At 32.8% G+C, this 57,671-nt stretch carries 55 protein-coding genes (2 of these 55 only partly in view); 14 read left to right on the forward strand and 41 right to left on the reverse strand.

What is annotated here, in order from left to right; translation table 11 throughout:
* Positions 1 to 1,009, reverse strand: the 5' portion of a protein-coding gene (locus BHX94_RS04055; RefSeq protein ID WP_111744996.1) for an aminoacyltransferase. The gene continues 245 nt to the left of window position 1, outside the view; only the first 1,009 of its 1,254 coding nucleotides appear in the window; its start codon is at positions 1,007 to 1,009; the stop codon falls past the left edge of the window.
* A 291-nt stretch (positions 1,010 to 1,300) separates the two neighbouring features.
* Between BHX94_RS04055 and BHX94_RS04060 the strand changes: the two genes are divergently transcribed.
* Together BHX94_RS04060 and BHX94_RS04065 are read left to right on the forward strand one after the other, a co-directional pair.
* Positions 1,301 to 1,966 (forward strand): sigma-70 RNA polymerase sigma factor region 4 domain-containing protein, encoded by a 666-nt coding sequence (locus tag BHX94_RS04060; RefSeq protein ID WP_096076527.1) that lies wholly within the window; start codon positions 1,301 to 1,303, stop codon positions 1,964 to 1,966.
* Complete coding sequence (locus BHX94_RS04065; RefSeq protein WP_232508230.1) at positions 1,960 to 2,328, forward strand: hypothetical protein; 369 nt, start codon at positions 1,960 to 1,962, stop codon at positions 2,326 to 2,328. The genes BHX94_RS04060 and BHX94_RS04065 overlap by 7 nt, the downstream gene beginning before the upstream one ends.
* 36 nt (positions 2,329 to 2,364) lie before the next feature.
* Here BHX94_RS04065 and BHX94_RS04070 read toward each other — a convergent pair whose 3' ends face one another.
* The 4 genes from BHX94_RS04070 to BHX94_RS04085 form a co-directional block, all read right to left on the reverse strand.
* Positions 2,365 to 3,021, reverse strand: coding sequence for a type 1 glutamine amidotransferase domain-containing protein (locus tag BHX94_RS04070; protein ID WP_111744997.1), 657 nt, complete (start codon positions 3,019 to 3,021; stop codon positions 2,365 to 2,367).
* A gap of 109 nt (positions 3,022 to 3,130) precedes the next feature.
* Complete coding sequence (locus BHX94_RS04075) at positions 3,131 to 4,171, reverse strand: M42 family metallopeptidase (RefSeq protein WP_111744998.1); 1,041 nt, start codon at positions 4,169 to 4,171, stop codon at positions 3,131 to 3,133.
* A 153-nt stretch (positions 4,172 to 4,324) separates the two neighbouring features.
* The gene (locus BHX94_RS04080; RefSeq protein ID WP_275068262.1) at positions 4,325 to 5,257 is read right to left on the reverse strand and encodes an MFS transporter; all 933 of its coding nucleotides are present in this window, start codon (positions 5,255 to 5,257) and stop codon (positions 4,325 to 4,327) included.
* A 21-nt stretch (positions 5,258 to 5,278) separates the two neighbouring features.
* Positions 5,279 to 5,548 carry an MFS transporter gene (locus tag BHX94_RS04085; protein WP_170120750.1) on the reverse strand — a complete coding sequence of 90 codons (270 nt, stop codon included), beginning with the start codon at positions 5,546 to 5,548 and terminating at the stop codon, positions 5,279 to 5,281.
* A 93-nt stretch (positions 5,549 to 5,641) separates the two neighbouring features.
* Here BHX94_RS04085 and BHX94_RS04090 point away from each other — a divergent pair, with 93 nt between their 5' ends.
* Positions 5,642 to 7,246 carry an ABC transporter substrate-binding protein gene (locus tag BHX94_RS04090; RefSeq protein ID WP_111745001.1) on the forward strand — a complete coding sequence of 535 codons (1,605 nt, stop codon included), beginning with the start codon at positions 5,642 to 5,644 and terminating at the stop codon, positions 7,244 to 7,246.
* A gap of 81 nt (positions 7,247 to 7,327) precedes the next feature.
* Here BHX94_RS04090 and BHX94_RS04095 read toward each other — a convergent pair whose 3' ends face one another.
* From BHX94_RS04095 to BHX94_RS04135, 9 genes are all read right to left on the reverse strand, one after another.
* The gene (locus BHX94_RS04095; RefSeq protein ID WP_111745002.1) at positions 7,328 to 7,627 is read right to left on the reverse strand and encodes a DUF4298 domain-containing protein; all 300 of its coding nucleotides are present in this window, start codon (positions 7,625 to 7,627) and stop codon (positions 7,328 to 7,330) included.
* A gap of 126 nt (positions 7,628 to 7,753) precedes the next feature.
* On the reverse strand, positions 7,754 to 9,016 hold the full coding sequence (locus BHX94_RS04100) for a Y-family DNA polymerase (protein ID WP_111745003.1): 1,263 nt from the start codon (positions 9,014 to 9,016) through the stop codon (positions 7,754 to 7,756).
* A gap of 240 nt (positions 9,017 to 9,256) precedes the next feature.
* Positions 9,257 to 9,682: an aminoglycoside 6'-N-acetyltransferase gene (gene aac(6') / locus BHX94_RS04105; RefSeq protein ID WP_242446649.1), complete on the reverse strand. Its 426-nt coding sequence runs from the start codon at positions 9,680 to 9,682 to the stop codon at positions 9,257 to 9,259.
* The gene (locus BHX94_RS04110) at positions 9,679 to 10,221 is read right to left on the reverse strand and encodes a GNAT family N-acetyltransferase (protein ID WP_170120751.1); all 543 of its coding nucleotides are present in this window, start codon (positions 10,219 to 10,221) and stop codon (positions 9,679 to 9,681) included. The genes aac(6') and BHX94_RS04110 overlap by 4 nt, the downstream gene beginning before the upstream one ends.
* A gap of 128 nt (positions 10,222 to 10,349) precedes the next feature.
* Positions 10,350 to 11,450 carry a DUF1648 domain-containing protein gene (locus tag BHX94_RS04115; RefSeq protein WP_111745005.1) on the reverse strand — a complete coding sequence of 367 codons (1,101 nt, stop codon included), beginning with the start codon at positions 11,448 to 11,450 and terminating at the stop codon, positions 10,350 to 10,352.
* Complete coding sequence (locus BHX94_RS04120; RefSeq protein ID WP_111745006.1) at positions 11,450 to 11,818, reverse strand: GntR family transcriptional regulator; 369 nt, start codon at positions 11,816 to 11,818, stop codon at positions 11,450 to 11,452. The genes BHX94_RS04115 and BHX94_RS04120 overlap by 1 nt, the downstream gene beginning before the upstream one ends.
* A gap of 96 nt (positions 11,819 to 11,914) precedes the next feature.
* Positions 11,915 to 12,346, reverse strand: a complete 432-nt coding sequence (locus tag BHX94_RS04125) for a hypothetical protein (RefSeq protein WP_146606896.1) — start codon at positions 12,344 to 12,346, stop codon at positions 11,915 to 11,917.
* 158 nt (positions 12,347 to 12,504) lie between these two features.
* Positions 12,505 to 14,118, reverse strand: coding sequence for a ribosomal protection-like ABC-F family protein (abc-f, locus tag BHX94_RS04130; RefSeq protein ID WP_111745008.1), 1,614 nt, complete (start codon positions 14,116 to 14,118; stop codon positions 12,505 to 12,507).
* A gap of 409 nt (positions 14,119 to 14,527) precedes the next feature.
* Positions 14,528 to 15,022 carry a cysteine hydrolase family protein gene (locus tag BHX94_RS04135; RefSeq protein ID WP_170120752.1) on the reverse strand — a complete coding sequence of 165 codons (495 nt, stop codon included), beginning with the start codon at positions 15,020 to 15,022 and terminating at the stop codon, positions 14,528 to 14,530.
* A gap of 520 nt (positions 15,023 to 15,542) precedes the next feature.
* Between BHX94_RS04135 and BHX94_RS04140 the strand changes: the two genes are divergently transcribed.
* From BHX94_RS04140 to BHX94_RS04150, 3 genes are all read left to right on the forward strand, one after another.
* Positions 15,543 to 16,715: an MFS transporter gene (locus BHX94_RS04140; RefSeq protein WP_111745010.1), complete on the forward strand. Its 1,173-nt coding sequence runs from the start codon at positions 15,543 to 15,545 to the stop codon at positions 16,713 to 16,715.
* 130 nt (positions 16,716 to 16,845) lie between these two features.
* Complete coding sequence (locus BHX94_RS04145) at positions 16,846 to 17,103, forward strand: type II toxin-antitoxin system Phd/YefM family antitoxin (protein ID WP_111745011.1); 258 nt, start codon at positions 16,846 to 16,848, stop codon at positions 17,101 to 17,103.
* Positions 17,096 to 17,368 carry a Txe/YoeB family addiction module toxin gene (locus BHX94_RS04150; protein ID WP_111745012.1) on the forward strand — a complete coding sequence of 91 codons (273 nt, stop codon included), beginning with the start codon at positions 17,096 to 17,098 and terminating at the stop codon, positions 17,366 to 17,368. Before BHX94_RS04145 ends, BHX94_RS04150 begins: the two co-directional genes overlap by 8 nt.
* A 17-nt stretch (positions 17,369 to 17,385) precedes the next feature.
* Here the strand turns inward: BHX94_RS04150 and BHX94_RS04155 are convergent, their stop codons facing one another.
* Genes BHX94_RS04155 through BHX94_RS04170 form a run of 4 tightly spaced genes read right to left on the reverse strand, consistent with a single transcriptional unit; the run spans position 17,386 to position 20,316 of the window.
* Positions 17,386 to 18,153: a hypothetical protein gene (locus BHX94_RS04155; protein WP_111745013.1), complete on the reverse strand. Its 768-nt coding sequence runs from the start codon at positions 18,151 to 18,153 to the stop codon at positions 17,386 to 17,388.
* A gap of 5 nt (positions 18,154 to 18,158) precedes the next feature.
* A complete protein-coding gene (locus tag BHX94_RS04160) occupies positions 18,159 to 18,644 on the reverse strand; it encodes an NUDIX hydrolase (RefSeq protein WP_170120753.1) in 486 nt (161 codons plus the stop codon).
* Positions 18,645 to 18,675: 31 nt separating this feature from the next.
* Positions 18,676 to 19,566 (reverse strand): aminoglycoside phosphotransferase family protein, encoded by an 891-nt coding sequence (locus tag BHX94_RS04165; RefSeq protein WP_111745015.1) that lies wholly within the window; start codon positions 19,564 to 19,566, stop codon positions 18,676 to 18,678.
* A 9-nt stretch (positions 19,567 to 19,575) separates the two neighbouring features.
* On the reverse strand, positions 19,576 to 20,316 hold the full coding sequence (locus BHX94_RS04170; RefSeq protein ID WP_111745016.1) for a hypothetical protein: 741 nt from the start codon (positions 20,314 to 20,316) through the stop codon (positions 19,576 to 19,578).
* 43 nt (positions 20,317 to 20,359) lie between these two features.
* On the opposite strand from BHX94_RS04170, the gene BHX94_RS04175 reads away from it, so the two are divergent.
* Positions 20,360 to 20,845 (forward strand): GNAT family N-acetyltransferase, encoded by a 486-nt coding sequence (locus tag BHX94_RS04175; protein ID WP_199798133.1) that lies wholly within the window; start codon positions 20,360 to 20,362, stop codon positions 20,843 to 20,845.
* Positions 20,846 to 20,881: 36 nt separating this feature from the next.
* Here BHX94_RS04175 and BHX94_RS04180 read toward each other — a convergent pair whose 3' ends face one another.
* From BHX94_RS04180 to BHX94_RS04195, 4 genes are all read right to left on the reverse strand, one after another.
* A complete protein-coding gene (locus tag BHX94_RS04180; RefSeq protein WP_111745018.1) occupies positions 20,882 to 21,133 on the reverse strand; it encodes a type II toxin-antitoxin system Phd/YefM family antitoxin in 252 nt (83 codons plus the stop codon).
* 70 nt (positions 21,134 to 21,203) lie between these two features.
* Positions 21,204 to 22,451 (reverse strand): ATP-binding protein, encoded by a 1,248-nt coding sequence (locus BHX94_RS04185; RefSeq protein ID WP_111745019.1) that lies wholly within the window; start codon positions 22,449 to 22,451, stop codon positions 21,204 to 21,206.
* Positions 22,452 to 22,553: 102 nt separating this feature from the next.
* Positions 22,554 to 23,360, reverse strand: a complete 807-nt coding sequence (locus tag BHX94_RS04190; RefSeq protein ID WP_111745020.1) for a DUF4240 domain-containing protein — start codon at positions 23,358 to 23,360, stop codon at positions 22,554 to 22,556.
* Positions 23,361 to 23,404: 44 nt separating this feature from the next.
* The gene (locus tag BHX94_RS04195; RefSeq protein WP_111745021.1) at positions 23,405 to 24,598 is read right to left on the reverse strand and encodes a S41 family peptidase; all 1,194 of its coding nucleotides are present in this window, start codon (positions 24,596 to 24,598) and stop codon (positions 23,405 to 23,407) included.
* A gap of 320 nt (positions 24,599 to 24,918) precedes the next feature.
* On the opposite strand from BHX94_RS04195, the gene BHX94_RS04200 reads away from it, so the two are divergent.
* On the forward strand, positions 24,919 to 25,290 hold the full coding sequence (locus tag BHX94_RS04200) for a VOC family protein (RefSeq protein WP_111745022.1): 372 nt from the start codon (positions 24,919 to 24,921) through the stop codon (positions 25,288 to 25,290).
* A gap of 50 nt (positions 25,291 to 25,340) precedes the next feature.
* Here the strand turns inward: BHX94_RS04200 and BHX94_RS04205 are convergent, their stop codons facing one another.
* From BHX94_RS04205 to BHX94_RS04220, 4 genes are all read right to left on the reverse strand, one after another.
* Positions 25,341 to 26,078 (reverse strand): class I SAM-dependent methyltransferase, encoded by a 738-nt coding sequence (locus tag BHX94_RS04205; RefSeq protein ID WP_170120754.1) that lies wholly within the window; start codon positions 26,076 to 26,078, stop codon positions 25,341 to 25,343.
* A gap of 177 nt (positions 26,079 to 26,255) precedes the next feature.
* Complete coding sequence (locus BHX94_RS04210) at positions 26,256 to 26,714, reverse strand: NUDIX hydrolase (RefSeq protein ID WP_111745024.1); 459 nt, start codon at positions 26,712 to 26,714, stop codon at positions 26,256 to 26,258.
* Between the two features lie 84 nt (positions 26,715 to 26,798).
* Positions 26,799 to 27,743 carry a LacI family DNA-binding transcriptional regulator gene (locus BHX94_RS04215; protein WP_170120755.1) on the reverse strand — a complete coding sequence of 315 codons (945 nt, stop codon included), beginning with the start codon at positions 27,741 to 27,743 and terminating at the stop codon, positions 26,799 to 26,801.
* Positions 27,744 to 27,984: 241 nt separating this feature from the next.
* Positions 27,985 to 28,377, reverse strand: a complete 393-nt coding sequence (locus BHX94_RS04220; protein WP_111745026.1) for a sporulation protein — start codon at positions 28,375 to 28,377, stop codon at positions 27,985 to 27,987.
* Positions 28,378 to 28,595: 218 nt separating this feature from the next.
* Here BHX94_RS04220 and BHX94_RS04225 point away from each other — a divergent pair, with 218 nt between their 5' ends.
* Both BHX94_RS04225 and BHX94_RS04230 read left to right on the forward strand, forming a co-directional pair.
* Positions 28,596 to 29,600, forward strand: coding sequence for a cation diffusion facilitator family transporter (locus BHX94_RS04225; protein ID WP_111745027.1), 1,005 nt, complete (start codon positions 28,596 to 28,598; stop codon positions 29,598 to 29,600).
* Positions 29,601 to 29,612: 12 nt separating this feature from the next.
* Positions 29,613 to 29,798, forward strand: coding sequence for a 2-hydroxymuconate tautomerase (locus tag BHX94_RS04230; RefSeq protein WP_096076574.1), 186 nt, complete (start codon positions 29,613 to 29,615; stop codon positions 29,796 to 29,798).
* 43 nt (positions 29,799 to 29,841) lie between these two features.
* Here BHX94_RS04230 and imm48 read toward each other — a convergent pair whose 3' ends face one another.
* Together imm48 and BHX94_RS04240 are read right to left on the reverse strand one after the other, a co-directional pair.
* Positions 29,842 to 30,294 carry an Imm48 family immunity protein gene (imm48, locus tag BHX94_RS04235; protein ID WP_111745028.1) on the reverse strand — a complete coding sequence of 151 codons (453 nt, stop codon included), beginning with the start codon at positions 30,292 to 30,294 and terminating at the stop codon, positions 29,842 to 29,844.
* A gap of 86 nt (positions 30,295 to 30,380) precedes the next feature.
* Complete coding sequence (locus BHX94_RS04240; protein ID WP_111745029.1) at positions 30,381 to 31,322, reverse strand: LCP family protein; 942 nt, start codon at positions 31,320 to 31,322, stop codon at positions 30,381 to 30,383.
* Between the two features lie 120 nt (positions 31,323 to 31,442).
* Between BHX94_RS04240 and msrA the strand changes: the two genes are divergently transcribed.
* The gene (gene msrA, locus BHX94_RS04245; RefSeq protein ID WP_111745030.1) at positions 31,443 to 31,958 is read left to right on the forward strand and encodes a peptide-methionine (S)-S-oxide reductase MsrA; all 516 of its coding nucleotides are present in this window, start codon (positions 31,443 to 31,445) and stop codon (positions 31,956 to 31,958) included.
* Here the strand turns inward: msrA and mprF are convergent.
* From mprF to glcT, 4 genes are all read right to left on the reverse strand, one after another.
* Positions 31,955 to 34,498 carry a bifunctional lysylphosphatidylglycerol flippase/synthetase MprF gene (gene mprF / locus BHX94_RS04250; RefSeq protein ID WP_111745031.1) on the reverse strand — a complete coding sequence of 848 codons (2,544 nt, stop codon included), beginning with the start codon at positions 34,496 to 34,498 and terminating at the stop codon, positions 31,955 to 31,957. The genes msrA and mprF overlap by 4 nt on opposite strands.
* A gap of 121 nt (positions 34,499 to 34,619) precedes the next feature.
* The gene (locus BHX94_RS04255) at positions 34,620 to 35,777 is read right to left on the reverse strand and encodes an AI-2E family transporter (protein ID WP_111745032.1); all 1,158 of its coding nucleotides are present in this window, start codon (positions 35,775 to 35,777) and stop codon (positions 34,620 to 34,622) included.
* A 171-nt stretch (positions 35,778 to 35,948) separates the two neighbouring features.
* The gene (gene ptsG / locus BHX94_RS04260) at positions 35,949 to 38,003 is read right to left on the reverse strand and encodes a glucose-specific PTS transporter subunit IIBC (protein ID WP_111745033.1); all 2,055 of its coding nucleotides are present in this window, start codon (positions 38,001 to 38,003) and stop codon (positions 35,949 to 35,951) included.
* Positions 38,004 to 38,185: 182 nt separating this feature from the next.
* On the reverse strand, positions 38,186 to 39,040 hold the full coding sequence (gene glcT, locus BHX94_RS04265; protein ID WP_111745034.1) for a glucose PTS transporter transcription antiterminator GlcT: 855 nt from the start codon (positions 39,038 to 39,040) through the stop codon (positions 38,186 to 38,188).
* Positions 39,041 to 39,169: 129 nt separating this feature from the next.
* Here glcT and BHX94_RS04270 point away from each other — a divergent pair, with 129 nt between their 5' ends.
* Positions 39,170 to 40,144 (forward strand): DUF1002 domain-containing protein, encoded by a 975-nt coding sequence (locus BHX94_RS04270; RefSeq protein WP_111745035.1) that lies wholly within the window; start codon positions 39,170 to 39,172, stop codon positions 40,142 to 40,144.
* 80 nt (positions 40,145 to 40,224) lie between these two features.
* Here the strand turns inward: BHX94_RS04270 and alsT are convergent, their stop codons facing one another.
* The 3 genes from alsT to parE all read right to left on the reverse strand — a co-directional run bounded on the left by alsT (position 40,225) and on the right by parE (position 46,302).
* Positions 40,225 to 41,724 (reverse strand): glutamine transporter AlsT, encoded by a 1,500-nt coding sequence (alsT, locus tag BHX94_RS04275; protein ID WP_111745036.1) that lies wholly within the window; start codon positions 41,722 to 41,724, stop codon positions 40,225 to 40,227.
* A 148-nt stretch (positions 41,725 to 41,872) separates the two neighbouring features.
* The gene (gene parC / locus BHX94_RS04280) at positions 41,873 to 44,284 is read right to left on the reverse strand and encodes a DNA topoisomerase IV subunit A (protein WP_111745037.1); all 2,412 of its coding nucleotides are present in this window, start codon (positions 44,282 to 44,284) and stop codon (positions 41,873 to 41,875) included.
* On the reverse strand, positions 44,284 to 46,302 hold the full coding sequence (gene parE, locus BHX94_RS04285; RefSeq protein WP_242446650.1) for a DNA topoisomerase IV subunit B: 2,019 nt from the start codon (positions 46,300 to 46,302) through the stop codon (positions 44,284 to 44,286). The genes parC and parE overlap by 1 nt, the downstream gene beginning before the upstream one ends.
* A gap of 306 nt (positions 46,303 to 46,608) precedes the next feature.
* Between parE and plsY the strand changes: the two genes are divergently transcribed.
* Complete coding sequence (plsY, locus tag BHX94_RS04290) at positions 46,609 to 47,196, forward strand: glycerol-3-phosphate 1-O-acyltransferase PlsY (RefSeq protein ID WP_096076585.1); 588 nt, start codon at positions 46,609 to 46,611, stop codon at positions 47,194 to 47,196.
* Positions 47,197 to 47,275: 79 nt separating this feature from the next.
* Here the strand turns inward: plsY and BHX94_RS04295 are convergent, their stop codons facing one another.
* From BHX94_RS04295 to BHX94_RS04305, 3 genes are all read right to left on the reverse strand, one after another.
* On the reverse strand, positions 47,276 to 47,707 hold the full coding sequence (locus BHX94_RS04295) for an acyl-CoA thioesterase (RefSeq protein ID WP_111745038.1): 432 nt from the start codon (positions 47,705 to 47,707) through the stop codon (positions 47,276 to 47,278).
* Between the two features lie 101 nt (positions 47,708 to 47,808).
* The gene (acnA, locus tag BHX94_RS04300) at positions 47,809 to 50,517 is read right to left on the reverse strand and encodes an aconitate hydratase AcnA (RefSeq protein ID WP_111745039.1); all 2,709 of its coding nucleotides are present in this window, start codon (positions 50,515 to 50,517) and stop codon (positions 47,809 to 47,811) included.
* Positions 50,518 to 50,680: 163 nt separating this feature from the next.
* Positions 50,681 to 52,234, reverse strand: coding sequence for a glycine betaine uptake BCCT transporter (locus BHX94_RS04305; RefSeq protein ID WP_111745040.1), 1,554 nt, complete (start codon positions 52,232 to 52,234; stop codon positions 50,681 to 50,683).
* 255 nt (positions 52,235 to 52,489) lie between these two features.
* Between BHX94_RS04305 and mscL the strand changes: the two genes are divergently transcribed.
* Positions 52,490 to 52,858, forward strand: a complete 369-nt coding sequence (gene mscL / locus BHX94_RS04310) for a large conductance mechanosensitive channel protein MscL (protein ID WP_096076589.1) — start codon at positions 52,490 to 52,492, stop codon at positions 52,856 to 52,858.
* A gap of 44 nt (positions 52,859 to 52,902) precedes the next feature.
* On the opposite strand, the gene BHX94_RS04315 is transcribed toward mscL, so the two are convergent.
* The 3 genes from BHX94_RS04315 to BHX94_RS04325 form a co-directional block, all read right to left on the reverse strand.
* Positions 52,903 to 53,529 carry an SCO family protein gene (locus tag BHX94_RS04315; RefSeq protein WP_111745041.1) on the reverse strand — a complete coding sequence of 209 codons (627 nt, stop codon included), beginning with the start codon at positions 53,527 to 53,529 and terminating at the stop codon, positions 52,903 to 52,905.
* A gap of 109 nt (positions 53,530 to 53,638) precedes the next feature.
* Positions 53,639 to 56,746, reverse strand: coding sequence for an AAA family ATPase (locus tag BHX94_RS04320; RefSeq protein ID WP_111745042.1), 3,108 nt, complete (start codon positions 56,744 to 56,746; stop codon positions 53,639 to 53,641).
* Positions 56,736 to 57,671: the 3' portion of an exonuclease SbcCD subunit D gene (locus BHX94_RS04325; RefSeq protein WP_111745043.1), read on the reverse strand. It continues 180 nt past the right edge of the window; 936 of the gene's 1,116 nt are visible here — the last part of the coding sequence; the start codon falls outside the window, past its right edge; the stop codon is at positions 56,736 to 56,738. The genes BHX94_RS04320 and BHX94_RS04325 overlap by 11 nt, the downstream gene beginning before the upstream one ends.

A 57,671-nucleotide genomic window follows, 5' to 3' on the forward strand; every position in this document is an offset into this window, starting at 1 on the left:
TGAATTCATTTGAAGTACCACCTGCAAGATAAACGACTTCAAATGGATTGATTAAATAGAATGCAGCAGCAATCGGTAAAGTATCGCCATGTTTTTGCTGTAAAGCTTTTGCTTCAGCGAGCTTTTCTTTAATTGCTGTTAACTGATTTTCGCTTGTTGTAAGTACATTTTTCCATTTCTTCGCATCAGGCTTTTTCTCAAGTTCATTTTTAGCTTTATCGATTTGAGCTTGCACATCAACTTCTTCTGCAATGAGCTCAGGTATATATGTAGAAAAATCAATATAAGCGAGTGGCATTCTCACACGATCACCGAAATACTGTAATCGATTTTTATAGAATGCATCCTCTCTATCAACAAACGCTTTTTTTCCACTCGTATCATTCATAAACTGTCTGAAGATGTGCAGTTCGTCTATTGAGAGATCACGTACCTTTATACCGTTTTTAATCACTTTTTTGATATTACGTTTACGTAGGCTATCCATATTGTTCAATACTTCTTTTTCCGACAAACCTTCAGTATTTAGCACCGAATGCCAGCGAATTTGATGATTTGGATCGAAACCAGTCGTAAATCCTTGGTGTTTAAAGCCTAATGCCTTTAATTGTGTGAATATATCTTGTGTATCATAGCTTTCCATCACTTTACCGTCATGATCTCTCAGTTGATATGGCACATATGGATCGATTCTAAGATGAAGTGCTTTATGACGCTTTAAATATCGTTCTAATTCCTTGAAAAAGAATGTCACAAGCGCTTTATTGTGAAAGTCCATTACTGGACCACGATTTGAATAGAAGTATTTGAACGCCTTCATCACAGGTACAGCGGTGAAAAGACCTGCTGCTATGATATTTTCATAATCATCTGTAACGCCTACGAGATGTACTTCAACACCTTCAGCGATTTTCAAATCATAGTTAACTGCCATCTGCGTAAAATGGCTATATGACTGTTTATCTGTATAATCTCCGAAAGCTTCTCTTGATAAGTTTATAAATTTCATGATGATTCTCCTTATTCAAATGAACGCTATTGTTCATTAATCTCATGCACCATAATAACATAAAAGCGTCAATTTAATCACTTCATAGCATTAATGTTTCATCAATAAAGAAGATTTAAATGAAATTTACACTAATTTTGTCTAACATAAATTTATATTAAATATCTGTACATTACTTATGTTCTATTATTAATTTTATATTGTTACTTTAATTACTTCATGTATGCTATAATTCGGTTATATAAACGAAATTATAGTAATTCGTCTAAATAAACGAACTGGAGGTATAAGATGTTATCTTTATTCGTAATGGATGTTTCCGGAAGTACAAAATTCGATAATACAGCGGCAATCAGTCACACATTAGTGCATTTAACTGAAGAAATTGAACAGTGGACAAAGGACGTATCGTTTAAATATATTAATTTTCGTATGGGTGATGAATTATTTTTTGTGAGCGATAGTCTGTCAGCAACCCTTTTTACAAGTTTCTATATTAAGTTATTATGGCCCTATAAATCACAACCAATTAAATTCGGAATTGCTGCGAGTAATGAAGAAATACCTACCGGAAACCTTGAACATTGGAATGCACCTATCATTAAACAGGCACGTCGTAATTTAACTCAAATTAAACAGTCAGACATTACAGATTTTCATTTAACGATTGAAGAACAGGATGTTACGGTTATCAACAACGTATTATATCCATATTTAACTGAAATCGTTCATAATCATTCTGAAATGCAGCAACGAGTGCTGCTTCTCTCCTATGTATATGTTCAGCAAAAAGAAATTGCACAAGTCCTTGGTAAAGGTCTATCAACCATTTCAGAACATTTAAAGAAAAGCCATAAAAAACAGTTAATACTGATAGAAGCGGCTTTAGCTCAACTTGACAACAACAACATGACTTTGCATGTCCAAAATACTTTTAAGGAGTATGCATTATGCTGAAAATTATTTTAATTGCGATATTTATACTGTTATTTATTATGTCAGGTCCTATTATTAAATGGGTTTTATCGGCGATGAGTGAAACAAAGACGAAGCAGTCAGATAACGTAGGTTTAATGATAGGTTATATTGAAAGGCTACTTATCCTGATGTTTATCGCTTTTGGAGAATATACAGCAATTGGACTCGTTATCGCAAGTAAATCGATACTTCGGTTTAATGACCTTAAAGATGATAAACCAAATAACAATCTAGAGAAGATTGATAAGACAAGTGAATATATATTACTTGGGACGATGCTAAGTTTACTTATCGGCGTAGTACTCGGATTAATCTTAAGAAATCTCTTACTTATGAAATAAACCACATGAGGCATTATCCCATGTGGTTTATATTTATTATAATACTTTGACAAATGCTTCCGCGACCTCGACACTTGATTGAGGGTTTTGGCCGGTCACGAACTTCTTATCTGTTACAACGTGAGATGTAAAATTCTCACCCACGACAAAGCGGCCGCCTTGTTTTTCTAACTCTGATTGTAATGCAAATGGAACAACTTCATCTAGTTTCATCGCAATTTCCTCGTTATTCGTAAATCCAGTAAGTTTAACACCATCAATTAAGTAGCTGCCATCTTTAAGTTTAGCATCAACAAAAGCACTTGGTCCATGACAAACAGCTCCGATTGCACGGCCATCTTCTTTATAGAATGCAAGGATGTTCTGCAAATCCGGATCATTAGGTAAATCATACATCGTACCATGTCCACCCGGAATAAATACGCCATCATAATTTTCAAATACAACGTCTCTCAATTTTAGAGAGTCGCCTAATTTCTTAACGACATCTGCATATGTCTTCGTTTCATCATTAGCTACAGAGTTTGGATCTAGTGGGATTGCGCCACCTTTAACTGAAGCAAAATCTACTGCGATATTATTTTTCTCAAAAATCTTGTATGGTGCTGCAGCTTCTTCTAACCATAGTCCTGTTGGTGTACCATCACTGAACTGTTCTTGATTTGTCAGTACCATTAATACTTTTTTTGTCATAAATAAAACACGCCCCTTCTTATATATTAACAACATTATAACGAAAAAGGACGTGTGTCTCAAAATATTAACCTTAAATTTATCAGAAAATTCTAAATTTATATTTATACTAGATTACATTGCTCAATACATATTGATAAATTAACTTTTCGGTATTTTCAAGTGAAGTTTTATGTGTTCGTTCCATCGCATGGCTTGATTCAATACCAGCACCGAATAGACCATGTTTAACATCATAACCAGCGCTCATTGCAGCACTTGCATCACTACCGTAATACGGATAAATATCAACTTTATAATCAATTTCATTATCTTTACAAAGCTGAACGAGATGTTCTTTCAATTGATAATGATAAGGACCTGAGCTATCTTTCGCACAAATTGATACCGTATATTCATCAGATGATTGACCATCTCCTAATGCCCCCATATCAACAGCAATATATTCTACAACTTGATCCGGAACATTAGAGTTACCACCATAACCGATTTCTTCATTATTTGAGAAATAGAAATGTGTCGTATGTGGTAATTCTATATTTTCAGCTTTTAAATGACGTAACAGTTGAATAAGCATCGCCGCACTTGCTTTATCGTCTAAATGACGTGATTTAATAAATCCGGATTCTGTAATCTCGCATCTTGGATTGAACGTGATAAAATCTCCGACACTGATACCTAATTTTTCAGTATCTTCCTGAGACTTTACGATTTCATCAATACGGACTTCCATATGATCCTCATCACGTTTAATATCACCTGCATTACGATAAACGTGGACGCTTGTCTCATGCAGACAGATTGTTCCCGTATACACTTTATCATTTGTATGAATTTCACAGTATTCACCTTCAACAGCATTCCATCTGAAACCACCAACCATTGATAAACGTAAACGTCCACTCGGTAGAATCTCTTTAACCATTGCACCTAAAGTATCAACATGTGCCGTTAAGTATTTATGACGTGTATCATCGTTCCCGGGCACAGTAATCAATACCCCACCTTTATTCGTTTGTTGTACTTCGTAACCTACTGAAGATAACGTTTCTGTCACATATTCAATCGCTTTAAATGCGAAACCTGAAGGACCTGGAATATTTACTAAACGCTCAATCTCTTGCATCGTGCTATTTACATCTGGATACATTTACATTCTCCTTTTCAAATTTACTGATAATTTAATCTTATCTGATAATGAGGGGGAGTACAATGGTTGATAAGAAAAATACAAAAACTTTCAGTTAACTGAAAGTTTATTAAATTTTCTAAGGAATTATCAGTCTACTGAAAGTTTTTATATCTATGTAATATTAATTTTTTTCATTTTAAACAAGCTATTCATCATGAGCGTTGCCCCTATTGTAACAATCACAAACACAACTACACTCATCGCATATGGATTTAAATATGTTCCGAGGATTAAAGACCCATTAGATAATAGCTGTGCGCCACTGAATGTGAATGAACTGAACGTATTATAGGTACCTCGTTTTTCTTTTGGTATTAGTGTCAGCATTTCAGCACTTTTAATCGGCGCAAAAATCATTTCACCAAATGTAGCAATAAGTATGGCTATGATAATCAGCCACCACATATTTGCTGAAGTGAGCACAGCATATCCTATTGCGTACATCAATAGCCCAAATCCTAGGATTCTACTTACTTTAAATTTATCTAACCATTTACCAATTAGTAAAGAGAATGAAACAACGGTAATTGTATTAACGAGGTTAATGATTGTAAACATTCGAACACCGGTAATTTCAAAGTTGAATAAGTAAATCGTTTCAAAGTTCTTATGAAGCCTTACAGCAACGTAAGTACTTGTCATGAGCTCCACAGTTGCAATGAACATCGTACCGATTACCATCAATACGAATCGTTTATCTTTAACGACAGTCTGATAGGCAATGAACAGGTCTACAAAGACATTATTATGTTCTTTTTTACGGATAAAGCTGTTTGTTTCTTCAATATATTTCATATATAAGAAACTTAATATCAGTGCCACCATCGCTGAAGCAAAAAATAGCCAGCTTTTATGTTCGCTATAGAATAGCCCACCTAGGAGTGCTCCGATTGCCAGTGATAAATTTATCAGCCAGTAATCCATACGATATAATAATTTCTTATTTTCATCTGTTGCTGAATCCTGTACAAGTGCACTCATAGAAGGTCTGCGAAATGCACTAAATATGGTAAAGAGTATAAATGTCGTCATAAATAGATTAATCCATGAGTTGACAACGGTTAGTCATATAAATATTAGCGATAATGCTTCAGCAAATGAACCAAATATCAGCATCTTCTTTCTCGGGAATTGGTCGACTAAGTAACCTCCCCAAATATTACTGATAAACTGGACAAAGACGATTGATGCTAAAAACAATCCAGCGATTCTTGCATCCAGCTGATCAGTTAAATATAGTGCAATAAATGGTAGTGTCGCACTATAAGTACAGCGATTGACAAATGAACCCCATAATCTGAGTTGTATATTGATTGGTAAATCACGAACTTTCATTTTCATTCCCCCTAACTTTCTACATATGATAAAGTAGACTTAATAATTTAAAAATAGACAATATTTTATTTTAGTCCACTTTTAGGAGGAGTTATGGAACAATTATTACTGTCATTCTATAATTTAAAGATTACAGCATTTCATCAATCGTCTGTCAGTGAACAGTTAAAGGTGAGCCAGAAGCATTTATCCAGAAGTTTAAAAAGATGGCAGGATAGTGGTTATCTAACTTTTAAGAGCGCACGTGGTCGAGGGAATAAATCAACGGTTCAATGGTTCGTGGATATCGATACATTATATTTCAATAAGGTGAATGAAATGCTAACGCCATATCATTTGTCAGATGCTATTCAATATTTAACATGGGACTGGTCTGTTCATCATAAACAGATGCTGATTACGAAAGCGAATCAATTACTCGGGGTATCTACAGTTGATATAGACAAATTAGTTGTTAAGAAGCGCTACGCCCCACTCTATTCTCATCCTTTAGAAGTGGTTGATATCAATAGCTCAAATATATTAAGTAATATTTATGACACGTTAATCACTTATGATAAACATTCGAATCAATATCATTTTAAGATAGCACAGCATATCGATTTTTATGATGATTATGCAGTGATATATTTACGGAAGAATGTTTACTTTCATGATGGTACTCAAGTGACTGCTGAAGATATTAAACGATGTCTGAGTCATGCGATAGCGTATCAGGAGACGAAAGTGTTATTAAGTCCAATTGTTTCAATTGAAGTGATTAATAAACTTACAATTAAAGTATATTATCACGATTTTCCATATTTCAAAGACGTATTATGTAAGTTAAATCTTGCAATCTATAAGCAGGATAAGCAGCAAATTATTGGTACAGGACCATTTTATATCGCAATGAATAATGAATTTCAAACGACTTTAAAATCTTTTAATCAGTATTATGGCTATCAATCATATCTTGATGAAGTTGAATTAATTTATATACCGAAGCTTAAAGAAACTAACTTTACATTAAGTGATAGTGATACGTTCCAGCATATCGAAGTAACAGATGGTTTTTATTATGTGCTGTCACTCGCTCAAAATAAGTTATCTGATATACAGAAAGCAACTGTGCATTACTTATTTCAGCAGTCAGTTCATCATGTTAAAGATATACACACAAGTAAAGGAACCCCTTATATTCTGAAAGATCAGCCATTTTCGCTTAAATCATTAAATAAATTAGAAGATCATTTCTCTATAATAATTGTCTATCCGAGCTATATCGAAAAAAAGATGCTCCAGTTTAAAAGATATTTAAAGCGATACAATATAGAAGCGGTATTAAAACCTATCGATATTATGACTTCCTTTAAAAGTGAAATAACAATTGAGGGGGATATCTATATCCATGGTATGTTCTTTAGTGAAGCGGAATCCTTTGAATATTTTACGATGCTCTATCAAAATAAAACGATGCATCACCATTTATCACAACAATATCCTCTGTTGAGTGATTATTATGCTACATATATCACAACAGATACTCGTGAGTGGAATGAACTGAATCATGCGATTAATCAGTCGTTATTTGAATCACATACACTCTACCCTATCTTCAACATTACTCAGGAAGTTAAAGTACCAATCAGCGTACATAATGCCAAAGTAACTACGGCTGGATTCTATAACTTTTCAGAGCTTGTGATTAAACGATAAAAAAACTTTCAGGTCCTGAAAGTTTTTTGTTTTTTTTATAATATCTTAGTTATTTTTGTTTTATTTTTTCTTATCAAATCATTAATGCGTCTTCAATTGCTGTGTCGCAATTTCCAGCATTCTGATATTTAATGCATACTGTTCAGCAATTAAGTTATATACGCCGTCTTCTGATAATACACCAGTTGGGATATCCTGATACGTGTCAGATTCATTTGATAAATTTACATCACGCATATACTCTTCACTACCATAATAGTCTTTTAAGGCATTATAATCTGCGCTATTTGCTTCCAATTGATCTAATAACGCATTCATCTTTTCAACAATTTCACTTGTTTCATTTAATACTTTCTCATAACGGACTACATCTTCTTTCATTGTATGCACCTCATATTGATTTATTAACAATTTATGTCTATTATACGTTTGATAGATGAATAATTCTAGAAATACAGGTTGGTTTTACGATTGATTATATCTTTTGTTTATATTTATGATATCTGACTATGCCTTATGACCAGCGATAAGACCATTGCGCTTCATCGCTGTGCCTTGCTCTGTATACGATACTGCACGCAAGACGCTATTCTTCCCGAAACGTATCTTTAGCTGGTCTACCGTCTTTTCCAGTCTCTCTTGTTTCTCACGTTCAAACTCATCGACAAAGAGTGATAACTGACGATCTTCCTCACGAATAAAGTTCGTAAGTGAAATATTTACTGTACGATACATCCGTTTCTTATCACACAACTGCATCATAAATCCCCATACAACCTGAAAGATATCAGCGGTTAAATTCGTACCTTCAGATAATGTATAACTTTTATTCACTTTCCCTTCATCACTATAACCAACTGTAAAAGAAATCGTACGTGCAATCATATTGTCGGCACGTAGTCTGAATGTTACTTCTTCAACATGTTCTAACACGACAGCTCGTAGTTCATCGAAACGGTAATCACGCATTAAAATCTGACTTTTATTAATAGAGGGTTTATAAATATGATGTTTCTCTCGGATTAAACTTGAATCAATTCCGTTTGCATGTAAATGCAGGTCTACTCCGATAATACCGAAATCGCGCTTTAAATAATGATGCGGATAATTAGCAAGCTGCCCAATCGTGAATATCCCCTTTTGATTGAGTTTCTTCTCGGTGCGACGATTAATTCCCCAGAACTTACTTAACGGCTCAATCGACCACATCTTTACCGGTACATCTTCGTAATGCCACTCAGCAATACCATCCGGTTGTGTCTTTGCTTCCATATCCAGTGCAATCTTGCTGAGTAAGACATTATCCCCTATTCCCACGGCACACTGAATTTGCGTCTTATCATAAATCTCCTGTTTAATCTTTAAGGCAAGCGCATACGGACTTTCTGCGTATAGTTTATAACTCTTTGTAACATCCATAAAAAATTCATCGATACTATATTGATGGTAATCCTCCGGTGCAACATATTGCAGTGAAATCTCAGCAATTTGACTGGCAACTTTCAGGTAAGTGTTCATCGAAGGATTGATAATATAAATATCAGAACGATGAGGTATTTCAAATAAACGTGAACCGGTCTTTATCCCCAGCATCTTTAGAGGTGGTGTAGCAGCAAGTACAACAGACCCCTGTCGTTTCGTATCAGCGACAACAGCGAGCTTTGTTGTCATAGGATCAAGTCCTTTCATGATGCAAGAAACACTCGCAAAGAAACTCTTCTGGTCAATACAGAGTACATTCCTTTTCTCGCATAGACTGTAATCATACATATTAAGCACCCTCTTATAATCTTTGATGATATATTTATCATACCAGAACATACGTTCTATTTCAATAAAAATAGAACGTATGTTCTTATTTTTCAAGATATTAAAACAGAAATAAATAAACGGCTAATATGGGCTGCCACTCCATATTAGCCGCGAAAAAACATAAAAACCTACGAAAAAGTCCGGCAAATATGGAATACAACGCCACATTTGCCGGAACACATGCAATAAAAATATAAATTATTCTATTTTCTTTTTAAAACACACGATTCTATTTGTTTCTTCAAACCCTAATTTTTCATGCATTAAAATACTATCTATATTTGTTAACTCACAATCGCTAGCAAATTCAGTACACCCATTCTCTTTAGCAAACTGTTCGCAAGTTGTAATAAGTGCTCGTGCTATTCCACAATTTCTATATTCAGGTAAGACATAAATGCCTTCAAGAAAACCTACAGGGCTTGTTTCTGTCCCCTCAACATAATCAACACGCAAACTGACATGCGCAAAACCTACATCCAGATGATTGTCATGATACAGAAATACACGTTGATTATCATGATCGATTAAAGACTTAAATTCATTTATTAAATCTTCATATATATTGTCCGGCCATAGTCTTAAAGCAAGGTTGGTTACGGTATCTAACTTTTCTAACGTCAAAGGTTGAATAATACAAACGTCTCCTTGATATCCACAATCCAAACAGCATAATGATCTCCTACATCCCAGTAATCTTTAAAGAAATACGTAGGTTGACCAAATTTACGCGTCCATGTGGCCATCGCTTTCTTATAACCACAATCAAAGCAGTACGAATCGACACCCTGCTCTTTCATAAACTGTGTTAAAAGCGTGATAAGTTGACTACCTATTCCTCTACTCTGATAATCAGGATGTATGTATAATGTTCCCATCTCTTTTAATCCATCAACTTTATCTCCGACAAGCTCCTGGATCATTTGATTAGGTGTATAGAACCCAATAATTCCAACAACAACGTCGTCATCCTTAGCGACGATAAACATATCATCTGAGCCATTAAAATAACGATTGATATAAGTCATCTTTTTATTAATTTCGTTATTAAGGTCTTCATCATCATCAACGCCATTGTTTAAAAATGTATGTGAAATAACATGTTTAAAGTAGTCTTTTAATTGATTAACGTCTTTGTATTGTAATTGTTCATATGAAATCATAAGCATCTCTCCTAATGATTTAATTGTTATATTTTTATAATAATAGAAAACAGAATAAATAAAAAATGAAGTTAACTTCAAATCTAACGAAACATCCGTAAAAATGAAGTTAACTTCATATTAAAGCATTATGAGAAAATTGTAATCACAATTAGTATAGCAATCGGTAATCCAAGTAAAATAAACGATATAAACCAAGACATCGGTCTTGCCATATTTAATGTCATCCCCATTTCTGAAAGCTTAGGTACCCAGACATTCAGATCATCAGGATTATAGTAGAATAGTCCAAAGATATAATGGTCCTCATTGTAATATGGTGCTTTGTTTGTAGTAGCTACGGCTTGACGATACTTCTTGCTTTCCGAAACTTGTAAATAGATACAAGCTACTGTAATTAAAAGCAGCATTCCAATCAGCATCATCATGATGCCATTCGGCAAATAATTATCATTATACACTGCAGGTCGAATAAAGATTAATATAAATAATAAGGTCATCGTAAATGACATAAGGTGAATCATCATATTGTTAATCAGCTTAGTATTTTTTATAAAATTGATAGAAGCATCTTTGACAGCAGGATTTACAGTTGTATTGAAAAAGCTTGTCCCCTTTGAACTTGCCCAAAGTGATAATAATATGGCTAATCCAAGTAAGCCTGGAGAAAACACGCTGAAGAAATTCTTTTGACTGAAATCATCAGCTACACCCTTAAAATTCCAATGTGTAGCGATTGTTTCAGGTATATTATCATAATTTAATGCAACAAATATAAATGCAGCAATAAATGCGATTAACTGCATTATAAATAGAACATTCGGAAGTGGCGAACTTTCTGTCATTAAACGTGTATCTGTCGCTTTCACTACTTTAATATCTTTCATCCACTCTTCTCTTAACTTTACGGCTTTCAAATGATCATGAGCACTTTTATAGATAATAATTGCACCGATAATAAGAACGTGAAGCAATACAATAAAGCTTAATAAAGCTGCAGAATGACTGGCAAATAAATAAATTACTATAAATAATAGTGCTACAGCAATGACTAACATTAAAATTTGTTTTCTGTATTGCCCCTTTACCGTCTCAATTGCACCATTATCTGTTTCACTCTCAGGCACAAAGACACTAAATAAAATATTACGACGAACGAAACGACCATTCAATAAGAACAATAAGCCGGTTAAAAATAATATGCCACTAAGTAATAAACCTTCCATCATTAACCCTCTCCCTTTTCAATTAATTTCAGTAAATCAGCAACATCCAATTGTTTGCACTTTGCTTCATCAATAATCGGTTTCAAACGACTCATTAATTCTTCCCGTTCAACTTTTGTCGCAGCCTTTAAAGCATCAGGATGAATTATCGCTCCGGACTTCGGCTGCACAAGAATCAATTGTTTCTCCTCCAGATAATGATAGGCTTTGTTCACTGTGTGCATATTAATCTGCAAACTTTTAGCAAATGCACGACTAGAAGGTAATGGATCATAAGGTACGACATTCCCTTCTGCAATATGATGAATCATTTGATTGGCAAGTTGTAAATAAACCGGTACACTACTCGTTTCATCAATCTCTATATACATTAAACCACCTCTCTGTTATACAAAGTATAGAACAGATTTAAAGGCAAAAATAAAAACCAATCTGTTATACATTTATTATAACAGATTGGTGTAGGATTACAATTCGAAATATTTCATGACTTCTTCGTGAGTATAGGTTACTTTGTGGTTCAAATGCTCACGATAAGCAAAATCAGCATCAAGCGTATCCTGTATATCTTCCATATGTCTTTGACATCTCTCAATCCACAGTTTTTCAAACTCTTCTTCTGCTAGAATGCGATCGGATAGATCATTAATATGATGAATATTTTCTTGTTCACACCACTTTAAACAATCAAGATATAATTGCATCTCGACTGATGTATTATCAATATCATAAATTTCAACAGGCATATCTATAATCCCTTTTTGAAAAGCAACGAAACAACGTGTATGACCATCAACGATATAAAATTGATTGTCGTACTGAATTACAGAGATTATTGTATTTTTGACAGAAACATCATCCAGCCATTCACTTACCTCCTCCAATTTACGTTGATTCAAATAGAGTTGAGTAAGCTTTAGATCATTAATATCCATGAAATAATCACATCCTATTAAGAGAGTAGTTCACTAATATAGTATCATGAATCGATAGAAATATTACTCATTTAATATGAAAATTAGAAACATCAAACCTAAATAAACATAAAGAGTTACGTTTATTCAGCTTTTTTCTGCTTCGCATAACTATAATTTCCTAAATACATGTTTACATTTTTATCTTCAATCCAATAAGTAACATCAAAAAACTTATCAAGAAAATATCTATCATGCGAAACAGCGATAATCGTTCCTTTGAATTTATCTAAAGCATCTTCTAATATTTCTTTAGATTCAATGTCTAAGTGGTTAGTAGGTTCATCGAGAATGAGTACATTAAAATCATTCGACATAATTTGTGCCCATCGTAAACGCATCTTCTCTCCACCACTTAAATCTTTCACTTTTTTAAATACGTCATAACCATAGAATAAATAGCCAGCGAGATGATTACGAGCCTCACCTTCTGTGACTGATGCGTATGCACGATACGCGTCTAAAACAGTATCATTGTCTTCAGTAAAATGATGTTGTGACAGATAACCAATCTTAATATTAGGTGCAATAATGATTTCGCCTTCATCAGGATTAACATCCTCTAACATCATTTTTATTAACGTACTTTTTCCTGTACCATTGGCTCCAACAATAGAAATCCTATCATTTCTTCTGATTTTCATATTTACATCTTCAAACAATATATCATCATACATTTTGGCAACATCAATTAAAGTGAACACATCTTTAGAAGATTTGTCTGCACTTTGAATATCAAGCTGCATTGTTTTAGCATCAATAATCGGTTTCTCTTTTATTTCTATTCTAGCCAAAGCTTTTTCCATACTTTTTGCGCGACGATGCATTGCGGCATTTGGTGGTACAGCTTGATTCGCCCATATTTTTAATTGTTTGATCTGTGCTTTCATCTTTTGAATTTTCTTCTGTTGATTTTTGTATTCTTCATACTCTCTTAAGATTCTATCTTCTTTTTCTTTTATGAAGTAAGAATAATTTCCGTGATAAATATGCAGTGCTTGTTGATCTATCTCTAATATTTTACTCACCGTCTCATCAAGAAAATAACGGTCATGAGAAATAATAATAACAGCACCTTTATAATTTTTAATAAATTGCGTTAACCATTCAATACTATCGATATCCAGATGATTTGTCGGTTCATCCAGTAGTAATAATTCCGGTGATTGAAGTAATAACATGGCTAAACCAACTTTAGTACGTTCTCCACCTGAAAGCTGAGACCAAAGTCTATCGGCCAATGGATTAATTTTGAGACCGTGCATTACAAAGTTGATTTTACTATCCTTTTCATAACCACCTAGTGCTTCAAACTTCTCTTGTATATTGGCATATTGAACTAAAATCTTTTCAAGATTATCAGGGTTACTTGCCATTTTTAATTCTAATGCTTTCATTTTCTTCTCTATTACATCAAGTTCAATAAAAGTTTGTGCTAAACATGAATAAACATCCATATCATCCGGGAATTTCGGGATTTGGCTCAAAATACCAACTTGTGTATCTTTTGATAAACTAATAAAACCACTATCAGGACGCTCTTCTCCTGAAATGAGTTTGAATAAGGTTGTTTTACCTTCTCCATTTCTTCCGATAAGACCAATACGATCATGATCGTTTACTTCAAATTTAATATCCTCAAAAATTACATCACCTGTAAAAGATTTTGATACTTGGGCTACGTTTAAAATATTCATTTTTTCTCTCCTCTAGTTTGCTAGAGGAACAGTGTTTAGTATTCCTCTAGAAGTTGTATTTGCTTAAAAAAGGGCAGACTACACCAATTTGTCATTTTAAACGCAAATTTCCCACGTACCGTTAAAACAAAACGCATACGCTTCGCAACTTCTAAAAACAATACCAACACCTCCGTTCGTAAAAATTAATTATATTATATAACAATTTTTAGAATATTTAAATATATATATTTAGAAATAAAAATGAACTAGCGATAATATGCTAGTTCTATTTTAAAGTTATAACTTTATACATTTAAAGAAAATAAAATCCGGTCGATGGATCGTACCTGCAAAAACTTCAGAATAACCCTCACGATATTATTTACAGCTAAAAATGAGATTATATCAAAATTATAAATAACCCAAATCACACATACTCGTCTATCGTCAGAACTTCTACTTCATCAGACCAATGCAAAACTGTAGATACAAAATCATTAATATCTAACCCAGGCATTTCATATGTTTCACAATTATTAACTGTTGCACAAGCATCTTCGATTACTGTAACTTTAAAGCCAAGTTCATTAGCAATAATCGCATTAAATAAAATACAATATTCCATATTAAATCCGATAATGATAAGTTCAGTAACACCAAGTGAAATTAAATATTGTTGCAAATCCGTATCTTTAAATGCACTTGGTCTATTTTTAGAATAAATCTTATCGGCATTTTTATGAATAAATGGGTCTAAAGGTAATGGCTTATTTGTTTTGTCATCAATATGTTCCACAGCAATGACAGGTAATTTGTTTTCTTTAAATACTTCTACTAGATGAATAGCATTCTTCTTAACTACTGAAAAATCACCTTTTTCTAAAAAGTGTGTATGAAAATCAATAACTAATAAAGCTTCCAAAATATCACCTCAAAATAAATAAAAAATTCATTTGTCCATGCGAAAAAAATAATAAAATTACATAATATATTAAAGAATATGTAACACCCTCAAATTAATGTATTACATTTATTATAAAGGATTTTCGAAAAATTAAAATGAAATAAAAGGAGAAAACTATGAAAATATATCCTTTGGAGAAATTGATAATCACAATTCATTCAGTAAGAATACAGAGGTATTCTTTGAAGCTGGGAAATGCATGAAACAAGAACGAATAATGGTTTAAATGCAGTTATTATTGAAAGCCCAGATTTTTAAAAGATGATCTGTTTCAATATAATCAATAAATTCTCCCATTTTAATATTGTACAAATTTTCTGATAATGATAAGATGAATGCATTAAAAATAATAAAAGGTGATCTCATATGTAATGGTTTTTTTCTAATTCATCAATTAGACGTAGACTTACAAGTCAATAAAAACAATTAAATAAGTTGTATTTGTAAGTCTATGATCTTCTTAAATTAGGAGGAAATCATGAAAGGATTTACAAATAACTTTAAATACTTATACTTTAGTCAGTTATTCGCCAATACGAGCGATAATATTTATATTATTGCACTGATTGCTTATCTATATGAATTAACGCACTCTATTCAATTAAGTGCATTAGTTCCTATTTTCATCACATCTGCTTATTTTGTAAGTGGGTTTATCGCACCAATTATATATTCTAGATTTCAAAAGCAATATATTTTAGTGTTTAATCAAACGATGAAATGTGGCTTGCTGATCATATTGATCGGTACAATGTATGTTGAATTGCACTATATTTATATATTAGGGTTAGCATTTATGATTGCGTTCTTAGATGGATTTACAAATCCGTTAAGCAACACATTAATCCCCTACTTTGAGTTAAAGGATAATATACTTAGAGCAAACGGAAAAATTAGCAGTATGAATAATATGATACAAATTTCAGCCTGGGCATTAGGCAGTTTATTGTTAGCATTCCTGCATAGTGATGGATTGATTATGTTTTGTGTCATCTTGTCTATCATATCTGTGATATTTATGATGAAGATAAATTTTAATATTAATACTGTAGAGAGTGAGCATATGGGTTCCAAAAGTTTCAAAGCGGTTATTAAAAGTAATCGTACCAGTTACAGTCAATATTTAAATTGGAATACTTTCATCGCGTCATTTGGCCATGCTGTCTGGATTGCTGCAATAATGATTGCCTTTGTAAAAGAATATTTAAATGCCCCATCTTACTGGTTTGGTATTATTAACGCGGCATTTTTCGTAGGTTTACTTGTCGGATCAAAGATGATTCATTTGATTGAAAGATTTAAAATGATGCACTTCTATTACAGTGGATATATGCTGCTTTCACTCATTACGTTTGTCTTCGGGATTAACAGGTGGTTAATACTAGCAGTCTTGCTATCTTGGCTTTATGGCATTATAGAGCAATTATTATCAATATCGCTACACACAGAAATACAAAAGCATTTAAATCATGAAACACTGCTTGATACTTATACACTGAATCAGAGTATATATAGTTTAGGATTTTGTTTATCAACATTTGTGATGTCGTTACTAGCAGAACACGCTACCTTAACATTCGCATTTATTGTAGCATCCCTTGCTTACTTATTGATATGTTTACTCACATATCGATATAAAAATATATTCTAAAGCACAAACCCATCGCTCAAATGTTTGAGTGATGGGTTTTTAAAATCAGTATATTCAGGAGTAAAAAGTAATAATTATATACATAATATCTCGTTAGTGGTACAATAATATTGTACAAGGAGGCGATAAAATGAAAGTCACAACTTATTCTAATGCAAGATCAAATTTTAGAAAAATAATAGATATTGTTAATGAAGACTGTGAACCTTACACAATCACAACAAATACGCATAATGCCGTGATATTATCTGAACAAGACTATAATAGTATGATTGAAACACTTTATTTACAGAGTACACCAGCGAATGCCGAAAGATTACAAAAAGCGATTGATGAATCAATTGATAAAAATAACTTACTTCAAGTTGAGATTGATTTAGATGCCTAAGAAAAAGATACTATTTTATTCAAGTGGTTTTGAAGATTATACGTACTGGCAAACTAACGATAAAACTGTATTAAAGAAAATAAATAAACTAATAAAGAGTATTATGATTGATGGTCCAAATGAAGGTATAGGTAAGCCAGAAAAATTATTAGGAAACTATACAGGTTGCTATAGCAGAAGGATCACTCATGAACATAGGCTCGTATATAAGATAGAAGATGATTCAATTTGTATTTTACAATGTCGTTTTCATTATAAAAGGTAGAATAGCCATTCATTAGACTATTCTACCTTAATTTTTTTATAAATTTTATAATTAACTTCATCTCTTTTACTTTGAATCCTCTCAAATCGTTCTATTGTCCATGGCTCCCAGAATGTTTGTCCTTGCTTGTTAAAGACATATTCGTCATCAATCGCATAACATGCATGTGTTAGTATATTATCCTGATAGAAACAGATAACATCTCCACTATTAAATGAAGATTCCACTTCTTTGTATCCAAGACGGTTAAGGAAGAGCATAAAGGTTTCCTGATGCACCCACTGTTCTAATATAAATGGATTTTTAGTTAATGCATACAGTGTTGCCGACAAACAATTTGCGCCATGGTTTTCCGGGAATTTATTATGCAAGGCAGTAAGATGAGATATTGAATTGAACTGCGTTATATCTGTTTTGCTTGGTTCATCATCGAACTGTTGGATAAAGCTTATTTGTTCTTTTTGAGAGAGCGTATCCCAATATGCTGAAGTGATTAATCTATCATCATTGATCAACTGCGTACCATTATCGATCATTTCTTGTTTCAATGCATCTTTAAATGTATTTTCTATACTTTCATACCATCCTGGTTCAGCTACAATAACAAACTCATATGTCAGATGCCATGTTTGATACGTTGAATTGTTAACAACATTTGATAAGCTACTGTTTTTCTTAAACTCTTCTTTCGGAACAACTAAGGTGTTTAATAAATTATACTGATGTTCATTTAAGAAAGCTTCTGATATAAAGAAAAGGTCAAACTCAAACTTCAAATTACGCACGTTAACTACCCCACTTTAATATACTTACAATATCTATCCCATAAATCTGGTATTACTTCATCTAAATTTTGTTCAATTTCATTCGGTGCTACCCACTTAGCATCAACAACTTCTTCAGCCTGAAGATTAAATGTAATGTCATTGGTTGGTGATTCGTATAGATAAGTCTCAGTAATATAATGTGAATGCATGGTATAACCTTTGAATTGAATATCATCTAAAGGCGCAAATATACCTGCTTCTTCAAGTAACTCACGATGTGCAGCAAGTACACCATCTTCTCCTGCAACAGCAGATCCTCGACTACATTCCCATTTCAAACCAAGTGGTTTATCAGGATGACGTTGTGTAAGTAGCAAATCACCATTTGGTTTCTGTACCCAGATTTCTACTACTAAATGGTACAATCCATCAGGTACTGTAACGCCTCTTTCATGGAGGATACCAGTTTTTTGTCTATTGATATCTAGAAGTTCCCATATTTCACTCAAGTGTATCCCTCCAATGATGTAATTCGCAATATTATTTATACCATTTAGGAATTACAATATTAAAATCTTCATAATACTTACGTTGTACTTCAAATTCTTGTTTCATGACTTGTATTTCTTTGACACCGAATTGGACTGCCCATGGTAATGAAGATAAGATATTCGTCGCGATATAAACAGATAATACTTTCCAAAAATCAATCGGTACTTTACCATCAAAATATCCATCAACGCGCCCTCTACTAAAAGCCTCACTCGTATTTACACACCAGCTGATACGATTGAATTCTTCAAATGGTGCACCGATACTACATCTATCAAAATCAATAATCCATAGTTTACCTTTTTCATCAATGACCATATTCCCAACATGATAATCGCCGTGGTGGTAGACAACAGGTTTATCGATGATACGATTTTCATACTTTTCTATTACATTAAATAAACACTGATCATTATCGTATTTATATTCACAGTTTAGATACATCGATTTCTTACGTTCGATTTTCTTTAGGAAAAAGTCACGCCATCCAAACTGATTTGCTCCAGGTATAGTATGAATGGCTTTCAATATTCTGCCGGCTTCAAGACCAAGTTCATATTGCTCTTCTAAAGTTAATGTCGGCAATATTTCTTTAGCTTCATGACCTTCAATCCATTGGTATAATAAATAATAATGATTATGATACTTACCATGTGATACTAATTGTTGCACAGGAAGCCCAAGGTCCATACACTGTTCAACTAAATAAATTTGCAATTTAATATCTTCTATTCTATCAATAGAAGAAAGCCGTAATAGATACTTTTCATCCCGAGTTGTAACGATATATTTTTGGTCATCCGACCAGCCTTTGTTGAAGCTTTCTAACTTCACAAAATGAAAGCCTGGCAAGCGTTCATTTAAATCATCAATATGCATGGCACCCTCCTATATATGTGTTTCAAAATAATGTGATAAAGATACCTTTCTTCCTTCCGTATCCCAATCATGATAAAGTTTAAATAAGCATGATACATCTCCATCTACAAGATTTACAAACTGAGTGATTTTAACAAAACTCATCCAGTAATGAAACATAATATATTCCTTCGAATGCGAGTAAATATCATAAGTAAAGTGTTCTAAAGGTAAGTCACCGAATTCATTTAAATAATATTCGTAAAGTGACTTTTCAAGATGATATATGTCATCGAATAACTGTTCATCAAAAAAGAACTTTCTAGGAAGATAAGTCGCCATTCCTTCTTCAAACCACATATCTTCACACGTTGGATTCTCTTCATCGAATTCAGCAAGAAATAGATCAATATGATGCGCGAGTTCATGTCCTAATATTGCAAGCATCTCATCTTTAGTGTGCGCGGCATAAAATGACGTGTATTTATCTTTTAAAGCTTCTGGTAGCAACGCTGTTAAATATCGTGCCCAGTAATCTAAATCAGCACACATATAGATCGCTTCATTTCTCGTAAAAGCAGGTACTGGTTTTTCAAGTACCTCCTCCATCACAAAACGTGATGCCCAGAATACACCCTTTGGTATATCCTTTAACTGAAAATAATCTTCAAGATATTGTTGGAAATCATTAATTTGTGTATGGAAATATGTAATATCAGCATGATACTTATTTAGATCAGCTGCTTGTTCAAATGTATAGATTGGTTTCATTAATATGCACCTTTCTATGTTTATCATAAGAAAAAAATATATAATGACATTATACAGAAAATTCTTACAAAAAGGTGATTCGATGTTAAAACAAGTTTATGAAATTAACGATGAAATTTTAGCGTTATTGTTATTAGCAGACCCTTCGATTGAAATGATTAATCAATATATTAGTGAAAGTTCAATCTATATATTAGAACAAAGCAAATTTACCGGTGTTGTTGTACTTAAAGAAGTAAGTGAATCAACGATGGAAATAATGAATATTGCAGTAAGTGAAGCTTATCAAGGAAAAGGTTATGGAAAGTTGATGCTAAAAGAAGCAGAAAAAATAGCGAAGCATTCAGGATATAACAATTTAATCATTGCTACAGCCAACTCAAGTCTGAACCAACTCGCATTATATCAAAAGTGTGGATTTAGAATAATAGACATAGAAAAAGACTTCTTTATCAATGCATATAAAGAAGTCTTAATTGAAAATGGTATAAAAGCGATGGATAAGATAATACTTAGCAAAAATATATAAAATCTAATTCATAAGATTTCAATTCTGCCATACAATCTAAAGATTATCCCATGTACTTTCAAAATCAAGAATTTCTTCATTTTTACGGTATTTAATTTGATTTGTTATTCTCTTTTCCGATAAAAATAAAGTTTCTTGAATGGTATTCCAATCATCTTCACCGATTAAAACAGCTCCTTTTTCTCCAATTTCATTTGGCGCGATATATATTTCTTTACTATCTTGATTAACAGATTTAATGATATTGAAAAATTCTTTTCTGGCATTATCAAATGTATAAATGTTCATATTTAAACCTCCGACATAATCTGTAATAACTATTAATCAGGAATTGTTATATACTCTACTCTCTATTGAATTAAATTCTATACTTTGTTCCACGACCTGTGCCGACTTTATAGACATATCCATTTTCACAAAGATGGTTTATTAAGCGGATGACCTTTGATTTATTGAAAGGCGTACGTTCTACTATTTCACTGCTTGAAAGCACATATCCAGAACCCAGTGTCTCCATAATGATACTTTCATCTTTTGTTACTTTTGGTAAAACATTTGTTACAGGAAGGATAATCTTAATACTTGTTTCTGAAACAAAAAATTGTGGCTTCACTTTATATTGGCTATAAGCAGATTTAATACGTTTAATACCTGTACCAAACATCTCAATATATCCTAATCTGAAAAATATATTAGCAAGAATAGGATTTCTTAATATTGAAACATTGTTTTCAAGATAATCGAACTCGCTAATCCCACTAGGCAATCCCCCTGGAGATGTAATTTCAATTTTATCTGGAAACATAGCAATATTAATATGGCTGTTAATATCCCAATGACGGTGAATAATTGCATTGGCTAAAGCTTCTCTAAATGCATCTTTCGGGATAATCTCGATTGAATTTCTATGCATCCCTGCTATCTTCTCGTATTCATAATAACGTTCAAATGAGTCAATAGCAGTTTGATATGCTGAAAGGATTGAAATATTGGATAGACGGTTTCTATCAAGTATTTCATTTATAGAATGACCAAACCGCGCAATATCAATGCAGGAAAAATTATTACGATCAGCTACAATAGACGCTGCATTATTATATTTACCATTCATATCCATAATTCCTAAAGTTTTAAATAAATCATCAGATACTACATTAACATGAATTTTTTCCATCAATAATTTTGAAAGTGTATTGAAAGTAAGATCAGTTGATTTAACTTCAAGTGCTTCGAAAGATAAATTTGAACCTTCCAATACTAAGCGCTTTAGTTCAAGCTGGTCAACTTCAATTGTAGCAGTATCATTTCTTCGATATGCCTTACCTTTATATAAATATGGTTTATGAACGCCCTCTGTAACTTCTAAGCAAATCGTATTGTTTCTGTTAATTGAAAAAGTAAAGTCAGGACTAGGATTTATACTATCGTTAATTTTGTTTTCGATATCTAATATTGTTTTCTGAATGTTTTCAAACCCAATATATTCACCACTATTAGATACTCCAAATATTATTTGTCCACTACCATAATTCGCATAGGCACTCACAGTCTTTAAGAACTGATTTGATACTTTTTCTTTAAATTCAGTTGTTTTATTTTCAATCAACTAGACCACCTCTATATACATATTACACTAAACAAAAATGCAACGCAAAATTTTGCGTTGATTTTTGTTGGTTTGTAAATAATAATGAATCAATTTAATTGCTTATTTCAATTCCAATAATTCTTGATAATCATAAGAATAATTAGCACGCTCAAGCGCTTCTTCTGTAATTTCTAGTAACTCCTCAAAACTATCTTCGACAAGATCTTCTTCAATAAATCCATCTTCTAATGTTTCATTATAATATTCCAGACCTTGAGCAATAATAAAACTTCTCGTATATAGAAAAGCATCATCTGAATTATATTTATTATTCTTTAAAGGTAGTTTTTCCAGTACTTCAAGATGCTTTGCTAAAGTATTATGGAAAGATATTATTTCTTCTCTAGGATATTTAGTTAATTTTTTGATTGCATATTGTTCATCAAGCTCGTCTGGGAAAAGGTGGTCAATCATTTTCCAAAATTTTGTATCATCCATTTGCATTTTATTGTTTATTTCGATTTCATCTTCTATACCATAAAACTTATCTTTTTCTTCTTCAATTTTTTCTGGCATATTATCCTCCATCCAATCCCAAAATGGATCTCTAGCATTCATTAGGAAATGTTCGTTATTTTTAGGGATATGAAAATCTATTTCTATATTTCCTATATATTCAAAATCGATACTTGAATCGTGATATTCCTCTGCCCAACTTATTGCGAATTCTGAAAATGGATTTTTAGTAGGATAAATTTGTTTTAATCTAGTATCAGTTAGTTTCGGTAAGGTAGTGTTGATATAGTCAGCAACATAATATTGCTTTGATTTTTCAACTGTTTTAATAATAACTAAACATGTATATAACCCGTAAGGTAGTTTTTCTACTAGAACATCACCGATTTTAAGTTTATCAAAATCATACATATTTAAATCTCCTTGTAAAAACGTTTTATTTTAATTACATTTTATCATTCTTTTAACATCTTAATCGCCTTTTCAAGTAAAACATCGCGTGATATATCTTCAGTAGTCCATGGAATTTCGATATCTGGTGTAATTCCTTTTAAAGCCATAGAGACACCATGATCTAAACCGTTATATCTTGAATAAGGACAAAGCAAGTCAAATTGGTCGTTTAAATAGAGATAACCACAATTTGAATAATCATTCATGCCTTTAGTAGCTCTTCCTATAACCGTCACAAATTCGCTATGTTTAACGGTCTCAACAAAATTGTCACCTGAACTCCCGCATCTTTCATTAGCGATTACAATAACTTTGATATCTTGAGCAATTCCGTCCAGTACAATCGGTTCAATATCATCGCTGAATTTGATCATACCTTTACCATAGTTATCAGACATTCTTTTGCGATATTCCTTAAACGCTTCCTTCGTCTCTCCCTCATCCATGTTCATCAAATCTTTATCCACTTTACTGATCATATAATCACAATATTTTTTTGTATAATTAAACGTTAATCCATAGTCGATATTTAATATATATCCAGGTGGAAAGATGTATTCTAACAATGGAAAATATGCAAAGTCACTGCCACCTCTATTATCACGCACATCGATAATAAATTTTTTACTCCGTTTAAGTAAGTTACTATTTTGTTTAATGAGTTCATGTAATGCATTAACATTTTTAAAATCAGGTAATCTGATAAATATATAATCATCATGCTTTTCTATTCTATATTCTTCATCATATAATTCATCATTAGACGCGATAAAGATATTTTTAACTTCTGCATTTTTTATAGTTACAGTTTTATGCTTAAGAAGAACATTATGCCATTCGTATCTTTCAGGATTTGGATCAAATAATAAATTTGCATCATTCTCAATTATATCTTGAATTGAGTGCTCACCTATTTTAATAATTTCACTACCAATTGTTATGTCTGGGTCGATAGATTTTACAACAAACAGCCGATTATTGTGGTTCTTACATAAAATTGATACTTTTTTTGTATTCAGTTTATCAATAATACGTAAATGAGGATCATGCAGTTTATTGAGCTGTTCAGTTACATCGGGAAAGAAATCATGAATATTTGAAAAATCCATTGATGCAATAATATCCTTTTTATCATTAAATCCGACATATTCTTCATTTAAATATTTATTTAATAAATTTAGTTCAGTTTTAAACATAAGCAACGCTCCTATCAGTAGAATAAACAGAATATTCAAATATAATTATATAACAATGAAGTTTAATCAGCACTATATAAAGTGATGAATTATGGTTATAAATAGCACTTATCGATCCTATTTGTAAGTGTATTAAACAAAATTAACTTTAAATTTTACTAGCAACTTTTAAAATGATTGATTACTTGTTGGATATTGATTTGATTACACATTATCTTTTACTTTAATAGCTAATTAACATTACATCGATTACAATAAAATAGAAATATCAAAAGCGCTCATCGTTTAAATAATGCGTGAGTTTATTAGGAGATGAATTTATGGATAAATTGAAGCAAGTCATGATTTATGTTGATGATTTAGACAGTGCGGTAAAATTCTGGACTGAAACGCTAGAGTTTGTAATCGTACAGGAAATGGAGTTACCCGAGAATTATAAAGCGGTTGAAATCGCACCTAATGTGAATGCTGAAACGTCTCTTACTTTATTTGATAAAGCATTCATTAAGAAATACAGCCCGGAAGTAACACTGGGTACGCCTTCATTAATGTTTAAAGAAACAAATTTCGATGTATTATACGAAAAGCTTAGAGCATTAAATTTAACTGGTCATGACATTGTTGATATGAACGGCATACATGTATTTAACTTTCAAGATGGTCAAGGGAATTACTTCGCTGTAAGTGAATAAAACAAAGCCGACTGGTTAGTCGGCTATTCTTTCTTACGTTCTTTCATACATTACGACTTTTTCGCTTTTATCACTAAAAACGGTGGTCTATGATTTACTTTCATAATATGTTCCTCATCCCATAATTTTAACGACATTTCTGTATTGCCTGTATCAATTACTCGTTCAATAATGAATCCATTATCGATTATAGTATTCATCAATGTACCAATTGTGCGATGATAACGTATTACTTCAGTATCTAACCACCCTATCGGTCTCGCGCTTTCTTCAAAATAATGATCCAATTTATAATGATTAAATCTACTCTCAACATGAGACCAAATTTCTTGTTGTTTCGTTGCAGTTGTTAACGGATGTTCTGTAGAAAATAGTAATATACCGTCATTTGCCAATAATTTATTTAATTTTTCCATTAGTAAATTGAAATCTTCAATATAATGAAAAGCCAGACTTGATACTATCACATCAAACTTTATTTCTGTTTCATACGATAAAATATTAGATACAACAAATGTTACGCGTTCATCTTGTATATGTTCTTTTGCGTTGTTAATCATGTTATTATAAATATCTAAACCTACAATTTGCTCTGGATTTAGCTCCAACATATATTGAATGAATTTCCCCATACCACAGCCAATGTCTAATACCTTTTTTCCTTTTATCTCTGGTAACTCTTCTTTCATTACGGGCATTTCGATCATTTCGTTATAACTTAACTTATTGTTACGAATTTTTGTGTAACCTTTGTAGAAATGCTCATTATCATAAACATTTTGTGACATTCTATTCATCTCCTATTTATACTTGGGCCCAGTAATTATATTTTATAAAACTATATAAAAAAGAATAGACTTATATTATAAAAATATGTATGATGTATTATAGAAGTAGCAAAAATAATTTTACAATAATTTACATATATTTTAACAGCCATCGATTTTTCGATGGCTGTTTTTTTCTTATTCATGATTAATAATATGTTCAAAAATTTTATTCTCACCTAACAACTTGTCCTTTAATACGGCAGGTTGAAGATTAATCTTTTCGATTTCATTTAGTGGAAACCATCGATACTCCATATCTTCTCCATTTTCACATCCTATTAAAGATATTCCTCTATCCCATAATGATTTGGAACGACAAAAATAATAAACGCCGAGCTCATGGAATGACTTTTCTTGTGAATGATATGTTTGTTCGATGAAAATAGCACTTTGTTCAATCTCTATGTCAGTAGAAAGTTCTTCAAATATCTCTCTTTTCAATGCTGTTCTAGAATCTTCCAGCATTTGAACTTTGCCACCGGGTGGTGTCCAGTAATCTTTGATATTTTGAAGTAAAATATGATTATTTTCTATAATTAAAGCTGTAGCTCTGTATTTGAAACGCTTATTGTTTTTAGTAAATGTGATGTCCATAAGTTACTCCTTGAGAATTATTAATATTTTCAATGAATTCGTCTAAATAAACGAAATAAATTCTTTTCGTCTATTTAACCGAATTCAAGTTGACTTTCTAATAATCAATTTTGACGGTAATTCCTCTGAAGTAACTGAAGCAGAAAGTATTAATTCCACACTACGTTCTCCCATTTGTAATAATGGCAGATCGACACTTGTTATGTTATTTACCTGTGATAGTTCACCGTTTTCATAGGATATGAGTGCAATGTCTTCTGGCACTTTAATGCCTTGGTTTTGAAACTCTGCATATAGTCCTGCACAGTGGGCATCATTGGTCACAGTTAACGCATCAGGTAAGTTCATTTGTTTCAGTATTCTTTGTGCGAGTTGTTTCCTTTCCGTTAAAGATAATCCACTGATATAGATAAATTCCTTGTATTGCATATCTTCAGGCAAAGTCGCATACGCTTTTGTTCGTTCATTTGCACTAAATCCATTATTTCTATGTACTGTGTACCCTATTTTTTTATAATCTTCACTCATGAGATGATTCAATGCTTTTTTCATTGCTTCGTATTGATCGATAAATATGTAAGGGAGATAATCATTCTTCTCCATGAGTACAATTGGGCCATATTCTTCATTGTCGCATATTGTTTCAATCGATAGTTGTTTCGTAATAAATATGATGCCATCAATTGATCGGTGTTTCAACATTTCTAATGCTTTAATTTCTTCGTCTTCATTATAGTGCGTTTCAATCACGATTATATGATAATGATGTGATGATGCCTGCTTAATTGCTCCTTCCAAAATTCTTAAATAATATGGGTTTGTAATCCATGGAAATACTACAGCGATTACTCTACTCTTCCCACGTGATAGATTTACTGCCAGGTGGTTGGGTATATAGTTTAATGTCTTCATTGCCTGCATGACTTTATTCCTTTTTTCTTCTGTTACATACGGATGATGATTTATCACTCTGGATACAGTAGTTACTGACACACCTGCTGCCTTCGCAATATCACGAATATTTGACATGAAGCAATTCCTCCTTGCTATGAAACGAGTTTCATACATTACAATTGACTTAAGAAAGAGGTGATTGTAATGTATGGCTGTTTATCCCTGATTATTTTATGTGCCATCGAACTCTTATTTGTAAGTATTGTACCAGAAGTTGATGATAAATATTAAGGCCTATCAAGGTATGTTTGAAGTTTAATTGAGAATAAAAATAGACAGGCTGCTATATTTGATTTGCGTCCTGTCTATAATAATATTAACTTGATTGCACACTTTCAAAGTAAATTTGATCTTCATCATAATAATCTACTGCATTATCTACAAATACGTGTGTCATGATGTAGAATTCATGGTTATAGTCTTCAATTTCATCATGTGTATCAAATATAAATGGTACTTCTTCTGTTCCGTCATGCTGTAGGATAACTTTTGAAACGGGTAAATCGATTGTATGGAAGTCGCTTGTTTCATCAGTATTTTCTTTTCTTTCGATTAAAATAAGTTCAATACGATCAATATCTTGCTCAGCTAAGTTTTCTAATTTTACGATACCTGCAATCTGTTCCTCAGGATGAAATGTTATTTTTTTAACAAGTGTATCAACTTTTGCATCTCCAATTCCTATTGATGTAAGAAGTTCTTTAAACATGATATACCTCCTTATTGCGTATATGAATTTTTAATATAATCTCTCTTAAATTAAATTAATCGTACCATAATGCATGGTAGACTTAAAATAATATCCTTATTCTATTGAAATAATGTTTATTTCTTTTCAATTATGGTTACTGTTATACAACGATTATTAAGGTTTTTCACGTTAATTTCGGTTATAATATAATAATAAAATGAATAAAGGAGTTTTCTATGTCACGTTTATTTAATTTACTCAAAAAAGGTAGTAAGTCTTCATTAATTGCAGCAATCGTAAATTTTATTCTAGGTTGTTTAAAGTTCGGAGCTTACGTATTTACTGGTAACGTCGCTATGTTCGCTGAAATGATGCATTCATTCGGTGATGCTGCAAACCAATTATTCGTATGGGTTGGTTCAGCGGTTTCTAAGAAAGAACCGAACGAGAAATTCCCATTCGGTTATGGTCGTCTTGTGAATATCGTTTGTTTATTTGCAGTGATTATCGTAGCAATTTTAGCCTACGAGACAATTTTAGAAGGGATTCACCATATTCAGCATCCTGCTGCTGCGGGCGATCATAACCCTACGCACTTCTTAATCAACGTCGGTGTATTATTAATTGGTGTTGTATTAGAAAGTATAGTGTTATATAAAGCAGGTAAAGAAGTGTTGGAAGAAGTTCATAAACCAACTACTGGTCTTCACCCTTTCACTACAAGTTATGCCCATTTAGCTAAAGCTAAACCTGCGACGAAGTTAGTATTTATGGAAGACACAGTGGCAACAGGTGGTGGTGTTATCGCTTTAATCGCAGTTATTGTCTCTCGTTTTACAGGATTCACAATGATTGAAGGTATCGTATCAGTAATTATCGGTTTAGCGATGTTCTACGTTGTATTTAAAGTATTTATGGAGAATGCAGCTGGAGCTATCGGTCGTGCTGATGAAGATATGGAAGTTTATGCTTCTAAAATCATTTTAGAGCATCCTGAAATCTCTGATATTAAACGTTTAGTCGTTATGAAAGAAGGAGAAGATAAGCATATTGAAGCGACTGTTGAAACATTAGGTCATCAGTTTAATCTACGTGAATTAACTGCAATCAAGAAAGATTTAGTTACAAAGTTATTACAACAACCACACGTTACAGATGTCAATATCGAAATCATGGAAGATGACGGTACGGATGACTGGATCAGTGGTAAAGGATCATCCGTAAATATAGTCCATAAATAAGGAGAGAATTATATGCCATTTATTACAGTAGAATTACTAGAAGGTCGTTCAGAAGAACAGTTAAAGAAAATCGTTGAAGAAGTGACCGAGGTCGTAGCAACTAATGCGAACGCACCGAAAGAAAATATTCATGTATTTATTAAAGAATTGAAAAAAGATCGCTATGCAGTGGCTGGCAAATTAAAATCAGAATCGTAATTCAAAAAAGAAACCTGTTTGTCCTTAGCGGACAAGCAGGTTTTTATTGTTCATTCGGATTGATTCGTGCAGCCATATTAATGCGTTTCGGTGCCTGTTCAGGTTCTACAACTGCTTTAATATCATTTAATATCATCGTATAATCATTTTGGAAGTCGACAACGCGTCCCCCATCTAAATATTGATCAAGTCCTTTATGGATAATGATATAGATTGATTCATTTTCTTCTTTATTCGTACATGAAATAATATATTGTGTTAAAGCTTCAGCGTAATCAACTGGATAGCCGATAAATTCTGAGATTAATCTGACCATAACAACTTGTATTTCTTCTGCGCCAAAGTCATTTTTTTGTGCATAACCATTGAGTACACCGAAAGTATACGCCACCATTGCCTGATCATCTGCATCACTATGTTCATCGTATACTGGTGATGCTTGTAGTGTATTAGCAACGTTCACTGCATACTGGTACATTGCTTCTAAATCATTCATTTGTATCCCTCCATTTAATTCATAATTTATTTTATCATTGTTATATTATGAATGCATATAATAAAAACTCAGTCTTCTGACTGAGTTTATTCCTCTAGGAATTTCTTAATAGCTGTTTTATTTTTCTCTTTATCAATTTCTAATACTGCGCCAGCTTCAGGATAACTCATCTGAGTAAAGCTATCTTTTACCGGAATGACTAACGTATTTGGATCCTTACTCCCTCTGATTACAAACGAAGTACCTGTTCTGAATATTTCTCCATCTGTCATATCTGTATTGATGTATCCTCTTGCGATACCAGCAAGTTTAGGTGTTTTCAAGATCACTGGAAGACTAACCATTTCTTTCTTTAATGCTCGTATTACTTGCTGTTGACGTCTAACACGACCAAAATCAGCTTCAGCATCATTTCTGAATCGTGCATAGCCTAATAACTCTTTACCATTTAAATTGTGCTTTCCTTCAGTTAGTGTTACGCCAATTTTTTCTGACATATCTTTTTCAACATCAATGGGTACACCGTTCGGTGATATTTCATCTACCATTGCAGAAAATCCTTTAAAATCAACAATGGCATAATGATCTATATCGATATCAAGATTCTGTTTAATCGTTTGTCTTAATAGTTCCGGTCCACCTAAAGTATAGGCTGTATTAATCTTATAATTTCTGTAACCTGGTATTTCAGCATAAATATCACGCATCACCGAAATAACTTTCATCTTTTTATTTAAGTAGTTATACTGGCCGATCATGATAGAGTCAGTTCTCGCAGATCCATCAACCGCTCGGTCCTGTCCTAATATTAATATATTAATCTTTCCATCTTTTTTATTCACACCGTTAAATTCATATTGTTCATGTTTCGGTGCATGTTTTTCAGCTTGTTTTAAGCCACTTTCATAACTTGATTTTATGTATAAAAAACATCCTAATAAAATACAAATAATAAATAATAATATAAACGGTAACTTACGAATACGTCGCTTTTTTCGGCGACGTACAGGTGGCGTTTGTCCATCCATAATAAAACACCCTACTTTCCATTCTCCAGTATATTAAACTTATAAAAAATAAGAATAAATTGCAAGCAAATTCCTATGGTAATTGTACATTATTATCGTAAAATAATTAAAAGGAGGTAGATTGAAATGAAAACGATATATTTTGCCGGAGGTTGCTTCTGGTGCATGGTAAAACCTTTTGATTCTTTTGATGGTATTGAAAGTGTAAAGAGTGGTTATATGGGTGGACATATTGAAAATCCAACCTATGAACAAGTGAAGACAGGTACGACAGATCATCTTGAAGTCGTTGAAATAATTTATGATGATGCTGTATTCTCATTTGATAAATTATTAGAGATATTCTTTGCTCAAATTGATCCGACAGATGCTTTCGGCCAATATATGGACAGAGGCACACAATATAGAACTGCTGTCTTCTATTCTGATGAAACACAAAAAATGAAAACAAATGATTACATAGAAAGTATTCAAGATAGGTTTGATAAGCCGATTGTTACTGAAGTTCGTCCCGCTGAAGTATTCTATTTAGCAGAAGATGAACATCAGGATTTCTATAAAAGAAACCCTGAACGTTACAAGCAGGAACAAATTGATCGTGAAAATTACATAAAGACACAAAAAAATCTGAGCTAACGCTCAGATTTTTTTGATCGATTAATGATTGCATTAATACGAATCATCTGTGTAATGAGTGAACTATCTTTTCGATAAACTAAGTATCTTGATTGCCAGTCAGGGTCATACTTCTCCTTATATCGACGTAATCCTTTAAAACTATAAAGTCTTGAGATAGAATCAAATATCTTACCTGCTAGACGTTCTCTATAAAAAGCATGTTTATGACTGCCTACATTTGATAGTGGTGCCATTCCCATATTAAATGAATGATAGCCCTTCTCTTTCATTAATAGCATTGTATTTAAGTATAAACCATCCATCATCTGGAGTTCATTATCTTTCCAGCGTATCATGTCAACTGAAAATGAATTGTTATAATACGTTGGCATATACGATACAAAGCCAATAATTTCACTATCATTTCTAATAACTCCGATCGGTGCTTTATTTAAATAATCATGTTTAAACTGGCCTACCGAAAAATTCATTTCGTTACGTCCATTTAACCATTCATTAGAAACTTCTTGTAATTGAGCAATTAAACAATCATCAAAAGGAGGCTCTAGCACTTCATAGCGATATCCTTCTGTTTCAAATTTATTGACAGTAGCTCGAAATGCGCGTTTTTTCTTTCCGCTGATCGTAAAGTCTTCAAGTGGAATGACTGCTTCCTCACCTAGTTTAAAGAATATATTTCCGAAATCATGATACATCGGTAACAGATGAGATTGAACTTGATAGAATGCGACGTCATAACCGTAATATTCTGTCTTATCATAGAACTGTGTCAGTAAACATTGGAAAGATTCCTTATTCCCTATTGGATCACCTAAAACGATAATACTATCATTTTTGAATTGGAACATGACAAATGCATCACGATCATCATTCGTAAAAAATAATTTATCACCAGTGAATGCCAGATGACTCACAAAATTTCCGCCATACGTCTGAATAATTTTGTCTATCTCCTCTGTTGACATTTGCATATCAATTTTAGTTTTAAATTTTTTATTGAAGAGATAAGAGAGTGTAAACGTCACACCTGCAAATAATACGATTAAAAGCAGGAAATAATATTTTAGTAAGTTACTATCGAAATCAATATTTTCTGAGCGAATCAAATCTTCTAATTGTAATGAAAGTAACCATCCGTTGATTGATAATAAAACGATTGATGAAAGAATGGTTAATCCTGCTCTTTTTAATGTTATTGGTCTTCTAATCGAACTTACATTCCGATTGCCGATAAACAATAGTATTAACACAATAAATAGCCAGATATAAATGAGAAAGTTTCCATATGTCAGATATACGACAATCAGTAAAATACTTACTGCGACCATACTCATTACATGCGAGCGTCTTGTGTCATACATAATACCCTTAGCATTAATGATTAATAACAGCGCAGCCACTCCATATAATGCGGCTAGAAATAAATACGTATTATGTTTCACATCATAGATAGCTTCTATGATTACTAAACCGTTACTTAAAAATAATAAGAGACCCGTAATACCTACAATAACCCCTAATGCAATTGCCGGAAGTTTTACAATTAAGTCACGTAAAATGCTTAAAAACAAATTACTTGTCTCAATTGCTGGACCAACATATTTATGATCTTCAAACCGATCTTCAAATTGTTTTCTCGCCACACCTCTATACTCGAAAGTCGATAATGCAAGTGCAAGCAGGAATGGTACAAAGTAATAAACTACGCGATAAATAAGTAAAGTAAGTAATACTTGTTCTTCTGTAATTCCAATGGCTTTAAAACCTACAAGAATCATTAAGTCAAATGCACCAAATCCACCTGGTACGAGTGATATTAATCCTGCTAAAGCTGCTACAACAAATATGCCGATGACAACCGCAAATGGTACGGGATTACCAATACATTTAAAGATTAAGTACATTACGCCACTTGCTGCAATCCACTCCATTGCAGAGACTAGAGTAAATTTTAATCCTAATAATTTATCCTGATTGACCGGTTTTATAAATGTATATACTAAAAACACGGGTAAGAACAAAGCAGTGATAAATAATGCAATGTTATACCATGGGTAGTGATCAAAGGCATGCGTATTATTAAATAAATTGAATATGATACCTAGACTTAAAATGCTCATTCCTGAAATCATTGATAATAACAATAAGGAGATTGCTTTAACTAAAGTTCTTTCGTCATCAGCATAATTTCTATAAACTAGTAATCGCAGTCCAGCACCAATTATGCCTCCGAATCCAATTACAGCGTTTAATGCATTCGCTATAAAACTTGTGTTCAATAACTTTTTCTTAGGAATTGATAAATTTAAATTTTTAGCCAATACAAAGTCATATAACGATAACAACATTACAGCTAAAAACCCTGATATAATCAGACCAGCGAGTTCATAAGATTGCAACGATTTAAACGCAATATAGGTTGCTTTATAATCAATAGATGATAATTCACCGATTAATTTATAAAAAATAAAAACAAATAGTAAAGCTATAAATAATATTTTTAGTTTGTTTTGGTGGTTATTTAAAAATGTTTTCATACTTACCCACTTTCTATGTTAAAAAATGTATTTAAATATTGTTTATGTAAAAAAAGATAATACTATTGTACATGTAAATAACATTTTTGCAAAATCACAAAAAATGAAGCATAAACAAGAGTTATGCTTCATTTTTATTTATCTCATATGGACCATGTGCATCCTGAAAATATTTATTATATCGTATTTTAAATTTATGGAAGAAAAATTGTACTAAAACTTTCATAATTGCGTATAGCGGAATACCAAGAATAACACCGATTATACCCAACATATTCCCGGCACATAGCAGAACGAAGATAATTGTAAGTGGATGAATCTTCATCGTTTTACCCATAATACTTGGTGAAATAAAATGACCTTCTAAAAATTGTACTGCCATCCACACAACAGCTAACTTCAATAGCATAAGTGGTGAGTCAACAAGTGCGATGATGATTGCCGGACTGATGGCAATCATCGGTCCTAAATAAGGCACAACACTTGTAACTGCAGCAATACACGCTAAGATAAGTGCATATTCCAGTCCTATAATTTTATAACCGATAAACAGTAACACTCCTATACAAAAAGCAACAATCATTTGTCCCTGAATATATGAACCAACCTGGACATTCATCTTCTCCAGAATTTCATTGAAATCACTGCGATAGCGTGGGGGTAATAATTTGATCAAATAGCTTTTAAATTGTTTACCGTCTTTAAGTAAAAAGAATAATACAAAAGGAAATGTCATAATTACCACTGCTACACTAGCAATTGTGCCGATAATAGATTTTAAACGAGATGAAAAGCTACCAAGATAATCTCCTACTTTATTAGGAAGATCGCTTAAGTTCGTGTTCACCCACTTTTGAATGTCCTGCATATATGGAGCAATACGTGAATTAGATGCAATATCATTAAACTTATTAAGGATATGTTTCATATAATCCGGAAAGTTTGCTACAAGACTTAGTATTTGCTGTTCTATTAAAGGTATTAATACAGTAATAAGTATTGTGAAAACACCGATAATTAATAAAAACAAAATAATAATCGCATAAAATCTTTTGACCCTATTGCGTTCCAGTAAATCTACGATTGGATTTAATAGATAAAAAAGTACAAAAGCTAAAATGACTGGGCCAATAATCGTATTAAAGATAATTAGAAGTGGTTTAAATACAAATGATACTTTAGCAAAAACAAAGATTAATATCCCTACTAAAATAAGGACACATAATGAAAAGATGAGATTTTTTCCACCTAAAAAACGCATAAATCGATTATCCTGCATAGTTTGTTTCCTCCTTATTTTTTTTATTTTGATTTTAACAAATAAATCAAGGTTTACATAATCAAGTTATTGTATTCTAAAAGTGTGAATATCATATCAAATTTAAACATAATTATCATAAAAAAGCAAATTAGGGACTAGCGCATGCTAGTCCCTAATTGTACTAAATGATTATTTGATATCTAAAATTGCATCTCCTGCAACTGTGTGACCATAATTAATATTGTGCATTGATTTATCAGTTAAGTTTGTAAATATGATTGGTGTGATATCGCTATCAGCATTTGCACGAATATAGTCTAAATCTACTTTTAATAAAGATTGACCTTTCGTTACATGATCGCCAGGTTTAACTAACATTTCAAAACCTGCACCTTTCAATCCGACTGTTTCTAATCCGAAATGAATTAGGACTTCAATACCATCATTACTTTCAAGACCAAGAGCGTGTTTTGTCGGGAAGTCCATCTTAACCTCACCGTCAAATGGTGCAACAACTAATCCTTCTTCAGGTTTAATCGCTACTCCGTCACCCATCATTTTTTGACTGAAAACTTGATCAGGAACCGTTGAAAGCTCTACAACTTCACCAGTAATTGGTGCAAAAATTGTTGATGCATTATTTGTTGAAGCATTTGATGTTGCAGGAACAGCTTCTATTATTTCCTCTGCTTTTACAGCACCTGGATCTTCGATATGCACTTGTTCTGGACGCGTAACTTCACCAGACATAATACGTGCCATTTCATGTTTAATCTGATCTGACTTTGGACCAAAGATAGCCTGCATGTTATTACCAACTTCTAATACACCTGCAGCACCTAAAGCTTTTAATTCTGGAACATCAACTTTAGATTTATCTTTAACTTCAACACGAAGACGTGTAATACATGCATCTAAATGTTTAATATTTTCTTTACCACCCATTGCATCTAACACACTGAAAGGTAATTCATCATTAGAAGTTACTTTATTCACAACCTCTTCATCTTCTCTACCAGGTGTTTTTAGATTCAATTTTACAATAAAGAATCTAAATACTGAGTAGTAAATAACTGCATATACTAATCCCACAGGAATTACTAACCACCAAGGTGTTCTTCCTTGTAAAATACCGAAAGTGAAGAAATCAATAAATCCTCCTGAGAACGTATAACCTAAATGTAAATCCATTAAATACAAGATTAAGAATGATAATCCATCTAATACTGCATGAATAAAAAATAATACTGGTGCAACAAATAAAAATGAAAATTCTAATGGCTCAGTAATACCTGTTAAGAAAGATGTTAAGGCTGCAGACGCCATTAAACCACCAACGAATTTTTTCTTTTCCGGTTTAGCAGTATGATATATTGCTAAAGCTGCTGCTGGTAAACCAAACATCATGACTGGGAATTCACCCTGCATAAATGCACCTGCTGTTAATGGGACTTTATCTTGAATTTGAGCCATGAAAATATTTAAATCACCATGAACAACTTTTCCTGCTGCATTTGTATATGTTCCAAATTCGAACCAGAATGGTGCATGGAAGATATGATGAAGACCAAATGGAATAAGTAATCGTTTAATCATACCAAATGCGAAGACTGCTAATGCTTTATTTTCTTCCATTAAGTAAAGTGATAAGCTATTCATTCCACTTTGTATTGCCGGCCAAATAAAGAACATTGCAATCCCTAGTATAAAAGCACTAAAAGCTGTAACGATTGGTACAAAGCGTTTTCCGGCAAAAAATCCTAAAAATGGCGGTAGTTGAATATTATAAAATTTATTGTATGCCCAAGCAGCTAAAATACCAATAATAATACCACCAAACACACCTGTTTGTAATGTTGGAATACCTAATACAGTAGCATAACCAGGACTAGAACCAACATTTTCAGCATTAATGCCTCCAATTTGTCCCATTGTAACGTTTAACACTAAGTAACCAACGAATGCTGCTATAGCTGCAACACCGTCACCACCAGCTAAACCAACAGCTACCCCGAGTGCAAAGAGCAGTGGCAAGTTATCAAAAATAATTCCACCTGCGGCTTGTAACATCGAAGCAACTTTGACGATAATGTCATTGCTTAAAAACGGGAAAAAATCAACTAATGATTCAGTTTGTAGAGCAGCACCGATACCTAGAAGTAAACCGGCTGCTGGCAAGATTGCTACCGGTAACATCAATGCTTTACCGATACGTTGTAATTGACCGAATAACGTTTTGAACATATTTTTTTCCTCCTAAAATGTTTTGTTTAGATTGTTATAGACTATGTAAAAAATATAATGAATACAAGTCTACATGCATCATCAAAGCTACATACATATTCACAAAATACAAAGCAAACAAAAAAGGCATGAGTATATACTGGTCCCTTTGTACCAGTAATAACTCATGCCTGCTTTATCAGTTACACGTTATCTACTTCAGTATTAAATGCTTGAATATGCATTGTAAGATATACAAGCTCTGATTCATAAACAGACTTGTTTAAATGCGTCTGCATCATCTTAACAATCTTTACAGCCGTATTGTAACACATTGGATATTGAACTTTCAATAGGTTTTCTAATTTTTTTTGTTCAGGCATACGTTCATCTGCCATCACACGTTGTACTGCAAAACTAATATGTCTAACAAATCTTGAATAAGCAATAGAATCCTTATCAATATTTACTTTCAAATCCTGTTCTATCATATGAATCGCTTTTGTAATGACTTCTGCCATCATATTCATATCACGAAGTGAATGATTATTTACGGAAGAATGAATATGTAATGCAATAAATCCTACTTCAGTTCTAGGAAAATTAACCTGAAGTCTATCATTTAACATTTGAACAACTTGTTCAGCAATTAAAAATTCTCTCTGATATAATGCTTCTGTTTCTTTCAAAAATGGATTTGCAACAAAAATACCATCTTTATAACGTTTTAAAGCAAATATGATATGATCTGTTAGTGATAAAATGATTTTATCGTCCATTTGTCCATCTGTTCGCTTATCAATAAATTCCACAATCTCGATTACTGTTGCAATGACATGGTCATCTGTTAACGTCATTAAATCTTTATAGCGTTCTTGTTCCTGTTCAGTTTTAAGTTCGAACATTTTTTCTATTTTATTTAGATCCTGATCACTTATTGTATGTCCGGCTTTCTTATTGAAGCCTATACCTTTACCGATCAATACAACTTCTTTATTATTTTTAAGCGCAATTAATACGTTATTATTCAGAACTTTATCGACAATATATTGTCCCATATTAAATACCTCATTCCAAAGACCTATGTGTTCAATTTAGTTACATGGTAAAATAATGATAGCTACATAAATAGCAGCTATATTAAATATAGTGAAACTTAATATTAAATAAAAATTGGAGGGATTAAGTTGAAATTATACAAAAAGTTATTATTCATTTCAATAGCATTATTACTCATTGTAGTTCCATTTAAAAATGCTGATGCTGTTACTGAAGAAGCCTGGTCAGAAGCTGTAACTGTTTACGGTGCTGCCCTGGAACAAAATAGTGATCTGCAAAATAAAACTAAGTCTTTACTTGGTACTGATGATAGTGATAAGACAACTTATGTTCATGCTGCAGATTTAACGAAATATTTAGATTTACAATCAAACGACAGCGTTTTAAAATCCAGTATTCGTATCAAGAAATTATCAGCTGGTTCTGGTCTTTCTTTAAATATAAACCAATCAGCAGGTAAAATCACTAAAATTACCGAAGATACTTATAAAAATGCATTGCTCACTGCTGGTGTAACGGATGCTGAAGTTACAATTGCAGCTGCAGAAGATGTTACCGGTGAAAGTGCGTTAGCTGGCGTATATAAAGCATTTGAAGCACAAGGTGAATCAATTGATACAGCACAAACGCAAGCCGCCCAAAATGAATTGAATTCAATTTCAAATATTAATGCAGAAAATGCTGGCAAAGAAGGCTTCTCTCAAGAACAATTAAATAAAGCAATCGCTGAAGCTAAAGCAGAAATTGCTAAGCAAGGTGCTAACTTAAATACAACTGAAATTAAAAATATCGTTGTTCAGAAGATTGAAAACAATGGTCTAAATAATATTATTTCAGACAACCAAATTAACATCATCGTTAACTTTATTAATAACGCACAAAATTCTGGTGTATTCAGTGGAGAAAATAAAGATAAGTTTATCAATGGCGCAAAAGATTATGTCAATGAGATTAAAAATTCAGATGGCTTTAAACAAGCCGCTGATAAAGCGAAAGATATGGGGAAAAGCATTCAGGATTCACTTGAAAAAGAAGGCGTATGGGATAAATTTATGAACTTCATTCAATCAATTATCGATGCAATTATGGGACTATTTAAATAATGACATATTAAAAGAATCAGTGTATGATTTCATACGCTGATTCTTTTTGACTTTATTTATACAACTTTTTTACTATTTAATTATTTAATCTCTTTCATGTCAATATTATCCTGTTCAGAATGATATTTGTAAGGATTCTCTCCCCAAGTCTCCACAGATGATAAGTCTGCTTTTACATTTTTAGTCTTAAATACAGGGTTTAAACCTTTTTTACGTTGCTCATCATAATCTTTAGCAACTTCAAACACAACATGTGCTAATCCAATAATCGCAGTAATATTTAAGATAGCCATTAATCCCATAAATAAATCAGCAGTAGACCACACAGTTTCTACTTTAATTACAGCGCCGAAAAATACCATCAGTACTACTAACAATCTGAAGATAAACATAACTGTTTTATTTGTTGTTAAATATTCGATGTTTGATTGTCCGTAATAATAGTTACCTAATACAGAAGAATAAGCGAATAAAAACACTGCAATTGTCAGGAATACTCCGCCAAATGAACCAATATGACTATTTAAAGCTGCTTGTGTTACTTCAATCCCTTGAGGTGCTTTATCACCAAACTCTAATCCACCATATAATAAGATCATTATCGCAGTTGCCGTACACACTAACATCGTATCGAAGAATACACCAAGTGATTGTATTAATCCTTGTTTAACCGGATGACTTACTGCTGCAGTAGCTGCTGCATTAGGAGCAGACCCCATACCTGCTTCGTTTGAGAATAACCCACGTTTAATACCTTGCATGATGGTAAATCCTAATGCACCACCAAATGCTGGTTCTAATCTAAATGCACCTTTTACGATTTGCATAAACATCGGTATAACGTCACCTATATGTGTGATTAATACAAACAATACGATAACGATATAAAGAATCGCCATTACAGGAACGATTGCTGTTGAAACGTTGGCAATCCAGCGCACTCCACCAAAGATGACAAGTGCCGTTATCACAGCTAAAAAGATTCCTGTCCAGAATGGATCAAAATTATATTGTTCTTTAAAACTAGCAGCAATCGTATTTGATTGTACCGTATTAAAAACAAATGCAAATGTTACTGTAATAAGAATGGCAAATGTTGTACCTAACCACTTTTGACCTAATCCATGCTCCATATAGTAAGCTGGCCCACCACGGAAACCACCTTTTTCATCTTTTACTTTATAAACTTGTGCGAGTGTCGCTTCAAAGAAAGCACTTGCAGCACCGAAGAATGCAATTACCCACATCCAGAATACTGCACCAGGCCCCCCAAGAACAATTGCCGTTGCTACACCAGCGATATTACCAGTACCTACTCGGCTCGCTGCACTTATAGCAAACGCCTGAAAAGATGAAATACCTTTTTTCCCATCTTCGAGTGTTTCAGGTTTCTCACCGATTACCCTAAACATCTCTTTCAACCATCTAAACTGAATAAATCTTGAACTTAAACTAAAGAAGAACCCAGCGAGTAATAGTAATCCGATTAAAAATTCAGTCCATATCAAATCATTACCAGCAGTGACAATCGATTTAAACCACTCTGGTATCATTGCATCAAAATTTACATTCGAAAACATATAAAACCTCCATATCCTTTAATAAAAATAATACAAAGTTCATTTTATCATAGAATATGAAGGTTTCAATTTTTATTTTAATATATATAAAATTATTTAATATATAATAATTAACTATCAAACAACATTTAACAATTATCATTACTGTTTATTCAATATCAAACATAAGATAAAATGTATCAATCTGTCCAAATTCTTTTTCATCTACGATAAAACTACCATTTGTATATCTGTCAGCGTTACGTATCGTTTTTGTATTTGACTGATATATTTCATTTGAAGAAGATAATGTAAAGTTTACATCATCAGTTATGATATATGCATTAACTACTTTATGCGGATTAGATTTGAGTTCTTTTAAGATAACAACGCCTCTATTCGCTCGTTTACTCTCTTCAAATAAATCTATTTTCATCTTTTTCATTGCTCCACGTTGCGTAGCAATAATGAGGTCACTCTCGGGATAAATTAATTCAGTTGAAATAACTTTATCATTGTCTTTAAGATTAATTGATTTTACGCCCGCAGCTTTTATCCCGATATTATTGATTTCAGCTAATGAATAATGTAATGCAAAACCATTTTGAGTTACTACGAGAATATGTTCTTCACCAGTTACAGATTGTATAGCAATAACCTGATCATCATCTTTTAATTTCATACAGACAATCGGTCTTGAAAAACGTGTCACATTAAAATCATTAAGTAATGTTCTTTTGATCATTCCATTTTTTGTTGCTATCATAATACTTTGATCCTGATTGAAATCAGGAACATTGATCATTCCAACAACATGTTCGTTTTGAGTAAGCGGAACAATTTGCGATATATGAGTACCAAGCTCTTTCCATTTCACATCAGGTAACTGATGAACAGGAATATAAATATAGTGTCCTAAGTTGGTAAACACAAGCAGTACATCCTGTAGATTACTTTCTTTATAATCCAGTATTGAATCTCCTTCTTTAGTACCAAGCTCATATAATCCACTCGCACCAAAACTTCTTGGAGAAGTACGTTTAATATAACCGTCTTTCGTAATACTTATAATCGTTTCTTCACTAGGTATTAAAATCTCTTTAGAAATCTTGATTTCCTGAATCTCATCTTCAATAACACTTAATCTAGGTTCACTAAACTCTTTTTGTACGGCTTTAAGTTCACGTTTAATCACCGACATTAAATGTTTTTTATCATTAATGATTTTCTCAAGTTTTTCTAAAGTAGCCTTTAATTCATCATGTTCATTTTCTAATTGTACAATATCAGTATTCGTTAGACGATATAACTGTAACATCACAATGGCTTCAGCTTGCGCTTCTGTAAAATCATATTTTGTTTTTAAATTTTCTTTTGCATCACTTTTGTTTTTAGACTGACGAATCGTTTCTATCACTTCATCTAATATCGACAATGCTTTAATGAGCCCTTCAACAATATGCATTCGTTTTTTAGCCTGTTCTAATTCAAATTGACTACGGCGTAAAATGACTTCTTGTTGATGCTTAATATAACTTTGTAACATTGCTTTGACACCCAAAAGACTTGGGCGTCTATCACTGATTGCTACCATATTAAAGTTATAAGCAACTTGTAAATCAGTATTTTTATATAGATAGTTTAATATACCTTCTGCATTTGCATCTTTCTTAAGTTCTACGGCGATTCTTAAACCATTTCTATCTGTTTCATCACGAACTTCAAGAATGCCTTCAATCTTCTTATCTGCTCTTAATTCATCAATACGTTTAACAAGTGTACTTTTATTCACTTCAAATGGTATTTCAGTGATTACAATCTCTTCTCTGCCACCGCGTAATTTTTCAATCTCAACTTTACCACGTACAATCGCTTTACCTTTGCCCGTTTCATATGCTTGTTTTATACCTGATTTACCTTGAATAATCCCACCTGTCGGAAAATCTGGCCCTGGCATGACTGTCATAATTTCTTCAGTAGTAACATTAGGATTATCGATAATCATTAATGTGGCATCGATTACTTCACTCAAATTATGTGGTGGAATATCAGTGGCATAACCTGCAGAGATACCCGTTGACCCATTGACTAATAGATTAGGATAATTTGCAGGTAAAACCATAGGCTCCATTGCAGTATCATCAAAGTTTTGTACCCAATCAACAGTATCCTGATTAATATTACGTAATAATACACTGGCAAGTTTTGATAACTTTGCTTCTGTATAACGCATAGCGGCAGGAGGATCATTATCTATACTACCGTTATTACCGTGCATTTCAACGAGAACATGACGTAACTTCCAGTCCTGACTCATACGGACCATGGCATCATAAACTGAAGTATCACCATGAGGATGATAATTACCGATAACGTTACCTACTGTTTTAGCACTTTTTCTAAAGTTTTTATCAAATGTATTACCTTCAGTGTGCATCGCAAATAAAATACGACGTTGTACTGGTTTTAGACCATCCCTGACATCCGGTATCGCACGATCCTGAATAATATATTTACTATAGCGTCCAAATCGATCACCAATAACATCTTCTAAAGGTAAGCTTTGTATATTTTCCTGCATTACGCTATACCTCCTTCAGATAAATCTACATCTTTAATTACAGCAACATCCTCTTCTTCTTCAAGCAACAATAATTCATCACTTTCAAGAATGCTGACATCTTCCTGCATGCCAAATTCAACATTTTGTTCAATCCAGTCACGACGAGGTTCAACTTTATCACCCATTAATGTTGATACACGTTTCGCACTTCTTAATTCATCGTCAATTTCCACACGTATTAATGTACGGGTTTCAGGGTTCATCGTTGTATCCCATAGCTGATCAGCATTCATTTCACCTAAACCTTTATAACGCTGTAAAATAAATCCTTTTCCTACTTTTTTCTGCACATCTTTTAGTTCATCGTCCGTCCATGCATATTCAATCACTTCTGATTTACCTTTGCCTTTAGAAACTTTATATAAAGGCGGTAACGCTATATATACTTTTCCTGCTTCAATAAGAGGTCGCATATATTTAAAGAAGAATGTAAGTAATAATACCTGGATGTGCGCACCATCTGTATCTGCATCCGTCATTATAATCACTTTTTTGTAATTGCTATCTTCAATATTAAAGTCATTGCCGACACCTGCACCAATCGTATGAATAATCGTGCTGATTTCTTCATTCTTTAGAATATCTTCAAGCTTAGCTTTCTCTGTATTAATTACTTTACCACGTAATGGCAATATGGCTTGAAATTTTCGGTCACGTCCTAGTTTAGCAGAACCACCGGCTGAATCACCCTCTACTAAATATAGTTCATTTTTCTCTGTATTTTTACTTTGAGCAGGTGTTAATTTACCTGACAACAATGTTTCTTTACGTTTGTTCTTCTTACCATTTCGAGCCTCTTCACGTGCCTTTCGTGCAGCATCTCTTGCTTGTGCTGCTTTTACAGCTTTTTTCACTAGAACCTGGCTGAGCTTACCATTCTCTTCAAAATAATACGGTAGCTGTTCAGCGAGCATCGCATCTACAGCACTTCTTGCTTCGCTTGTCCCAAGTTTAGATTTCGTTTGACCTTCAAATTGTAATAAATGTTCAGGAATCTTAACAGAGATAATCGCAGTCATACCTTCACGAATATCATTACCATCTAGATTTTTATCTTTTTGTTTTAATTCGCCTATCTTTCTCGCATATTCATTAAACACACGAGTCATCGCAGTCTTCATACCCACTTCATGTGTTCCGCCATCTTTCGTACGTACGTTGTTAACAAAAGAAAGTATGGTCTCTGAATACTGATCATTATATTGGAAGGCAACTTCCACTTCAATTTCATTTGATGTACCATTGAAATGCGCTACTTCATGTAAGGTTTCTTTACCCTCATTAACGAATTTTACGAAATCACTTAAACCATCTTCAAAATAAAAATCATCGTGACGCTTCGGAATTACTCTATTATCCGTAATCGAAATATGTAAGTCCTTCAATAAGAATGCTGATTCGCGTAAACGTTCGCTTAATGTTTCATAATTATATTTCGTCGTTTGTTTAAAAATAGAAGGATCCGGTTTAAAAGTAACAGTTGTACCTGTCTTCTTAGATTTACCTATCTCTTCTAAAGTTGTTACAGGTACGCCACCATTTTCAAAACGTTGTTTAAAGATTTTCCCATTATTATGAATTGTAACTTCTAACCATTCACTTAACGCATTAACTACAGAAGCCCCTACACCGTGAAGACCACCAGTTGTTTTATATCCACCCTGTCCAAACTTACCACCTGCATGTAATACAGTAAATATAACCTCTGGTGTCGGTTTACCTGTCTTATGCAGACCTGTCGGCATCCCACGTCCATTATCTGTTACTGTTACAGAATCATCTTCATTCAAAATTACTTCTATTTTATTACCATGCCCATTTAATGCTTCATCGATAGAATTATCTAAAATTTCATACACAAGATGATGAAGCCCTCTCGTGTCAGTCGAACCGATATACATACCAGGTCTTTTTCTAACTGCTTCTAACCCTTCTAAAACTTGTATCGATTCATCATTATATTGATTTTTCGGCAAAATATTACCTCCTACAAACATACGTTCGTTTAATTTATACACATTCACTATTTTATCTAATCCCTATATTTTTGCAAGTATTTATATAAAAACATTAAAGTTTACATAATATATTTATAGTAGTAAATGGTTGTGCTCTATTCAACTTTATCATAAACATTATAAAAACGGTACGGGCTATCATAGATGAATTAAAATATAGCGATGGAATTTTAATAATTATTTTCTATTTCATCCGAATAAGCTATAATAAAAGTATAATTTTATGAATAACTATTAGTACCTGCTAATATAAGGAGAGATTTTATGATAATAGCGATGATGTTAATCGCAGCATATTTAATCGGTAGTATCCCTACTGGATTAATCATTGGTAAATTATTTTACAATATAGATATTAGGCAACATGGCAGTGGTAATTTAGGTGCAACGAATACATTTAGAATACTCGGTAAGAAAGCAGGAATATTTGTAACAATCTTTGATGTTTTAAAAGGTACAATTTCTGCATTGTTCCCAATGATATTCCACCAAAATATTCATCCAATCATTATCGGTGTTGTAGCTGTTATCGGTCATGTATTTCCAATATACTTAAAATTTAAAGGGGGTAAAGCTGTTGCCACAAGTGCGGGTGTTATACTTGGTACAAATCCAGTGCTTTTCTTAATAATAGCCATCATCTTCTTTACGTTATTATTTACAACAAAAATGGTATCACTAACAAGTATGCTTACAAGTATCGCAAATTTTATCGGCTCTCTTTTTTTTGAGGATAAGATTTTAATGGGTGTATCATTTCTGATTATGATTGTGATTATTGTAAGACATAAATCTAACATAGAACGTATTATGAATGGTACTGAATCTAAGATTAACTTTAATAAGAAATAAGTCCAGGCAGTAAATGCTGAAATTAAATATAGGATTGCACCAAAAAAGCCGGGTCAACTTTGACTCGGCTTCTGTTTGTTTATTGTGCTTCTTCTATAGCAACAAATTCCTGATATCTAGCATGCCACTCAGGATAATAACGATCTAAACGTATTGGTCGATCACTACCTTTCTTCAGTACGACATGCGTCGTTTGTCCTGTGGCAGCAATCTCCCCATTCTCTTTTATCACTTCGTATGCATAGACAGTTTTTAGTTTTGAATAAGAATGTATCCATGTTTTAATTGTTATCTTTTCAGGATACGTAATAGAACGTTTATATTTCACACTTACATCTAATACTGGTGAAATAAGATCATCTTTTTCCATATCAGCATAGCTGAATCCAGCTTTTTCAATAAAATCAGTTCTAGCAACTTCAAACCATATTAAATAATTTGCATGATAAACGACATCCATTTTATCTGTTTCTGCGTAACGTACTTCGATTTCTTTCTCTGTATAATACAAATTGGTCACCTTCTTAATAATGATAACTCTATTCTATCAAAAATTTAGTACTTGATACTAAAAAAAGACCTATGAATATTTAATTCATAGGTCAAATATTTTTATTGTGTTAATTTATCTCTTAAAACCATTTGTAAAATGCCGCCATGACGATAGTAATCTAACTCTACTTCTGAGTCAAATCGTGCTAAAGCGTTGAATTCAACTATAGTTCCATCAGTTTTCACTGCAGTTACTTTCACTTCATCACGTGGTTTGATACCTTCGTTGATTTCAACAGAGAATGTTTCAGAACCATCTAATCCTAATTTATCAGCAGAATCACCTTTTAAGAATTGTAATGGCAATACACCCATCATCACTAAGTTAGAACGGTGAATACGTTCGTAACTTTGAGCGATAACTGTTTTAACGCCTAATAGGTTAGTCCCTTTTGCAGCCCAGTCACGACTAGAACCCATACCGTAATCATTTCCAGCTAATACGACTAATCCTTTGCCATCTGCCTGATATTTCATACAAGCATCGAAAATCGGCATTACTTCGCCCGTTGGCCAGTAAGTTGTAAATCCACCTTCAGTACCTGGTGCGATTTGGTTTTTAATACGGATATTTGCAAATGTACCGCGCATCATAACTTCATGGTTACCACGACGAGAGCCGTAAGAGTTGAAATCACGAATTTCAACACCATTTTCTCTTAAGTATTTTCCTGCTGGTGTATCTTTACCGATAGCACCTGCTGGAGAAATGTGGTCAGTTGTAACTGAATCACCAAATTTACCCATAACCGCTAAATCTTTAAGCGGTGCAATACTTCCTGGTTCTTTTGATAACCCCTGGAAGAATGTAGGATTTTGAATATACGTAGAAGTAGGATCAAAATCATATAAAGGTTGATCAGTAGACTCAATTTGATTCCACATTTCGTTTGAATTAAAGACATTTTCATATTCTTTTCTGAATAATTCTGGTGTTACAACAGCATTTACTTCATTTTTAACTTCATCAATTGTTGGCCAGATATCTTTTAAGTAAACATCTTTGCCATCGTGTCCTTTACCGATCGGATCATTTTGTAAATCGATATCAACTGTACCCGCTAAAGCATATGCCACAACAAGTTGCGGTGAAGCAAGGTAGTTTGCTTTCACTAACGGATGAATACGGCCTTCAAAGTTACGGTTACCTGATAATACAGACGTTACTAATAAATCTTCATTTGAAATTGTTTCTTCAATTTCAGGTAATAACGGTCCTGAGTTACCGATACATGTCGTACATCCGTAACCTACAGTATTAAAACCTAATTGATTAAGATATGTTTGTAATCCTGAATCTTCAAGATAACCCGTTACAACTTTAGATCCCGGTGCTAATGATGTTTTTACATAAGCTGGAACTTGTAATCCTTTTTCTACAGCTTTTTTAGCAACTAATCCAGCACCTAACATAACGTATGGGTTTGATGTATTCGTACAAGATGTAATCGCCGCAATTGCGATATCTCCCGTTTTCATTGTGATAGATTTACCATCAGCAAGTGTAGCTGATGCAGTCTTATCAAATTCTGCTTTATCTAACCCATGACCTTGATTACCTGCTTTTGCAGTAACTGATTTCACAAATTCTTTTTTCATATCGCTAAGTTTGATTAAATCTTGAGGACGTTTTGGTCCTGATAAAGAAGCTTCAACTGTTGAAAGATCTAGATTTAAAGTATCTGTATAAGTTGGATCTTCTTTATCTGTTGTGAAGAACATTTCATTTTTCACTAAATATTCTTTTACAAGCTGGATATGTGCTTCATCACGACCTGTTAAGCGCATATAATTTAAAGCTTCTTCGTCAACTGGGAAGAAACCACATGTCGCACCATATTCAGGTGCCATATTGGCAATTGTCGCACGGTCTGCAAGTGGTAAATTCACAACACCAGGACCAAAGAATTCAACAAATTTTCCTACTACTCCTTTTTTACGTAATTCCTGCGTTACACGTAATGCTAAGTCAGTTGCAGTTGTACCTTCAGGAAGCTCTCCGGTCAGTTTAACACCAATAACTTCCGGTACCGGGAAATATGATGGTTGACCAAGCATACCCGCTTCAGCCTCAATACCACCTACACCCCATCCAAGTACACCGATACCATTGATCATCGTTGTATGTGAGTCAGTACCTACTAATGTATCAGGGAAAGCAACATGTTCACCATTTACGTCACGTACGTGAACAACGTTCGCTAAATATTCTAAGTTTACTTGATGTACGATACCTGTTGCTGGTGGAACTGCACGATAATTATCAAATGCTTTTGTCGCCCAGTTTAAGAATTGATATCGTTCTTTGTTACGTGCAAATTCTAACTCCATATTGCGCTTTAACGCAGTTTCGTTACCATAAGCATCTACTTGTACCGAATGGTCAATTACTAAATCAACAGGTACTTCTGGATTAATTTTCGTAACATCTCCACCAACATCATCCATTGCTTTACGAAGTGATGCTAAGTCAACGACCGCAGGTACACCAGTAAAGTCCTGTAAAATAACACGTGACGGTTTAAACGGTACTTCAGCGTTTGGATCATTCTTTTTGCCCCATTTAACTAAATGCTTAATATGATCTTCATTAATTACACGACCATCATATTGACGTAACACTGATTCTAGTAATACACGAATAGAATAAGGTAAATTTTTAATTTCACCTAAACCTAATGATTCTAAAGATTTTAAACTATAAAACGTGTACGATTTACCATTTAATTCAAATGTCTGTTTTGCAGTTTGTTGTAAATTTGAATTCATTTTGCGTTCCCCCTAAAGATTATTAAAGCCTTTACATCTCTATTTTAATCAAAATAGAATGAGAAGTAAATATTATCACATTCCAAATAAGCTATACTGGTTTATAAGTTTTACTTATAATAAAAAGGCAGTTCAAGTAAAATAACCTGAACTGCCATTAAAATTATTTATTTTTCTCCGGATTAACTTCATATGTTTTATTTCTAAATTTTTTATCCGGCTTCAATGTCAATCCAAGTCGCATTCTTTCTTTATTACCATCTTTATACACTGATATTAACATCATCAACAAAACGAATGAGAATGGGAAGGCTGCAATGATCGCTGCACTTTGCAATGCTGACAGACCACCTGCATAAATAAGCGCTAGCGCAATTAGAGACTGCGAAACACCCCAGATAATTTTAATATTATTCGCTGGTTCTAAAGAGCCATTTGTAGACTGCATCCCTAATACAAAGGTCGCAGAATCAGCAGACGTTATAAAGAATGTACAGATTAATGTTAAAGCAATAAGTGACAGACCCATCGCCATCGGTAAATGTTCAAAGATTGCAAACAACTGTGTTTCAACAACCATTTCACCAATTTTAGGAACATCTTTAAATACTTCAATACCTGTAACTCCGAATACACTAAACCACAGCGCACTAATAATTGTTGGTACGAGTAATACACCGATTAAAAATTCACGAATCGTTCTACCTTTTGATACACGTGCGATAAATATTCCGACAAATGGACTCCAGCTCATCCACCAGCCCCAATAATAAATTGTCCAGCTATTCATCCAGTCATGTTTATTTTTATCAAGTGGAGCAACATCAAAACTCATACTTAAAAAGTTTTGTAAGAGATTACCGATTGATGTTGAGAACATATTTAAAATTAATATGGTCGGTCCTAAAAATAAGACGGCGATTAATAATAAAGTAGCAATTGCAATATTTGCATTACTTAATATTTGTATCCCTTTAGATAGACCACTCCAGGCACTAGCAAGAAATAAAATCGTCACGATAAAAACAATGAGCAGCTTAACGTTAAACGTGTTTGGTACATCAAAAAGATAATGTAAACCACCATTGATCTGCTGAGCACCCATACCTAATGAAACTGCAACCCCTACTACGGTTGCAAATACTGCAAGTACATCAATGATTGTTCCAATCCATCCATCAACTTTGTTACCTAATACAGGTCTAAGCGTTTTAGAAATTAATCCCGCTTCACCTTTTCTAAATTGAGCATATGCAAGCCCTAATGCTACTACACCATAAGTGGCCCATGCATGAAATCCCCAGTGAAAGAATGTATAGCGAAATGCATCTTTCATCGCTTCATCCGATTCTGGTTCAGCAACCGGTGAAGTAATAAAATGACTTAAAGGTTCAGATGCGCCATAAAATACTAAACCGATACCCATCCCTGCACTAAATAGCATTGCAAACCATGAGATTGTATTAAATTCTGGCTTGTCTGACGGTTTACCTAATTTTAATTTTCCGATTGGACTTAATATCAAGAATAAACATGTGAAGACAAAAATCGAAGTTATCATGACATAGTACCAGCCAAAGTACTCAGATATCCATTGATTGATCTCTCCTGTAACTTCACTAAACTGTTTAGGCATCGTGACACCAAGTAAAACAGTTATTGCAACAAGTGTTATTGCAATGTAAAAAACTGATGTTAATTTTTTTCCTTCTTTCATTAAAAAACTCCTCTCTAATAATTATAAACAGTCTACAGTATAACAAAGAGAAAAGTTAATTTCAAATAAGTAAGTAACGAGAAAATATCACTTAATGTATAATTAATCGTTTTCATTATTATTTTAATGCTATCGAAAAATTTTATTTATTAAAAGAATATGAATTTTTAATTAAAATTTAGCAAATAAATAAATAGATATTGATTTTTCATATTTATGTATGTAAAATAGATTTATTATAGGAGGTGACTATACATGTCATTAATTAAAGAATTTAAAGAATTTGCGATTAAAGGAAATGTCCTGGATTTAGCAGTTGCAGTTGTTATTGGAGCAGCGTTTGGTAAAATCGTTTCTTCATTAGTAGCAGATGTTATCATGCCGATTATCGGTCTTATCTTTGGTGATACAGATTTCGCATCAAACTGGGCTTATAAAGGTATTAAATATGGTGTCTTCATTCAATCTATCGTTGATTTCTTAATCGTTGCAGCAGCCATCTTCTTATTCGTGAAATTAATCAATAAATTAACTCGCAAGAATGATGTTGAAGAAGTTGAAGAAGCAGTTGAAGAAAATACTGTGTTATTAACGGAAATTAGAGATTTATTACGTTCTAAATAATAATAGAAAAGAGATTGCAGATGCAATCTCTTTTTTTATATCTATTACTTCTTATAAGGTCCTTCTTTAATCATCGTCTTTACATCTTCAACAATTTCTGCCTTCGGAAATTTCTTATCTCCAGTATCTTTCCCTGCATAGTCCTTCATGATAACACCATTTTGATCTACTAAATAAAAAGATGTACCATGTGTTGCCTGGTCGTTGTCAGCAGTTGGTGGAACAACAATCGTTTTAAAATTCTCTTCTGCAAACTGACGGATAAACTTTTCATCATAATCAGTAATAGCAGTCCAGACATCTTTTGGTGGATTATACTGATTAATATATTTCTTAAGTTTTTCTGGGGTATCTTTCTTTGGATCTACACTAAAGCTTATAATTCCGTAGTCTTTAGATGATACACCCTCTTTTTTTAGTTCATCAGCAACTTTACTCATATTATAAGTCATCGGCGGACAAACGGTTTTACAGTTTGTAAATATAAAATCCACTAACCAGACTTTACCTTTTAAATCCTTCTCAGAAATTTGTTTACCTTCTTCATTTGTCCCTGAAAATTCAGTAATGGTATTCCCAAATAAAGACTTAGGTACTATTCTTGAATTACTACAAGCTGCAAAAATAAATAAAGTCGTTAAAATAATTGTAAAAAAACGTAATTTTTTCATAAGCCCCTCCTATTTATCAAACATTAATATAACAAATAATAGGTGTTATAAGTATATGAATACAAAGAAATTTTTGTCATAATTATTACAATTTTATATAATACAGAAATTATTGAATCTTAAATGTTGCACTACTATCAAAACCATTCGATTCAATCTTTAAAATTGCAGGTATTCTTTCTTTCAGGAGCTGTACATGACTAATCATTCCAACAAGTTTACCTGAAGTCTGCAAATCGATTAATGCGTTAACTGCTACCTCTAATGTTTCATCATCCAACGTTCCAAAACCTTCATCGATAAACACAGATTCCAGATGAATCCCTCCAGAAATTTGCATCACAAAATCCGATAAACCTAATGCAAGGCATAAAGAAGCAATAAAAGTCTCTCCTCCAGACAACGAAGAGATATTTCTCATTTTATTCGCATTATAATCAAATACATCTATTACAAGTCCTTGTTTGCCACCACCTCTTTTTTCAGCACGACGTCGTAACTCATAGCGATTACCCGTCATCTGTCTTAGGCGATTATTAGCTAAAAGTAATGTCTGTTCCAGATAATACATTAACACATAAGTTTCAACATCAATCTTCTGAGCGTTATTTCCATTTAAAGCATTGCTCAATAACACAAGTGATCGCACATCTTTCATTGTTGATTCATAATAAGTAAGTCTATCTTCAAGCTTTATAAACTGTATTGTATAGTTCTGATATTTCTCCTGCATAGAACCGACATTTGAAATCAGTTCATTTACCATTTCTCTCATTATTTCCAGTTCGTGATGTAAAGTATCCAGATTAGGAGATTCACGATTGTCAATAATCTGAGTTAATCGGTCTATTTCATTGGATAGTGTGAGTCGCTTATCATGGAAATCTTTTATTTCGTTCTCAAATTGTTCAATGATAACGCTAATCTTTTTATCCGTATACTTTACTTTAATTTCTTCAGGAATTTGATACTGTTCTATTCGTTCTTTGAAAAGCTGAATTGATTGAACGATTTCTTCTTTTTGTCTGTTCAAACTCTCAATACTCTGTTTGATAAGCAGTTTTTCTTTTTCATCTTGTGCGATATTATCTCTACATTGTTCAAAGGCAGATTCATAAGTTGAGATTTCAGCGTTATAATTATTGTATCGTTCTATAAATGTCATGTAATCATCCGTATTCGTATCCTGCAGAAACTTTGAAAAATCAGATTCATCTGCGTGATATTGTTTCTCGGCCACAGTAACTTCCTCTTGAAGAAAGTTAAGTGATTCAACAAGTTGAACTATTTCATCCTGTGCTGCGTCAAGCGATTGTAATTGCTCTTGATACTTTAAATTAACATTCGTTAGTTCGTGAAGTTCATCATCTGCACGTTTTATCTGATGAGAAAGTTGCACGTATATAGCTTGTAACTGTTCATGAAATGCCAAATACTCTGCATTACCGATTTTTTCGATTGTTATATTATCGATCCAAATATTCAGCGCATTTATTTCTTCAATATTTAATTTCGGTTTTTCTTCATCATAAATATTAGTAATTGAAGGTAGCAATTCTAATTCATTTATGTAAATTTCAATTGAGGTACTCACTTTTTGTTGACGTTGTTTTATTTGTTCTAGTTCTATCTGGTATTTATGTGCTTCTATATGTGATGTATCATCTAGATTGTGAATAACATTCGCACAAACCGGACATTTATCTCCAACATTTAATTGAGATTTGATGTTTTCTATCAGCTCAACATCCTGAACTTTCTCACTACTTTGTAAATCATTTAATTTAGATTTTAAAGACTTTATAGATTCATCGATATTTTGATATGTTTCCTTAGTTGTAAGTAAACGGTCTAATTGTCTGGTAATTTTTGATAATATAGAAATTTGCATTTTAACTTTTGTCATCGTATTGTCAAGCGCTTTGACTTTCGAATCATTTTTAAGTACTTGTGTTTGAATTAGCTGTTTTTCTTTTTCGAATTTCTGCGCATTGTTTAATTTTTCTTGTATTGATTCAATCTTAATTGTTAAAATATTAATTTTTTCTTTATTTTTAATGATATCTTGCTGTAAATTTTTATATTTTGAATGTGTGTAACGCTCATTTTGGATAACATATTTTTTCGTATCAGTTATATCATCAAAACTTTGTTGAAATGCTTCTTGTTGCTTACGCAATACCTCCAATCTTTTTTCTGTTTCCTGAAATTGATTATTAAGGTTCTGTATATTTTGTGATATCGTTTCTCTTTTCTCAACATGTGAGAATAAATCATTTTCAATCATCTTATAATGATCAAACTGAATTAGATGTTTTAAATCATTTTGTTTGTCATTAATATTTTTTTCGTTTTCCATTAAGTCAATACGTGACGCTTCATGTTCCTTCAATTGCAAGATACTATCATTTAAGACTTCTGCAGCACTTACTTCTTTTTCTTTTTCTTTTAATAAATTTCGTTTGTTTTCAAGTGTTACTTTAAACTTCTCAGTTTCATCAGCCATCTTTATTAAGGCGGATTGAATAGTATCACGTTTATCTGTATATGTTTTTTGCTCATTATGGTCAATTAACCCTTCGAACATGGCAAACTGGACACCTATTTCAGATTCTAATGCCAGCATTTCTTTTTGATCCTGCTGAACTTTTTCGCGCAGTTGTGAAGACAATTTTTGAATTTTCGTCGTATCGAATAGTGTGCGTAAAATATCAGATTTTTCTTTAGAGCTCGAGACGAGTAATGATTTAAATTCACCTTGCGGTAATATAAATATTTTTCTAAAATGATGGGCATCCAGCTTTACGATATCTTTAATCTTTTCTTTTCCGGCAGTTAGTCCAGTTGCAAGTAATTTTTTTTCATTCTGAACGATTTCGTATACATTAAGCTGTGTTGGTTTCTTCGTCTTATTACCATTTTTTATAAAAGGTATGTCTCGATATATTTCATATTGTTTGCCCTGCATATAGAAGTTATAGATGACTTCTGTAGGCTCATCGTCCTGGGCATTTATATTCCTTAAATTAGATTCCTCACGATCACTCGTTGACGAGACACCAAATAATGCGTACATCATACCATCAAAAATCGTCGTTTTTCCAGCACCGGTCTTACCGCTGATTAGAAATAACTGATGATTTTGAAGGCTTTTAAAATCGATTGTTTCTTCCTTAAAAGGACCGAATGCTTTTAACGTTAATACGTTAGGTCTCATCTATTTCACCCCCTGCTCTTAGCAATGTATTAAGCGTATCAATTTGTTGGTCATCTAACGTTTCATCAGTCATTTCTTGATAAAATGTCGCTATAAGATCCATTGTATTAAGACTTGTAACATCTTTACTCATCGTATTTGAACACTTTTCTTTCAATATCGGTTTTAATTCGAGTAAATTCGGATAAATCAGCTTTAATTTGGCCATCGGTTCATTGACCGCTTCCATCTCGCTTAGTTCCAGTCTTAAATATGCATTCGGATTACATTCAAGCTGTAATTGCATTGCCTCATTATACGTTCCTTTTGCAACTTCCAAATCTCTTTCATATTTTAATGGCTTAAATAAAACCTCATTTTCATTTAAGTCAAATATTCTATAACCTTTACGCTGACCAATTTCAGAGAAAGAATAACGCATTATACTACCACTATAATATACTTTCTCGTCTTTTATTGCGTCTGGTGTATGCAGATGACCGAGCATCGTGTAGTCAAATCCATCAAATAATGATTTATTCACATGCTCAACAGTTCCGATAATAAGCTCTCTTTCAGATTCTGTAACTACGCCACCGGCAACAAAAAGATGACTGATTAAAATATTTTTCTTATTCTTATCCATATTGTTTTCTATGTTCATAATTATCTTCTGATATGTATCCTGATGTGATCTTATCGATTCATCACTAAAATACTGACGGGCATATGCCGGATCAATATAAGGTACTAAATAAAAGTGAATATCATCAATGATTACAGGTGTTAAACTATCTTCAATCGTTGTTGACAGATAATAATGAAACTGCTTAAAATAATTTCTTGCATGACCTAAACGTTCAGCACCATCGTGATTTCCACTTACAGCAAGTACAGGAATTTTTCTATCTACATTTACTGCAAGTAAGAATGACTCATACACTTG

The sequence above is a fragment of the Macrococcoides bohemicum genome, assembly GCF_003259675.1.
GTDB classification, from domain to species: Bacteria; Bacillota; Bacilli; order Staphylococcales; family Staphylococcaceae; genus Macrococcoides; species Macrococcoides bohemicum.

Coding starts and splice junctions, on each gene's coding strand:
- BHX94_RS04230 (WP_096076574.1), top strand. CDS start 29,613: ATGCCATTTATTACAGTAGAATTACTAGAAGGTCGTTCAGAAGAACAG.
- BHX94_RS04255 (WP_111745032.1), bottom strand. CDS start 35,777: ATGCAGGATAATCGATTTATGCGTTTTTTAGGTGGAAAAAATCTCATC.
- parC (WP_111745037.1), bottom strand. CDS start 44,284: ATGCAGGAAAATATACAAAGCTTACCTTTAGAAGATGTTATTGGTGAT.
- BHX94_RS04145 (WP_111745011.1), top strand. CDS start 16,846: ATGAAAGTCACAACTTATTCTAATGCAAGATCAAATTTTAGAAAAATA.
- glcT (WP_111745034.1), bottom strand. CDS start 39,040: ATGGGACAATATATTGTCGATAAAGTTCTGAATAATAACGTATTAATT.
- BHX94_RS04195 (WP_111745021.1), bottom strand. CDS start 24,598: ATGTTTAAAACTGAACTAAATTTATTAAATAAATATTTAAATGAAGAA.
- plsY (WP_096076585.1), top strand. CDS start 46,609: ATGATAATAGCGATGATGTTAATCGCAGCATATTTAATCGGTAGTATC.
- mscL (WP_096076589.1), top strand. CDS start 52,490: ATGTCATTAATTAAAGAATTTAAAGAATTTGCGATTAAAGGAAATGTC.
- BHX94_RS04095 (WP_111745002.1), bottom strand. CDS start 7,627: ATGAAAGAAGATGTAGTCCGTTATGAGAAAGTATTAAATGAAACAAGT.
- BHX94_RS04315 (WP_111745041.1), bottom strand. CDS start 53,529: ATGAAAAAATTACGTTTTTTTACAATTATTTTAACGACTTTATTTATT.
- BHX94_RS04320 (WP_111745042.1), bottom strand. CDS start 56,746: ATGAGACCTAACGTATTAACGTTAAAAGCATTCGGTCCTTTTAAGGAA.
- imm48 (WP_111745028.1), bottom strand. CDS start 30,294: ATGAATGATTTAGAAGCAATGTACCAGTATGCAGTGAACGTTGCTAAT.
- mprF (WP_111745031.1), bottom strand. CDS start 34,498: ATGAAAACATTTTTAAATAACCACCAAAACAAACTAAAAATATTATTT.
- BHX94_RS04090 (WP_111745001.1), top strand. CDS start 5,642: ATGGAACAATTATTACTGTCATTCTATAATTTAAAGATTACAGCATTT.
- alsT (WP_111745036.1), bottom strand. CDS start 41,724: ATGTTTTCGAATGTAAATTTTGATGCAATGATACCAGAGTGGTTTAAA.
- BHX94_RS04070 (WP_111744997.1), bottom strand. CDS start 3,021: ATGACAAAAAAAGTATTAATGGTACTGACAAATCAAGAACAGTTCAGT.
- abc-f (WP_111745008.1), bottom strand. CDS start 14,118: ATGAATATTTTAAACGTAGCCCAAGTATCAAAATCTTTTACAGGTGAT.
- BHX94_RS04210 (WP_111745024.1), bottom strand. CDS start 26,714: ATGGACATCACATTTACTAAAAACAATAAGCGTTTCAAATACAGAGCT.
- BHX94_RS04115 (WP_111745005.1), bottom strand. CDS start 11,450: ATGATGGAAGGTTTATTACTTAGTGGCATATTATTTTTAACCGGCTTA.
- ptsG (WP_111745033.1), bottom strand. CDS start 38,003: ATGTTCAAAACGTTATTCGGTCAATTACAACGTATCGGTAAAGCATTG.
- BHX94_RS04205 (WP_170120754.1), bottom strand. CDS start 26,078: ATGTCACAAAATGTTTATGATAATGAGCATTTCTACAAAGGTTACACA.
- BHX94_RS04060 (WP_096076527.1), top strand. CDS start 1,301: ATGTTATCTTTATTCGTAATGGATGTTTCCGGAAGTACAAAATTCGAT.
- BHX94_RS04110 (WP_170120751.1), bottom strand. CDS start 10,221: ATGATTTCATATGAACAATTACAATACAAAGACGTTAATCAATTAAAA.
- BHX94_RS04085 (WP_170120750.1), bottom strand. CDS start 5,548: ATGAAAGTTCGTGATTTACCAATCAATATACAACTCAGATTATGGGGT.
- BHX94_RS04200 (WP_111745022.1), top strand. CDS start 24,919: ATGGATAAATTGAAGCAAGTCATGATTTATGTTGATGATTTAGACAGT.
- BHX94_RS04225 (WP_111745027.1), top strand. CDS start 28,596: ATGTCACGTTTATTTAATTTACTCAAAAAAGGTAGTAAGTCTTCATTA.
- BHX94_RS04190 (WP_111745020.1), bottom strand. CDS start 23,360: ATGTATGATTTTGATAAACTTAAAATCGGTGATGTTCTAGTAGAAAAA.
- BHX94_RS04220 (WP_111745026.1), bottom strand. CDS start 28,377: ATGTTTAAAGAACTTCTTACATCAATAGGAATTGGAGATGCAAAAGTT.
- BHX94_RS04170 (WP_111745016.1), bottom strand. CDS start 20,316: ATGAAACCAATCTATACATTTGAACAAGCAGCTGATCTAAATAAGTAT.
- BHX94_RS04165 (WP_111745015.1), bottom strand. CDS start 19,566: ATGCATATTGATGATTTAAATGAACGCTTGCCAGGCTTTCATTTTGTG.
- BHX94_RS04180 (WP_111745018.1), bottom strand. CDS start 21,133: ATGAACATTTATACATTTGATAATGCCAGAAAAGAATTTTTCAATATC.
- BHX94_RS04120 (WP_111745006.1), bottom strand. CDS start 11,818: ATGTATATAGAGATTGATGAAACGAGTAGTGTACCGGTTTATTTACAA.
- BHX94_RS04065 (WP_232508230.1), top strand. CDS start 1,960: ATGCTGAAAATTATTTTAATTGCGATATTTATACTGTTATTTATTATG.
- BHX94_RS04240 (WP_111745029.1), bottom strand. CDS start 31,322: ATGGATGGACAAACGCCACCTGTACGTCGCCGAAAAAAGCGACGTATT.
- BHX94_RS04100 (WP_111745003.1), bottom strand. CDS start 9,016: ATGTATGATTACAGTCTATGCGAGAAAAGGAATGTACTCTGTATTGAC.
- BHX94_RS04140 (WP_111745010.1), top strand. CDS start 15,543: ATGAAAGGATTTACAAATAACTTTAAATACTTATACTTTAGTCAGTTA.
- acnA (WP_111745039.1), bottom strand. CDS start 50,517: ATGAATTCAAATTTACAACAAACTGCAAAACAGACATTTGAATTAAAT.
- BHX94_RS04150 (WP_111745012.1), top strand. CDS start 17,096: ATGCCTAAGAAAAAGATACTATTTTATTCAAGTGGTTTTGAAGATTAT.
- BHX94_RS04175 (WP_199798133.1), top strand. CDS start 20,360: ATGACATTATACAGAAAATTCTTACAAAAAGGTGATTCGATGTTAAAA.
- BHX94_RS04305 (WP_111745040.1), bottom strand. CDS start 52,234: ATGAAAGAAGGAAAAAAATTAACATCAGTTTTTTACATTGCAATAACA.
- BHX94_RS04215 (WP_170120755.1), bottom strand. CDS start 27,743: ATGTCAAATATTCGTGATATTGCGAAGGCAGCAGGTGTGTCAGTAACT.
- BHX94_RS04075 (WP_111744998.1), bottom strand. CDS start 4,171: ATGTATCCAGATGTAAATAGCACGATGCAAGAGATTGAGCGTTTAGTA.